The following is a 56,885-nucleotide window of genomic DNA, read 5'->3' on the forward strand; positions in this document are numbered from 1 at the left end:
CGGCAACAACGCCGTGCTCGACCTAATGGGCAATTTGATCGACAACGCGCAGCAGGAAGCCATCGGCATCGCCTTCGGCAACCCGCGCGACCCGTATCCGGACCTGGGCTTCGAGTTCCGCTTCAGTAAAACGGTCAACAGCGTCGGCTACAGCTCGACCGAGGCGGAAGCGTATTCGGTGCTGAAGCTGCGCCTCGACATCCGCCCGATCCAGCTGCGCCAGCCGCTGTACCGCTACAAGTAAGTGGCGTGCTGGCGCCGCCAGCGCGGCCACGCGGCGACCGTCAAGGCCCGCAGCAGCCACTCGACGGGGCCATACGCATGGCCGCGCAGCCACCAGCGGCTCAATGGCAGCTGCGCGCAAAAGATGATGATGGCCAGCGCCAGCGCACCGAGCGGCGACACACTGCCCATCAGCCGCGCGCCATACGCGAGGAACAGCATGGCGCAGATGGCCGACTGCAGCAGGTAGTTCGACAGGGCCATGCGGCCCGTGTCGGCCAGCAGCGCAAACAGCGTGCCGTCGCGCAGGCGCTCGAACAGCGATAGCGCCAATGCCAGGTAGGCGCCCGCCAGCAACGGCGCGGTGGCAAGGCCCACTGCCAGTCCCGCCACCTGCCATGTCTGGCTGTCACCATACACGGACGTCCACGCATAGAAGGCGGCGCCGGGCAGCCCCGCCAGCGCGCCGGCCCACAGCAGGCGGTGGCGCAGCGGCAGATAATCGCTGGCGTGCAGCAGCATCTCGCGCTTGCCGGCGGCCAGGCCGCACAGGAACATGGCCAGCGCACACGGCGCCTGCACCAGCAGCAGGACGAGCCAGATGTCATTCAGTTCGCGCAGGTGCTGATGGATGACGGCGGCCGGCGTGGCGCGATAGGCGGCCAGCGCGCTTGCCGCCTTTTGCGCCATCGCCACGGCGTTGTCGGCGGTGTCGCCCGCTGGCTGCAGGCTTTGCAGCCAGGCCATGCCCGCCCAGAATGCCACGCAGACGGCGACGAGCACCAGCGCCAGGGACAGTGCCTGGCGTTCGCCGCAACGGTGCAGCGCCAGCAGCACGATGCCCAGCAGGGCGTAGGTCGTGAGTATGTCGCCATGGAACAGGAACACGGCATGCAGGGCGCCGATCAGCCACAGGCCCGCTTGCCGGCGTAGCATGCGCGGCACGAACGGCGCCTCGGCGCGCGCGGCCGCCTGCATCTGCAAGGTGAAGCTGTAGCCGAACAGGAAGGAAAACAGCAGGTAGAACTTGGTCTCGAACAGCAGCGCGACGAGGAAGTGGGTGGCGCGGTCCACGCCGCCGTGAAAGGCGGGATCGGTCAAGCCCAGGCCGAACCAGGGCGTGGCGAAGGCGCCGATATTGACGACCAAAATGCCGAACAGGGCGCAGCCGCGCAGGGCGTCGACGTCGGCGATGCGCGCGGGCGGCGTTGGCACGGCGCCGCTCATGCCAGGGCAGGGCGCAGGAAGCGCGCCAGCAGCAGGTGCAGGCTGGCGCGTTGCGCCAGCGGTGCATAATCGGGATCGACGGCGACCCGGTTGAAGATGCCGTCGATTAGCGCGGCGATCCAGCCGGCCGTTTGCGCGGGGGCGAGCGCGGCGTCGACCTGGCCTCGCGCCGCAGCGCTTTCCAGCAGCGCCTGCACGCCGGCGCGCAGCACGGCATCGTTGCGCGCCACCCTGGCCGCGATGTCCTGGTCGCGCATCGCTTCGGCGGCAATGTCCAGCGCCAGCCCCGCAAAATCGCCGTCGGCCGCCAGCGCCAGCACCAAATCCATGAAGTCGAGCAGTGCGCCGTAGGCATCGGCGCTGCCTTGCACGCCGGCGAAGTAGGCGGCCGTCTCGCTGCCTTCCTGGTCGACGATGGCGGCGATGATGGCTTGTTTGCTGGGGAAGTAATGAAACAGATTGCCGGGACTCATGCCCGCTTGCGCGCAGATGGTGGCGGTGCTGGTCTGGTGAAAGCCCTTGCGCGCAAAGCAGTGGCGCGCGGCGGCGAGAATGGCGTCGCGGCGGGCCGCGTGTTTATCGGGATCGATGGTGCGCATGGACTTGCCTTTAATTAATCGATTGGTCAGTCTAATATAGGCCGATTGGCTCGCGTGGTCAAGCGAACCGTCTGAAAAGGGCGCTTTGCACGCTTGCTTCCTGTCGCTACAATGTGCCGCAGCGGTTTTTCCCGCGCCTGCCGGCAGGCCCGCCGATTGTTTGGAAAACCGTTCCCTTCACCTGTTTTTCTACCGTTTTAGGAATGACATGCAGCAGACTCCGATTCGATCCTTCCTCTGCGCGCTGGCGCTGGCCGCCGGCATCGTCCCTGCCGCGCACGCTGCCAGTGCCGCCCAGCCGGCCACCATGCGTCTCGATTACCAGCACAGCGGCAATGCGCTGGGCGAGCATTACGCGGTCGAGCGCGTGCTGGTCGAACCCCTGCCATGGCCGGGCAACCTGGCGCGTCCCCTCGACGACAGCAACCGCGGCAACAACCTGCTGGAAGTGGTCGACATCAAGTCGGGCAAGGTGCTGTACTCGCGCGGTTTTTCCACCATCTTTGGCGAATGGGCCAGCACCGATGAAGCGAAAACCACGACGCGCGCCTTCCAGGAATCCGTGCGCTTCCCGCAGCCAGAGCACCCGGTGCGCGTGCGCATTCTCAAGCGCGACGAGCGCGGCCTGTTTTCCGTGGTGTGGAGCACTGATGTCGATCCGGCCGCGCCGGACGTGATCCGCAAGCAGCCGCCGGCGCCCGTCAAGCCGATCCCGATCCGCATCAGTGGTCCATCGAGCGACAAGGTCGACCTCTTGATCATGGGCGATGGCTACACGGCGGCCGAAATGGGCAAGTTCGAAGCGACGGCGCGCAAGCTGGCCGACCATCTTTTCACCGTCTCGCCATTTCGCGAGCGGGCCAAGGACTTCAATGTCTGGGCCATGGCCGTGCCGACGCAGGAATCGGGCGTATCGCGTCCCTCGACGGGCGTGCATCACGCGTCACCCTTGGGCACGCGCTACGACATCTTCGGCAGCGAGCGTTATGTGCTGACGACGGACAACCGCGCACTGCGCGACCTGGCGCAGTACGCGCCGTATGAGTTCATTGAAATCCTCGTCAATAACGATACCTATGGCGGCGGCGGCATCTTCGGGCAGTTCAGCACGGCGGCGGCGAACAACGACTGGGCCAATTACCTGTTCGTGCACGAATTCGGCCACCATTTCGCCGGCCTGGCCGACGAGTACTACACCTCGCCCGTGGCCTATCAGTCGAATGGCGAACGCCAGGAACCGTGGGAGCCGAACGCCACGGCGCTGCGCGATCCGGCCAGGCTGAAATGGAAGAACCAAGTCAAGGCGGGCACGCCGCTGCCCACGCCGTGGCCGAAGGAAGCGTACGACAGCCATGCGCGCGAATACCAGAAGCAGCGCGCCGCCCTGCGTGCGGCCAACCGTCCCGAAAGCGAGATGAGCGACCTATTCAAGGCCGATCTGGCGTACACGCAGCAGCTGTTCTCGAAGGCGCCGCAGCGCCATGCGGTGGGCGCCTTTGAAGGCGCGAACTACGAGTCGTCCGGCTACTACCGGCCCGAGATGCAGTGCATCATGTTCGACCGCAGCGAGACGTTCTGCTCCGTGTGCCAGGATGGTATCAGCACCATCATCGACCTGTATTCGCGTCCCGCCCCGACATCGGGAAAATAAGGCCGCTCCTGTCATTCCCATAAGCAGTGAGGCAAGGCGGACCATGTTGCAACGCAATAGCATGGCCCCCACTTTTTACCATTCTCCGCCTGGCGCCTCGCGCCATGGCGCAGCATCGCTTGTTTTCCAGGCAATCTCCCCACCCTTTGCGCGGCCGATTTTACGCACGCCAGCCCCATGTTGTTATTAAATGAGCACTGCGATTCGCTTGCTTGTCAATTAGTTCATTTAAATAATATTGATGTAGAATTTGATGTATATCAATGTTGCATTGCCGCAATCGCACTTATAGTTGACCTAGCTCAAAAGCGTTATGCATGCGGACCGGCCTCATCGCGAATCACGTATCTAAATGCTGTAGAGTAATTTTCGCCCCGCACCAGTTCCCCGAAAATGCACTGGTGCGTGCCTCGAATTTCAGTGACGGAAGCCGATTCATGAAGATGCAGACCCCCGCGCCTGACGCGTGCAGTACCTTACACCCCCACTCTCCGATTGCCTTGCCGTATGCGCGCGTTGGCGGCGTGACCCTGGCCACGTGCGCCGCCGCCATGCGCGCCGGCGCCGTGCGCTGCGTGCAGGCGGCCACGCCGTGGCCCGCCCTGCGTCCAGTCCAGGCATGACGGCCGACTTGCGGCACCTGCCTTTGCAGGGCAAGCGGGGCCTGGTGGTGGGTATCGCCAACACGCAAAGCATCGCCTGGGGCTGTGCCAGCGCCCTGCGCGCGGCCGGTGCCGAACTGGCCGTCACCTGGCTCAATGACAAGGCCAGGCCGCACGTGGAGCCGCTGGCGCAGCAAGTGCAGGCGGCCATCATGGCGCCGCTCGACGTGGCCGTGCCGGGCCAATTGGAAGCGCTGTTCGCGCAGATCGAGCGGCAGTGGGGACGGCTCGATTTCGTTGTCCACTCCATCGCCTACGCGCCGAAGCAGGACCTGCATGGCCGCGTGACGGACAGTTCCGCCGACGGCTTTGCGCAGGCGATGGATGTCTCCTGCCACTCCTTCATGCGCATGGCGAAACTGGCCGAACCGCTGATGCCGGACGGCGGCAGCTTGACCACCATGAGTTACCTGGGCGCCGAGGAAGTCATCGCCGACTATGGCGTGATGGGTCCCGTAAAAGCGGCGCTGGAAGCGTCGGTGCGCTACCTCGCTGCGGAACTGGGCCCGCAAGGCATCCGCGTGAACGCCATTTCGCCCGGTCCCCTGGAGACGCGGGCCGCTTCCGGCATCGCCCATTTCGACCGCCTGATGGCTGACGCCATCGAACGCTCGCCCATGCGGCGCCTGGCCACCATCGAGGACGTGGGCGCGCTGTGCGCCTTCCTCGCCGGTGACGGCGCGCGCGCCATCACGGGCGGCACCCTGTATGTCGATGGCGGCTACAACATTCTGAATTGACTGGAAGATGATGACCAAGGCTGTTTTTACTTTGCCACACCGCGCCAGGATGGCCGCGCTGGCCACCACGCTGGCCCTGGCCGGCTGCGCCTCGATGGCGCCGCCGTATGCGCCACCGCCGCCACCCGTGGCGGCGCAGTACCCGGAAACCGATACGGCCGGCGCAAGCGCGCCCGACGTCGCCTGGCAAGCCTACTTTGCCGACCCGCGCCTGCAGGCGATGATTGCGCAGGCGCTGGCCAGCAACCGCGACATCCGCATCGCCGCCCTGCGCGTGGAAGAGGCGCGCGCCGCGTATGGCATCGTGCGCGCGGAACAGTTTCCCACCATCGCGCTGGGCGCCTCCGGCAGCCGCGCGCGCGTGCCGGCCGACCTGAGTCCGACGGGCCGCGCCATGACGAGCGCGCAGTACCAAACGGGCTTGAACGTGAGCGCCTGGGAACTCGATTTCTGGGGCAGGGTGCGCAGCCTGAAGGACAGCGCGCTGCAAACCCTGCTGGCCAGCGACGAGGCGCGCCGCGCCGTCGGCGTGGCCCTGGTGGCGCAGGTGGCCAATGGCTACCTGGGCTTGCGCGAACTCGATGAACGGGTGGAACTGGCGCGCGCCACGGTCGACAGCCGCGCCGAATCGCTGCGCATCTTCACGCGCCGTTTTGAAGTCGGGTCGATTTCCAAGCTGGACTTGACGCAGGTGGAAACCCTGCTCAGCCAGGCCCTGTCGCTGTCGGCCCAGCTGGAGCAGGCGCGCGCCGTGCAGGCGCATGCGCTGGCCCAGTTGGTGGGCGGCCCCGTCGACCTGACGCCGGTGGCTGGTGAGGTGAGTCGCTTCGACGACGCCAGCGTGCTGCAGCCGCTGCATGCGGGCCTGCCCTCGGCTTTGCTCACGCAGCGCCCCGACCTGATCGCGGCCGAACACCAGTTGCGCGCCGCGCAAGCCAATATCGGCGCCGCGCGCGCCGCCTTCTTCCCGACGATTTCGCTGACGGCTGCCTACGGCACGGCCAGCGCGGAATTGAACGGCCTGTTCGATTCGGGCAGCGGCGCCTGGAATCTCGCGCCGCGCCTGGTGCTGCCGATCTTTGACGCGGGCCGCCTGCGCGCGAATATGGACCTGGCCGAAGTGCGCCGCGACGTGGCCGTGGCCAATTATGAAAAGAGCGTGCAGGGCGCCTTCCGCGAAGTGGCCGATGCGCTGTCGAACCGGCGCTGGCTGGCGCTGCAGGTCGACATCGGCAAGACGACCCTGGCCGCGCAGAGCGAACGGGCGCGCCTGGCCAAGCTGCGCTACGACAATGGCGCCGCGCCCTACCTGGAAGTGCTCGATGCGCAGCGCGACTTGCTGACGGTGGAGCAGCAGCTGGTGCAGACGCGCCGCGCGTTGCTGTCGAGCCAGGTCAGCCTGTATGCCGCCCTGGGCGGCGGCACACCCGTCGCCTCCGCCGCCGCTTCCACCCACTAATTTGATCGCCCCGATACCATGAATGCTCAATTGAAGAAAAAACTCATCCCCGCGGCGCTGGTCGTGGCCGTTCTCGTGCTGGGCTATGTGGCCTGGCAAAAAATGCGTCCCACGGGCCCTGGCGAAGGTTTTGTCAGCGGCAATGGCCGTATCGAAGCGACGGAAGTCGACGTCGCCACCAAGCTGGCGGGCCGGGTCAAGGAGATCCTCGTGCGCGAGGGCGACTTCGTCAAGGCGGGCCAGCCGCTGGCCAGCATGCAGGTCGATTCGCTGACGGCCCAGCGCGACGAGGCGCGCGCGCGCCAGCAGCAGGCGCTGGACGCCGTGGTCGGCGTGCAGGCGCAGGTGGCCGTGCGCGAAAGCGACAAGGCGGCCGCGCTGGCCATGGTGGCGCAGCGCGAAAGCGAACTCGATGCGGCCAAACGCCGCCTGGCCCGCTCCGAAACCTTGTCGAAAGAGGGCGCTTCCTCGGTGCAGGAACTCGACGACGACCGCGCCCGCGTGCGCAGCGTGGCCGCCGCCCTGAATGCGGCCAGAGCGCAAGTGACGGCGGCGCAGGCGGCCATCGACGCGGCAAAAGCGCAGGTGGTCGGTTCCCGCTCCGCCGTCGTGGCGGCCGAGGCGACCACGGCGCGCATCGATGCCGACCTGGCCGATGGCCAGCTGACGGCGCCGCGCGACGGCCGCGTGCAATACCTGGTGGCGCAGCAGGGCGAAGTGCTGGCCGGCGGCGGCAAGGTGCTCAACCTGGTCGACCTGTCGGACGTCTACATGACCTTCTTCCTGCCCGAGACGGCGGCCGGCAAGGTGGCGCTGGGCGGCGAAGTGCGCATCATCCTCGACGCGGCGCCGAACTATGTGATTCCCGCGACGATCTCGTTTGTCGCCGCCAGCGCGCAGTTCACGCCAAAAACCGTGGAAACGGCCAGCGAACGCCAGAAACTGATGTTCCGCGTGAAAGCGCAGATCAGCCGCGAGCTGCTGCAAAAGCATCTGGCGCTGGTGAAAGTGGGCTTGCCCGGCGTGGCCTGGGTGCGTCTCGATGCGAAGCAGCCATGGCCCGCTGAACTGACGGCCAAGGTCCCGCAGTGACCGTGGCTTCCACTTCACCAGTCGTCAGCATCAAGGGCGTCAGCCAGCATTACGGCAAGACGGTGGCGCTGGACGGCATCGACCTCGACGTGCCGGCCGGCCGCATGGTGGGCCTGATCGGGCCCGATGGCGTGGGCAAATCGAGCCTGCTGTCGCTGGTGGCCGGCGCGCGCGCCGTGCAGCAGGGCAGCGTGATGGCGCTGGGCGGCGACATGCGCGATGCGCGTCACCGCGACGATGTCTGCCCCCGCATCGCCTACATGCCGCAAGGGCTGGGCAAGAATCTGTATCCGACCCTGTCGGTCGAGGAAAACCTGCAGTTTTTCGCGCGCCTGTTCGGCCACGACGCGGCCGAACGCCGCCGCCGCATCGACCAGCTGACCCGCAGCACGGGCTTGCAGTCCTTCCTCGCGCGCCCGGCGGGCAAGCTGTCGGGCGGCATGAAGCAGAAGCTGGGCCTGTGCTGCGCCCTGATTCACGATCCCGACCTGCTGATTCTCGATGAACCGACCACCGGCGTCGATCCGCTGGCGCGCGCGCAGTTCTGGGACCTGATCGCCGGCATCCGCGTGCAGCGCCCGCAAATGAGCGTGATGGTGGCCACCGCCTACATGGACGAGGCGCAGCGCTTCGATTGGCTCGTGGCCATGGATGACGGCAAGGTGCTCGATACGGGCACGCCGGCCGAACTGCTGGCGCGCACGCAAAGCGACAACCTGGAGGCGGCCTTCATCAAGCTGCTGCCCGAAGCCAAGCGCGCCGGCCACCAGCCCGTCGTCATCACGCCGCTGGACGCTGCCAGCGCGCAGGACGTCGCCATCGAGGCGCAGGACCTGACCATGCGCTTCGGCGATTTCACGGCCGTCGACCATGTGAATTTCCGCATCGGCCGTGGCGAGATCTTCGGTTTTCTCGGTTCGAACGGCTGCGGCAAGTCGACCACCATGAAGATGCTCACGGGCCTGCTGCCGGCCACGGAAGGCAAGGCCTGGCTGTTCGGCAAGGAGGTCGACTCCAGCGATATCGACACGCGCCGCCGGGTCGGCTACATGTCGCAGGCCTTTTCTCTGTACAGCGAGCTGACGGTGCGCCAGAACCTGGTGCTGCACGCGCGCCTGTTCCACGTGCCAGAGGGCGAAATAGGGGCGCGCATCGACGAGATGGCGCAGCGCTTCGATTTGCGCGCGGTGATGGACGACTTGCCTGACAGCCTGCCGCTGGGCATCCGCCAGCGGCTGTCCTTGGCCGTGGCCATGGTGCACAAGCCGGAAATGCTGATCCTTGACGAACCGACGTCCGGCGTCGACCCCATCGCGCGCGACAATTTCTGGCGCCTGATGATCGAGCTGGCGCGGCGCGACCACGTCACCATTTTCATTTCCACCCACTTCATGAACGAGGCCGAGCGCTGCGACCGCATCTCGCTGATGCACGCGGGTAAAGTGCTGGTCAGCGATGCGCCGGCCGAACTGGTGCGCAAGAAGGGTGCGCCATCGCTGGAAGCGGCCTTCATCGCCTACCTGGAAGAGGCGGGCGGCGGTACGGCAGCCGCCGAAGCGCAGGAAAGCGAGGCGCCCGTGCAGAAGGCTGAAGCGGCCGCACCACAGCAGAAGCAGCAGCGCAGCCGCTTCAGCCTGGGCCGCATGCTCAGCTACATGTGGCGCGAGACGCTGGAGCTGCGCCGCGATCCCGTGCGCCTGACCCTGGCGCTGGGCGGCTCCGTGCTGCTGCTGTTCGTCATCGGCTTCGGCATCAGCCTCGACGTCGAAGACCTCAGTTATGCCGTGCTCGACCACGACCAGACCACCCTGAGCCAGAATTACACGAACAACCTGGCCGGCTCGCGCTACTTCGTCGAACGCCCGCCCCTGCGCGACTATGCCGATATCGACAAGCGCATGCGCAGCGGCGAACTGTCGCTGGCCATCGAGATCCCGCCCGGCTTCGCGCGCGACGTGCAGCGCGGCGCGCCGGCGCAGGTGGGCGCGTGGATCGATGGCGCCATGCCGATGCGCGCGGAAACCGTGCAGGGCTACGTGCAGGGCATGCACCAGCTGTGGCTGGCCGACCAGGCCTTGCACCGCTATGGCATCAAGATGAACAACCCCGTTGCCATCCAGACCCGCTACCGCTACAACCCCGACGTGAAAAGCCTGCCGGCCATGGTGCCGGCCGTGATTCCCCTGCTGCTGCTGATGCTGCCGGCCATGCTGGCGGCGCTGTCCGTGGTGCGCGAAAAGGAACTCGGTTCCATCATCAACCTGTACGTGACGCCCGTCACGCGCCTGGAATTCTTGCTTGGCAAGCAGGTACCGTATGTGGCGCTGGCCATGTTCAACTTCCTCCTCATGGCGCTGCTGGCGGTCACCGCCTTTGGCGTGCCGGTCAAGGGCAGCCTGGCGACCCTGATCGGCGCCACTTTCATCTTCAATATCTGCGCCACCGGTATCGGCCTGTTCGCCTCGACGTTTACGCGCAGCCAGATCGCGGCCCTGTTCGTGACCATGATCGGCACCATGATCCCGGCCATCCAGTTTTCCGGCCTGCTCAATCCCGTCTCGTCGATGGAAGGCGTGGGCAAGGCCATCGGCCTGATGTACCCGGCCACGCACATGCTCAATATCAGCCGGGGCGTGTTCAACAAGGCGCTGGGATTCGGCGACCTGCACGCCTCGTTCTGGCCATTGATCATCGCCATCCCCGTGATCCTCGGCGTGACCGTGGCGCTGCTGAAGAAACAGGAGAGCTGATATGCGCCACCTCGAAAATATCTACCGCCTGGGCGTGAAGGAAATCTGGAGCCTGATCCGCGATCCGATGATGCTGATCCTGATTCTCTACACGTTTACTTTGGCCATCTACGTGGCCGCCACGGCCAAGCCGGAAACCCTGCACATGGCGTCGATCGCCATCGTCGACGAGGATGGCTCGCCGCTGTCCGGGCGCATCGCCTCGGCCTTCTTCCCGCCGCAGTTCACGCCGCCGGCCATGATCAACCAGAGCCAGGTCGATGCGGGCCTGGACGCGGGCCAGTACACCTTCGTGCTGACGATACCGCCCAAGCTGCAGGCGGATGTGCTGGGCGGACGCCAGGCGGAGCTGCAGCTGAACGTGGACGCCACGCGCATGAGCCAGGCCTTCAGCGGCAGCGGCTACATCCAGCAGATCGTCGCCGGCGAAATCTCCGAATTCGCCAAACGTTATCGCGGTGCGACCGTCTCGCCCGTGGAACTGGTGATGCGCGCGCGCTTCAACCCGTCGCTGAGCCAGGCGTGGTTTGGCTCGCTGATGGAGCTCATCAACCAGGTGACGATGCTGTCGATCATCCTCACCGGGGCGGCGCTGATACGCGAGCGCGAACACGGCACCATCGAGCACTTGCTGGTGATGCCCGTGACGCCGGCCGAGATCATGCTGGGCAAGGTCTGGTCGATGGGCCTCGTGGTGCTGCTGGCCGCCGCCCTGTCGCTGAACCTCGTGGTGCGCGGCATGCTGCACGTGCCCATCGAAGGCTCGATCGCGCTGTTCCTGTGCGGCGCGGCGCTGCACCTGTTTGCCACCACGTCGATGGGCATTTTCCTCGCCACCGTGGCGCGCAGCATGCCGCAGTTCGGCATGCTGCTGATCCTCGTGCTGCTGCCGCTGCAGATGCTGTCGGGCGGCAGCACGCCGCGCGAAAGCATGCCCGAGCTGGTGCAGAACATCATGCTGATCGCGCCGACCACGCATTTCGTCGAATTGAGCCAGGCGATTTTGTACCGGGGCGCCGGCATCGACGTGGTGTGGAAGCCGTTCCTGGCCTTGCTGGCCATCGGCACGGCCCTGTTCACGTTTGCCCTTGCCCGTTTTCGCAAGACCATCAGCCAGATGGCATAGCTCCCGCGCCGGAATGGTCCGGCGTTTTTTGCATGAAAAGGATAGCCATGAAGATCGAAGCTGCACCATTTTTCTCCACCGGCGGCTTGCCGTCGCTGGGCGTGCTGGGCGACTATGCGCGCGACTCGTGGCAGCGCATCGTGCTGTATGCGGACGTGATGCGCCGGCGCGGCAACCAGTACCAGGAGCACATGGCCGAGGAAGTGCCGAACGTGCTGGACTTCCCCGCCGAACTGGTGCTGTCGGGCCTGGAGTTGGCGCGCCCCGTCAACTATGGCCTGGCGCGCATCCTGACGCCCGATGCGCCCGAACCCGATCCATCAAAGCGTCCCTTCGTCGTCGTCGACCCGCGCGCCGGGCACGGTCCCGGCATCGGCGGCTTCAAGGCGGAAAGCGAGATCGGCGTGGCCCTGCGCGCCGGCCATCCGTGCTACTTCATCGGCTTCCTGCCCGATCCCGTGCCGGGACAGACGGTGGAAGACGTGATGCACGCCGAGGCGGCCTTCCTGGAAAAAGTCATCGCCCTGCATCCGCTCAGCGAGGGTAAACCCGTCGTCATCGGCAATTGCCAGGCGGGCTGGCAAATCCTCATGACGGCGGCCATGCGCCCGGAATTGTTCGGCCCCATCATCGTGGCCGGCGCGCCCGTGTCGTACTGGGCTGGCTGGCATGGCCGCAATCCGATGCGCTACGCGGGTGGCCTGATGGGCGGCAGCTGGGCCACGGCGCTGGCGGGCGACCTGGGCAAGGGCCGCTTCGACGGCGCCAGCCTGGTGCAGAATTTCGAAAAGCTCAACCCGGCCAATACCCTGTGGGGCAAGCAGTACAATCTGTACGCGAACATCGACACGGAAGCGCCACGCTACCTGGAATTTGAAAAATACTGGGGCGGCCACGTCTTCCTCAACGACGTCGAGATGCAGTATATCGTCGACAATCTGTTCATCGGCAACCGCCTGGCCACGGCCGAATTGATCACCTCCGACGGCGTGCGCCTGGATTTGCGCAACATCCGTTCGCCCATCGTCGTGTTTTGCTCGAACGGCGACAACATCACGCCGCCGCCGCAGGCGCTGGGCTGGATCACGGACCTGTACCGCGACGACAAGGACGTGCTGCTGCACGACCAGACCATCGTCTACGCCGTGCATGACAGCATCGGCCACCTGGGCATTTTTGTGTCGGCCAAGGTGGGGCACAAGGAACACCAGAAATTCGCCAGCAATATCGATCTGATCAACCTGCTGCCGGCCGGTATCTACGAAGCGCGGATTGTCGACAAGACGCCCGATACGCCGAACGCGGACCTGGCCAGCGGCGATTATGTGCTGCAGGTCGAGCACCGCGGCATCGACGACGTGCGCGCCATCGTGCAGCCGAGCGTGGAAAACGACCGCAAGTTCGCCGCCGCCGCGCGCGTGTCGGAAGTGAATCTGGCCCTGTACCGCACGTTTGCGCAGCCGTGGGTGCGCGCCATGGTCACGCCGCAGACGGCGCGCTTCCTGCAGCTCGCGCATCCGCTGCGCGTGTCGTACGAGCGCTGGACGGATCACAATCCGCTGGCCAGGCTGGTGGCCAAGGAGGCCGACGAAGTGCGCGCCCAGCGCCAGCCGGTAGCGCCTGATAATCCGCTGCTGGCCATGCAGGAAGCCATCTCCGGCGCCATCACGGCCGGCTTGAACGGCTGGCGCGACTGGCGCGATACGGTGCAGGAAACCACCTTCGACCTGGTGTATGGCTCGCCCCTGGTGCAGGCGCTGACGGGACAAGCCATCGGCGACACGACGCCGCCGCGCCCACATCCCGGCATCTCGCCCGAGCATGGCGAATACGTGCGCTGCGAAACGCGCAAGATGGACGAGGATATGCAGCGGGGCGGCCTGGTGGAAGCGGCCGTGCGCGCGCTGTTCTACATCTACCGCTTCCGCATGATCGCCGACGAGCGCAGGGTCAACCTGGCCCTCAAACTGATCAAGCCGCAATACCGGCAGGATGTCAACATGGAGGAATTCCGCGGCATCGTGCGCCAGCAGGCGCGCCTGATGCTGCATGATTTCGATACCGCCATCGCCGCCTTGCCGGCCTTGCTGTCGCGCGCCGACCCGGACGACATCGACGCGCTGGCCGAATGGCTGCAGCAAGTGCTGCAAGTGCCCGAGGCGCCGACGCCGGACGAGGAAGCGAGCCTGCAGCAGATGCTCGACGTCTTTGACCGGGCGGTCAAGGAGCAACAGTCGGTTGTGCGCGCATCCAGGACTGAACCGAAAGCCAAACCGGCCAAACACATTACCCCTGCCTAAAAGACCACGATGACTACTACCCAAGACGATGATCTGAATATCGTACGCAACCGCACCTTCGACCAGATCGCCATCGGCGACACTGCCAGCATCACGCGCACCCTGAGCATGGACGACATTGCCCTGTTCGCGGTGATGTCGGGCGACGACAACCCGCAGCACCTCGATACGGAATTTGCCGCCGCCACCCGCTACGAGGGCGTGATCGCCCACGGCATGTGGGGCGCGGCCCTCATTTCCGCCGTGCTGGGCACGCGCCTGCCCGGCGCCGGCACCGTCTACACGGGCCAGACCCTGCGTTTCCTGCAGCCGGTGCGCGTGGGCGATACGCTGGCCATCAGCGTCACCGTCACGGCGCGCGAGCCGCGCAACCGCCATGTGACCCTGGCCTGCCGCTGCGTCAACCAGCATGGCGCCGTGGTGCTCGACGGCGAGGCGCAGGTGATCGCGCCCGCCGAGCAGATCGAACGCAAGCGCGCCACCCTGCCCGAAGTACGCCTGCATAACGGCGACGGCACGCGCCGCCTGCTGGAGCAGGCGCGCACCCTGGGGCCGATCAGGGTGGCCGTGATCCACCCCTGCGATGAACTGAGCCTGGCGGGCGCGCTGGACGCGTATGCGGCCGGCCTGATCACGCCCGTGCTGGTGGCGCCGCGCGCGCGCCTGGAAGCGGTGGCGTTGGAGGCTGGCCTGAGCCTGGAAGGCATCGCCATCGAGGACGTCGAGCATAGCCATGCCGCCGCCGCGCGCGGCGCCGAACTGGCGGGCAAGGGCGAAGTGGAAGCCTTGATGAAGGGCAGCCTGCACACGGATGAACTGATGTCGGCCGTGCTTGCCGCCAGCGCCGGCCTGCGCACCAAGCGCCGCATCAGCCACTGCTTCCTGATGCAGACACCCGCGTATCCGCGCCCCTTCATCATCACGGACGCGGCCATCAATATCTCGCCCAACCTGGCCATGAAGGCCGACATCGTGCGCAACGCCATCGACCTGGCGCACGTGATCGGCGTGGCCTGCCCGCGCGTGGCCATCCTGGCCGCCGTGGAAACGGTGAATGCGGACATGCCGGCCACCCTGGACGCGGCCGCCCTGTGCAAGATGGCCGACCGCGGTCAGATCACGGGCGCGATCCTCGACGGCCCGCTGGCTTTCGACAACGCCGTGTCGATCGCCGCCGCCACCGTCAAGGGCATCGTCTCGGAAGTGGCGGGCCGCGCCGACATCTTGCTGGTGCCCGATCTGGAAAGCGGCAATATGCTGGCCAAGCAGCTTGAATATATGGGCGACGCGGACAGCGCCGGCATCGTGCTGGGCGCGAAAATCCCCGTCATTCTCACCAGCCGTGCCGACTCGCGCGCCAGCCGCATCGCCTCGTGCGCCATCGCCGTGATGCTGGCCAACCATTACCGGAGCACGCCGCCATGAACGCAGCAGTCCAACATGCCGATGGCACCCTGATCCTGGTGCTCAATTGCGGCTCGTCGAGCATCAAGTTCGCCCTGTTCGAGCAAGCGGGCGGCGTGCTGCCGCAGCAGGCGCAATGGAGCGGCAAGGTCGAAGGCATCGGCCGTGAAAACACCACCTACCGCGCCGGCGGTTTGCCGGCAGTCGCCTTGCAGCTCGATCCGGCGCAGCCGCATCACGCGGCGCTCGAATACATCCGCGCGCAAGTGGTGGCGCAGCTGGACGGGCGTTCCTTGCGCGCCGTGGCGCACCGCGTGGTGCATGGCGGCAGCAAGTATTTCGCCCCCGTGCGCATCGATTTCAAGGTGCTGGCCGACCTGAAAAGTTATGTGCCGCTCGCGCCCCTGCACCAGCCGTTTGCGCTCGAAGCGATCGAGGTGTTGCTCGAATCGCGGCCCGACATCGCCCAGGTGGCGTGCTTCGATACGGCCTTCCACCACACGGTGCCGCAGGTCGAGCAGATGCTGGCCCTGCCTTACGATGCGTGGGAGCGGGGCTTGCGCCGCTATGGCTTCCACGGCCTGTCATACGAGTACCAGTCGCTGGTGCTGGAGCAGCGTTTTGGCGCCGTCGCGCGCGGCAAGGTCATCGTGGCCCACCTGGGCAGCGGCGCCAGCCTGTGCGCCATGGAGAACTTGCATAGCGTGGCCACCACCATGGGCTTTTCCGCGCTCGATGGCCTGATGATGGGCACGCGCTGCGGTTCGCTCGATCCGGGCGCCGTCATCTACCTGATGGAAATCGAAAAGCTGTCGCTGGAAAAAGTGGCGCATGTGCTGTACCACGAGTCGGGCTTGCTGGGCGTGTCGGGCGTGTCGGCCGACCCACCCGTCTTGCTGGCGCAGCAGGACCGGCAGGATGCCACGGGCGAGCGTATCCGCGCCGCGCTGGCCTTGTATATCCGCCGCATCGTGCGCGAGATCGGCGCCCTGACGGCCGTGCTGGGGGGACTGGACATGCTGGTGTTTACGGCCGGTATCGGCGAGCACAGCGCCGAGCTGCGCCAGCGCATCTGCGCCGAACTGGGATTCATCGGCCCCGTGCTCGACGGGGAGGCGAATGCGCGCAATGCCAGCCGTATTTCCACCGATGCCAGCCGTATCGTGGTGGGCGTGGAGCCGGCCAACGAGGAGTGGGTGGCTGCCCGCCATGCGGCGCTGGCCGTGGGTGCATGAGGTCCTGACGCTTACGGCAGCGCTCGATGGGAAGTTTGCCGAAATGCATATATTTCCCGTTGAGTGCGCTAACGCACTGTGTGGTTTGCCCGTTATCTTTACTATGAAGTCATGCCATTGCGCTACATCAAGAAACAGCGCGATGCCTGGCAAATTTTGAACATTTTGCCCGCCTTTAGTAAGAATAAAATTAAACCATATTGAAAGGTCTCATCATGAACAAATTACTCGCCACCCTGATCGCTACCCTGTTTGCCACCGCTGCCATCGCGCAAACGCCAGTTAGCCCAGCCGTTGCCAGCGCCCAGGCGTCTGCGCAGCATGACATCAACAAGGCTGCCAACAAGGAAGCCAAAGTCGATGCCAAGGCTGACGCCAACGTCGCCAAGGCCGAAATGAAGGCTGACGAAAAGAAAGCCGACGCCCAGCACAAGGCGAACAAAACCAAGGCCAAGGCCCACGACAAAGTAGTCGATGCCGATCCGGAAGACAAGATGAAGGCACAAGCCAAGGCTGACAAGGCTGCCGCCAAGGCCGATGCGAAAGCGGGCAAAACCGCCGTGAAAGCGGACGCCAAGGTCGCCAAGGAAAAAGTGGAGGCGAACGCCGATAAAGCCATCGCCGCCACCAAGACGGAAGAAGTCAAGGCCAAGGCGGACGCTGAAGTCAAGGCCGCCGCCGCCAAGTAATTCCCTGTTTGCGGGCCACGGCCCGCAAGCCCAAAAGACAGCTTCGGCTGTCTTTTTTTCGTCCAGCACTTTTCCTTGCTTGCGCTTGCCAGTCTTGATCTGGCGCAAATGCTCCGCTTTTCGGCGTGCCATAGTGAACTGGCAAACAGACGAAGGAGACATCATGAGCACCGCTAAAACGAAAAAATCACCGGCCACCGGGTCGGCGGAAGGCGCGCCAGCCATGTCCGCCACGCAGTCCATGCCGGTCGAGGGCGACATGCAGGCTGGCGCAGAAGCGGCGGGCGGCGACGCAATGCCGGGGCTGCGCCTGGGCGTGTCGTACGCCGACCAGGCGGCGCTCACCCAGGGGGCGTCCGCTGCGGATGCCTACGCCATGCCGGGCGGCGGCATGCAGCAGGCGCCGCAGGGCATGGCAGGCGCCAGCTGCATGCAGGTCGGCGGTGGCGGCATGGGCGGCGATGGTGGCGATAGCGGAGGCAATGGCGGTGATGGGGGGCAGGGCGGCGGCACGCCGCAGACGCGCACCTGCGCCACGATGGACGTGCATCGGCGCCTGCTGACCGAAGACCCATCGTATGCGAACGTGCGCGCCGATATCGAAAACTTGGCCGGATTGTACGAGGGCGACGCCAGCATTGCGGGGCGTGCCGGCGTGACGCACATCCCGGTGGTCGTGCACGTGGTGTGGAATACGGCCGCGCAGAATATTTCGGATGCGCAGATCGCCAGCCAGATCGATGTGCTGAACCGTGATTTCCGCCGCGTCAACCCGGATGTGAACAGCACGCCGGCGCCATTCCTGCCGCTGACGGCCGATGCGCGCGTGGAGTTTGCGCTGGCCACGACCGATCCGCATGGCGCGGCCACCAGCGGCATCGAGCGGCGCCAGACGACGGTGGCCTCGTTTGGCGCGGACGATGCCGTCAAGTCGCAAGCGACGGGCGGCATGGATGCCTGGCCGGCCGACAGCTACCTGAATATCTGGGTCTGCCAGCTCGGTGGCGGCTTGCTCGGATATGCGCAGTTTCCCGGCGGCCCGGCCGCGACCGACGGCGTGGTGATACTGCAATCGGCCTTTGGCACGACGGGCACGGCGGCGCCGCCGTTCCACCTGGGGCGCACGGCCACGCATGAAATTGGCCACTGGCTGAACCTGAACCATATCTGGGGCGACGACGGCACCGGGTGCTCGGGCACGGACAACGTGGCCGACACGCCGAACCAGGGCGGGCCGAACACGGGCCAGCCCTCGTTTCCCCAGGTGTCGTGCAATAACGGGCCGAATGGCGACATGTTCATGAATTACATGGATTACGTCGACGATCCCGCCATGTTCATGTTCACGGCCGGCCAGGTGGCGCGCATGCAGGCTTGCCTCGATGGCCCGCGCGCCAGCATCGGCACGGGCGGAACGGGCGCAGGCGCCACGCCGCGCCAGAGCTCTTCTCCCGTCGTCGCCTGGGGCGCGAACCGCCTCAACGTCTTCGTGGTGGGCACGGATCGCGCGCTGTACCACAAGGCCTGGAACGGCACGGCCTGGGCGCCGTCCGTCACCGGCTATGAAGGGCAGGGCGGCATTTGCACCAGTGCGCCGCAAGTGGTGTCGTGGGCGCCGAACCGGCTCGACGTATTCGTCACGGGCACCGACAGCGGCTTGTTCCACAAGTGGTGGAACGGCACGGCCTGGGGACCGTCCCTGACCGGTTACGAAGCGATGGGCGGCTTGTGCGTGGGCGACCCGCGCGCCGTGGCCTGGGGACCGAACCGCCTCGACGTGTTTGTCGTCGGCACGGATCGCGGCCTGTATCACAAGTGGTGGAACGGGTCCGCCTGGGGACCGTCGCTGACGGGGTACGAAGCCATGGGCGGCGTCTGCCTGGGCCAGCCGGAAGCCGTGGCGTGGGGGCCGAACCGCCTCGATGTCTTCGTCGTCGGCACGGACCGGGCCCTGTACCACAAGTGGTGGAACGGCACGGCCTGGGGACCGTCGCTGACGGGCTACGAGCGCCTGGGCGGCATCTGCACCTCGTCGCCGAAAGCCGTGGCGTGGGGACCGAACCGCCTCGACGTTTTCGTCACGGGTACCGACGGCGCCCTGTATCACAAATGGTGGGATGGCGCGCAATGGGGGCCTTCCAACGATGGTTTCGAGCGCCTGGGCGGCGTTTGCGTGGGCGAGGTGGAAGCCGTGTCGTGGGGACCGAACCGGCTCGACCTGTTCGTCATCGGCACGGACAGCGCCCTGTACCACAAGGCCTGGAATGGATCCGCCTGGTCTCCCTCCGTGACGGGTTTTGAAAACCTGGGCGGCGTGTGCACCTCGCGGCCGCGCGCCACGGCCTGGGCGCCGAACCGCCTCGACGTGTTTGTCACGGGCACGAACGGCGCCCTGTTCCACAAGGCGTGGAACGGCGCGGCCTGGTCGCCGTCCGTGAGCGGTTATGAAAGCCTGGGCGGCGTGGTATCGTGTTTCTGAGGGAGGAATCGCCATGCACGGCATGACAACGCCACTGCCCAGCGGCAGCTGGACGCACTCGTTCGAGGAGGATGCGGACGGTATCGAGGTGTACCGGCCCACGGCCACGTTTGCCTTTCCGCCCAGCCGCAAGGGGCGCAAGGTGCTGGAGTTCGGCGCGCCAGCCGGCGCCATGGCGCAAGGGGCGGCAACCTTGACGTCCATGGCGCCCGGCCCCGACGACCGACCCCGCGCCGGCCCCGTGACCCGGCTGGTGCCCCTGGGCATGGGCCGCTATGCGCTCGGTGATGGCGCAGGCGCGCAGGACGTGATCGACATCGTCGAAGCGACACCCGACGTGCTGCGCCTGGCGCGGCGCTAAGGCTGGCCGCGCAGCTTGTGCGCGAGCGCCGTGCGGTTGCCCACGCCCAGTTTCTGGTAAATCGCATGCAGCTGGTTGCGCACGGTGGCCGGCGACTTGCCCAGTTCTCTGGCGATGCTTTTATACGGCAATCCTTCGGCCGCCATGGCCGCCACCAGCCGCTCGGCCGGGGTCAACCGCTGCATGGCAGCCTGCCTGAAACCTTGTTTTTCATCCTTGCTCTCCTGTCAGTTGGCGGCATGCCGGTGGCATGCCTGCAGGGATAACGGGGACGCGGCGCGTATCTGCAAAACTATCTGTAAAACGATGTTGTCCATTGCGCCAGGCGAAAAAAAAGACAGGCGAACCTGTCTTTTCGTGTGGCGCGATGCCGGTCAGCCGATGGCCGCCATCGACACCGGTTTCAGCTTGGCCGCCAGCGCCTTGCCCTTTTTCGCGCGCTTGCCGAAATGCTCGGCCAGGGCCGTGGCGCCCAGCGACGCATCCTGCGGTTTCGAGGCCCGGCCGATGCCCGAGACCACCACGCCGCGCTGCGTGATCGGCTGCACGGCCAGCAGCTTGTCTTTCGCATCGAGGTCGATCAGCTTGACGCCGGTGCCGCCCTTGGACAGGGTTTTCATTTCATCGAGGCCGAACACCAGCAGGCGCGCGCCTTCCGTCAGGCAGGCCAGGGCGCTGGCCGCCTCGGGGATGACTTTCGGTTCGAGCGGCAGGTCGCCGTCGTCCAGGGTGATGAAGGCCTTGCCGCCTTTCAGACGGCTCGTCATGTCGCCCGCCTTGGCGATGAAGCCGTAGCCTGCGCTCGACGCCAGCAGCAAATTGGTGGCGCCATTGCCCGCGAAGTAGTGCAGGATGCGCACGGCGTTGCCGGGCGTGCCGCCGCTCAGGTCGCACAAGGTCGTGATCGGCACACCGTCGCCGCGTGCATTGGGCAGCGCGGAGACGGGAACCGAGTAAATCTTGCCGTTGTTGCCAAAGCCCAGCAGGGTGTCGACCGTGCGGCACTCGAAGGCGCCATGCAGGCTGTCGCCCGCCTTGAACGTGAACTGCGCCGCATCATGGCCGATGCCGGTGCGCGCGCGCACCCAGCCTTTTTCCGAAATGATGACGGTGACCGGTTCATCGACCACCTTTTGTTCCGCCACGGCTTTCTGCGCTTCCTCGATCAGGGTGCGGCGCGCGTCGCCGAACTGCTTGGCGTCCGTTTCGATTTCGCGGATGACGGCGCGCTTCATCGAGCCCGGGTTGTCGAGCAGGTCTTGCAAGGACTTTTCTTCCTTGCGCAGCTCGGCCAGCTCCTGCTGGATCTTGATCGTTTCCAGGCGCGCCAGCTGACGCAAGCGGATTTCCAGGATGTCGTCGGCCTGGCGTTCGGACAGTTTGAACGCTTCGATCAGGGCCGCCTTCGGCTCATCCGAATTGCGGATGATCTGGATCACCTTGTCGATATTGAGCAGGATCGCTTCGCGCCCTTCCAGGATATGGATGCGGTCCTTGACCTTGCCCAGTTTGTAGCCGGTGCGGCGCGTGACGGTTTCGAAGCGGAAATCGATCCACTCGCGCAGGATGTCGCCCAGCCCTTTTTGGCGCGGACGGCCATCGCCACCGATCATCACCAGGTTGATCGAGGTCGACGATTCCAGCGACGTATGCGCCAGCAGCATCAGCATGAATTCCGTCTGGTCCTGGTTCTTCGACTTCGGCTCGAACACGAGGCGCACGGGGGCGGCGCGGCCCGATTCGTCGCGGATGGTGTCGAGCGAATTGAGGATCAGCGCCTTCAGGGCCACCTGGTCCGGCGACAACGCCTTCTTGCCCAGCTTGATCTTCGGATTCGTCAGTTCCTCGATTTCTTCCAGCACTTTTTGCGACGAGGTGCCCGGCGGCAGTTCCGTCACGACGGCTTGCCACTGGCCGCGCGCCAGTTCCTCGATCTTCCAGCGCGCGCGCACCTTCATGCTGCCACGGCCGCTCGCGTACATGTCGGCGATTTGCGAGGGCGGGGTGATGATCTGGCCGCCGCCGGGGAAGTCGGGGCCGGGAATGATGGCCATCAGTTCGGCGTGCGTCATCTTCGGATCGCGGATCATGGCGACGGCCGCTTTCGCCACTTCGGCCAGGTTGTGCGACGGGATTTCCGTCGCCAGGCCCACGGCGATGCCGGAGGCGCCGTTCAGCAGCACCATCGGCAGGCGCGCCGGCAGCAGCTTCGGTTCTTCCGTCGAACCGTCGTAGTTGGGCTGGAAGTCCACCGTGCCCATGCCGATTTCATCCATCAGCAGCTTGGCGATCGGCGTCAGACGCGCTTCCGTGTAACGCATGGCTGCCGCGCCATCGCCGTCGCGCGAGCCGAAGTTGCCCTGGCCGTCGATCAGCGGGTAGCGCAGCGAGAAATCCTGCGCCATGCGCACCAGCGCGTCGTACACGGACTGGTCGCCGTGCGGATGCAATTTACCGAGCACGTCGCCGACCACGGCCGCCGATTTGCGGGGCTTCGCCGTGGAGTTCAGGCCCAGCTCATTCATCGCATACAGAATGCGGCGCTGCACCGGCTTCTGGCCATCGCACACGTCGGGCAGGGCGCGGCCCTTGACGACGGAGATGGCGTAATCGAGATAGGCGCGCTCGGCAAAGGTGGACAGGGTCAGCGCTTCGCCGTCGAATACCGGTTCATCCGGCTCGATCGGCTCAGGCTGGGCATCGTCAAATAAATTGGTTTGTGTGGACATGGCGCTTGTTTCGGTGTTAAGTGGTTGCGGTTGAATTCGTGGGGCTGATTATGACAGCCGTGATTTGGAAAAGGACTTGCCGTACGTCAGATACATATAGCGCAGGGTGAAATACAGCACAGCCAGAGCCAGCTCGACGCTGTGATGCAGCATCGGCATGGCGCGGATGGCCGGGGCGTGGCCGGCCAGCACGACACTGGCGAGTGACGGCACCAGCACCACCGGCCAGATCGTCTTCCATTTGAAATCGGTGGGGGAAAACAGCAAGCCGGCGCACGACCAGGCATACAGCGCGGCGCCGACCAAGGCGGCCGGCAGCTGCTGCACATACAGTAGCGACAGCAAGCCCGCGCAGCCGATCAGCCATGCCGCGCGCAGGCGGGGCAAGAGCGCCTCGGGGAAGCCGCCATCGCCATACAGGCCGGTGGCGCAGCGCAGGGCCAGCGCCGCCAGGCAAAATATCAATGGCATGGCCTCGCCGATGGCCAGCGCCGACGGGCCTTTGCCGCTCATGAACATGGCCGCGAACAGCGACAGGCCCAGACACAGGAGCAGCAGCATGCCATGCAGCAGCTGGCGGTTCATCGCATACGCGAGCAGGGCCGACGCGCACAAGCCGGCCGCGGTGACGAGGCGCATGCTGTCGCTGCGCTCGGGCAGGAACAGCAGCAGTGCCAGCACGAGGTAGGGTGCGATCCAGCCCAGTTGCCGCAAGCCGGGCCGCTGCCACAGCATGGGCAGGCGGTCCTGCAGCGCTTCTTGCAGCGCTTCCAGGCGCGCGAACAGCGGCGTTGGCCAGCGCAAGGCATGCATGGCCAGCAGGGAAAAGGCCAGCGCCTGGAAGCCCAGCAGGCTGGCATATGCGGCCGTGTCAGCGAGCTTGAAGCCGGCAGCATCGAGCACGCCCGCGAGCATGAAGTGCAGCACGAAACCGAGGCCGCCCGAGGCCAGCGCCGTCTGCTTGAAGTAGCGCTTGGCATGGACGGCGTGTTCCCATTGCTCGAACAGGTCCGTATCGAGCTTCCAGGCCAGCATCTCGGCGTGCTGCCAGCGTATCGCGTGCAGCAGCTCGCGCAGCTGCAGCGTGAATTTTTGGTCGAACAGCTGGCGCGCATAGGCGCTTGGCGATTGCTGCGACATGATGCAATCGAGGCCCGGGTAGCTGTCGCGGTTGTCGCTGAAATGGGCGAACGAACGGTCGGCCCGGTAGCGCTGCACGGCAGCGCGCACCAGGTCCCCATGGCTGCGCGCCAGGTAGGAAAAATCGCGGTCCCAGCCCAACTGTTCGAACAGGGCCTCACGTAGCGCCAGGTCATAGCCGGCGCTGGCGCAGTAGCGCAGGGCACACAGGTCGAATTCCTCGCGCACGTCGAGGTTGAGCATGGCGTCGTCCTGCAGGATGCCGGCCAGTACCTCGCTGGCATCGGCGTGCCGCGAATGCTCGAGGAATGCCTGCCACAGGCTGGCCGCTTCCTGCGCCGGATCGATGGCGACCACGCCCCATAGTTCCGGTGGCGGTGCGGGTTCCTGGGCAATGACGCCCCACAGTTCCGCAGGCGGTTCGTGCGGTTCTTGCGGTTCCTGCGCTTCCCGCGCGGGTTCGTCGATGACGCCCCACAGTTCGGCTGCTTCCATGACCGGCGTTTCTACCACTGCCGCTTGCGCTTCCGGGAATTCCTCGGCAAACAGGTGCGCATGGCGCAGCGCGTATTCATACGCTTCGCGCAGCTCCTGGAAGGCGGCCGGATCGTCTTCGGGACGCGTCACCTTCAGGCGCTTCGCGTACGCGCGCTTGAGGGCGCGCTCGTCGCCGGTCGGCTCCGTGCCCAGGATTGCCCACAGGCTGCGCTGTCCGTTGTCCATGCCGCCGTCCATCTACAGGAAGCTCTCGCTCTCGACCTGGCGCAGCACGTCATCCAATGCCTGGCGCGCCTTGCGGATGGTGTTCGGGTCCTGCGTTTCCAGCGCGGCCTGGAAATTGGCCGTGTGCGCCGCCAGGTACTGGCGCACGTCGCCCAGCGACTGTTCGTACAGGCGGTCGGCGCGCGTGACCAGGGTACGGTTTTCCATCTGCTCGCGCGGGTGGATCTTCAGGTCGGCCAGTTCCGCAAAACGCTGCTCGATCTGTTCCGGCGTCATCACGCCCGCGTTGTCGCTGATGATCATCTTGTGGCGTTCCTGCGTGGCCAGCACCGTCACTTCCGCTTCCAGCACGCCGCTGACGTCATAGGTGAAGCGCACGTCGATGCCGATCTCGCCCGCCTTTTTCGCGGGGATCGGGAAGCTGATCTTGCCAAGGAAAACATTGTCGGCCACCAGGCGCGACTCGCCCTGGAAGATCGCCACGTTGATTTCCTTCTGGTTGTCGTGGATGGTGGTGATGTTTTCCGTGCGCGAGACGGGCACCACGGAGTTGCGCTCGATGATGGGCAGGTAATGCCCGCCTTCATACTGGTTCACGCCGACCTGGCGCGAAATCGAAATGCCGAGTGAATACGGCGCCACGTCCGTCATGACCACTTCGTCGAGGGCCGCGTCGCGCATTTTCAGGCCTGCCTGCACGGCGGCGCCCAGCGCCACGGCTTCGTCCGGATCCAGGTGGATGGCAGGGAAGCGGCCGAACATGCGCGAGACGAGTTTGCGCACCAGCGGCATGCGCGTGGCGCCGCCGGCCAGCACCACTTCATTCAATTCCGCGGCGCGGATGGTGGCGTCGCGCAGCGCCCGTTCCACGGGCAGGCGCAAGCGGGCCAGCAGGGGCTCGCACAGCTGCGCCAGTTCGTTTTCGCCGATCTCCCAGCTGTATTCCTTGTCCTGGTAGCGCGTGGCCATGCGCGCGGACGGCTGGTCCGACAGCAGGCGCTTGACGCGCTCGGCTTCATCGCGCAGCAGTTGTTGCTGGCGCGGGTCGAGCAGGCGGCTGCCGACGGCGTCGCGCAAGCCGCTGCCTTCCATGAAAGCGTCGACCAGCACGGTGACGAAGTCTTCGCCGCCCAGAAAATTGTCGCCGGCCGAGGCCCGCACTTCCATCACGCCTTCGAACAGTTCGAGGATCGACACGTCGAACGTGCCGCCGCCCAGGTCGAAGACGAGGAATTTGCTTTCCTGTTCCTTGTCGCGGATGCCGTAGGCCAGCGCGGCGGCCGTCGGCTCGTTCAGCAGGCGCTCGACGCGCAGGCCCGCCAGCTGGCCGGCGATGCGCGTGGCCTTGCGCTGCGCATCGCTGAAATACGCGGGCACGGTGATGATGGCTTCCTCGACCTTGTGGCCGAGGTAGGCTTCGGCATCTTCCTTCAGCGCGCGCAGCACCATCGACGACAGTTCTTCCGGACGGAATTGCTGCGTGCCGAGGGTGATCTTCTTTTCACTGCCCATGTAGCGCTTGAACACGGCCGCCGTCAGCTGCGGGTGCGTCTGCAGGCGCTCGCGCGCGGCGCGGCCCACCAGCACGGTGCCGTCGTCATCGATGCTGACGCACGACGGCGTCAGGTGCTCGCCGAGCGCATTCGGGATGATGGAAGCCTTGCCGTCGCGCCAGATGGCGACCAGGCTGTTGGTGGTGCCCAGATCGATGCCGATGATCATCAGATATCCGCCTCCGCCTCATTGCCGTGTTCTTCGATCCAGGCGCGGCGTCCGGCCGCTTCGCCCTTGCCCATCAACATATTGAAGCGCGAGGCCGAGGCCATGTGGTCGACTTCACCGAGCGTGACGGGCAGCAGGCGGCGCGTGTCCGGGTTCATCGTCGTTTCCCATAGCTGCTCGGCGTTCATTTCGCCCAGGCCCTTGAAGCGCGAGATCGACCAGGCGCCCTGTTTCACGCCTTCCTTGCGCAGCTTGTCTTCGATGGCGACCAGTTCGCCGTCGTCGAGCGCATAGATCTTCTGCATCGGCTTCTTGCCGCGCGCTGGCGCGTCCACGCGGTACAACGGCGGGCGGGCGATGCAGATGTGGCCTTTGTTGATCAGGACCGGGAAGTGCTTGAAGAATAAGGTCAGCAGCAGTACCTGGATGTGCGAGCCGTCCACGTCCGCGTCGGACAGGATGCAGATCTTGCCGTAGCGCAGGCCGGACAGGTCGGGCGAGTCGCCCACGCTGTGCGGATCGACGCCGATGGCGACCGCAATATCGTGGATTTCGTTATTGGCGAACAGGCGGTCGCGGTCCGTTTCCCACGAATTCAAGACCTTGCCGCGCAGGGGCAGAATCGCCTGGAATTCCTTGTCGCGGCCCATCTTGGCCGAACCGCCCGCCGAGTCGCCCTCGACGAGGAACAGTTCATTGCGCGCGATGTCCGACGATTCGCAGTCGGTCAGTTTGCCCGGCAACACGGCGACGCCCGAGGATTTTTTCTTTTCCACTTTTTGCAGCGAGCGTTGGCGCGACTGCGCCTGCTTGATCACGAGATCGGCCAGCTTCTTGCCGTAATCGACGTGCTGGTTCAGCCACAGTTCCAGCGGCGGCTTGGTGAAGGTCGAAACGAGGCGCACGGCGTCGCGCGAATTCAGACGCTCCTTGATCTGGCCCTGGAATTGCGGGTCCAGCACCTTGGCCGACAGCACGAACGAAGCGCGCGCGAACACGTCTTCCGGCAGCAATTTGACGCCTTTCGGCAGCAGCGAATGCATTTCGACGAAGTTTTTCACGGCGCCGAACAGGCCGTCGCGCAAGCCCGATTCGTGCGTGCCGCCATTCGAGGTGGGGATCAGGTTGACGTACGATTCGCGCACGATGGCGCCTTCTTCCGTCCATGCCACCACCCAGGCCGCGCCTTCGCCTTCGGCAAAGCCTTCCGAATCCGGGCCAGCGTATTGCGCGCCTTCGAACAGGGGAATCAGGGTTTCGCCATTCGATACCTGCGCCAGCGTTTCGGTCAGGTAGCCGCGCAAGCCTTCCGCGTACTGCCATGTTTGCGTGTCGCCCGTTTTCGCGTTGGTGAGCGTGACGGTCACGCCCGGCAGCAGCACGGCTTTCGAGCGCAGCAGGCGTTGCAGCTCCGTTTGCGAGATGTTCGGCGAATCAAAGTATTTCGCATCGGGCCAGGCGGTGACGCGCGTACCGGATTTTTTGCCGTCGCGCGGGGCGGGGCGGGAAGTCAAGGGCTCGATCACGTCGCCATTCGCGAACACCATGTGGTGCAAGCCGTTGCCATCGCTTTCCTTGCGCCAGACGGTGATTTCCAGGCGCGTCGACAGCGCATTGGTGACGGACACGCCGACGCCGTGCAGACCGCCCGAGAACGCGTAGGCGCCGCCCGAACCCTTGTCGAACTTGCCGCCCGCGTGCAGCCGTGTAAACACGATTTCCACCGTCGGCACGCCTTCTTCCGGGTGCAGGCCGACGGGAATGCCGCGGCCATTGTCTTCGACGGTGATGCTGCCGTCCGTGTTTTGCGTGACGGCGATATGCGTGCAATGACCGCCCAGCGCCTCGTCGGAGGCATTGTCGATCACTTCCTGAATGATGTGCAGCGGATTTTCAGTGCGGGTGTACATCCCCGGGCGCTGCTTGACGGGTTCCAGTCCTTTCAGGACACGGATGGATGATTCGCTGTAGTCGGATGCTGGTTTTTTAGTGGCCATACGTGTTCAAGCTAAGTAAAGACAGTGGTTGGAACGCCAGGCCAGGGCACTGCGGGCGCAATGACAGCGGCGGCGATAACTGTATGAATATACAGTATATCCCGTCCAGCGTCACTGGGGGAGGGCAGTGCGGCAGGCTTGGCGTCCTTGTGCGGACGCTCGCGCATTCTATCTTGTCCCGCGAGCAATAGCGCTACTCCAAGGCAACAACAGTGCGCCGCGCGCGTGGTTTTGCGCCAATTGTGATGGATTTTATGCGGTAAAGCTCCCGTTTTTACATCTTGTTTACATGCACCTCCCCAGTCTTTACGAATTTTTTAGACCCTTTTGGCTAATCTGCTCACTATCAAAACAAACCTGTGTGAGGGTGGGAATGGATCTCGTGTATCTCGGCTTGATTGCCGTGTTTTTCGTCGTGGCGGCCGGCTTTGCCGTCGCCTGCGACAAATTAGGGAGCGTCAAATGAACGCGTTTTATGTGCTGGGCGCCGTCGTCTCGGCTGGCCTGCTCGTGTACCTGCTGGTAGCGCTGCTGAAGGCGGAGGAACTGTGATGACGACGCAATCGATACTGTTATTGGTGGCCTTCCTGGCCGTGCTGCTGGCCGCCGGCTATCCGCTGGGCCTGTACATGGCCAAAGTGGCCGGCGATGCGCCCGTGCGCGGCCTGGGCTGGCTGCAAAAGCTGGAAAACCTGCTGTACCGCTGGTCCGGCCTGCCCGCCGACAAGGCCATGGGCTGGAAAAGCTATGCCATCGCCCTGATCGTTTTCAATACCGTGGGCGCCGTCTTCGTCTACGGCCTGCAGCGCCTGCAGGGCTTCCTGCCACTCAATCCACAGGGCCTGGGCGCCGTCAGCCCCGACTCCTCGTTCAATACCACCGTCAGCTTCGTCGCCAATACCAACTGGCAGGGCTATGGCGGCGAACAGACCATGAGCTATCTGACCCAGATGCTGGGCATGGCGTGCCAGAACTTCTTCTCGGCGGCCACCGGCATCGCCGTGATCTTCGCGCTGGTGCGCGGCTTCGCCTCGCGCTCGGGCAAATCGATCGGCAATTTCTGGGTCGACCTGGTGCGCTCCACCCTGTACATCCTGCTGCCGCTGTCCCTGGCCCTGTCCGTCGTCTTCATGGGCGAAGGCATGATCCAGAATTTTTCCGCCTACAAGGAAGTGACCCTGCTCGACCAGGTTTCGTATGAAACGCCGAAAGTGACGGCCGACGGCCAGCCCGTGTTCGATACCGCCGGCAAGCCTGTAATGGAAGCGCAAGTGGCGACCACGCAGACGATCGCCATGGGCCCCGTCGCTTCGCAGGAATCGATCAAGCTGCTGGGCACGAATGGCGGCGGCTTCTTTAATGCCAATTCCTCGCACCCGTATGAAAACCCGACCGCGCTGTCGAACTTCCTGCAGATGCTGGCCATCTTCATCATTCCCGCCGGCCTGTGCTTCACCTTCGGCCGCATGGTGGGCGACCTGCGCCAGGGCTGGGCCGTGCTGGCCGCCATGAGCCTGATCTTTGTCGTCATGACGGCCGGCGTGATGAGCGCCGAGCAGCAAGCCAATCCCGCCTTGCAAGCGCTGGGCGTGGATCAGCAGGCCAGCAGCCTGCAATCGGGCGGCAATATGGAAGGCAAGGAAACGCGCTTCGGCATCAGCTCCTCGACCCTGTTCGCGGCGGTGACGACGGCGGCATCGTGTGGCGCCGTCAATTCCATGCACGACTCCTACATGCCTTTGGGCGGCATGGTGCCGCTGCTGCTGATGCAGTTCGGCGAAGTGATTTTCGGCGGCGTGGGCACGGGTCTGTACGGCATGCTGATGTTCGCCATCCTGGCCGTCTTCATCGCCGGCCTGATGATCGGCCGCACACCCGAATACCTGGGCAAGAAAATCCAGGCGTATGAAATGAAGATGGTCTCGCTGGCCATCCTGATCACGCCAGCCCTGGTCTTGACGGGCACGGCGATCGCCGTGATGGTCGAACCGGGCAAGATCGGCGTGGCCAATCCGGGCGCGCACGGTTTCTCGGAAATCCTGTACGCCTTCACGTCGGCCGCCAACAACAACGGCAGCGCGTTTGCCGGCCTGTCCGCCAACACGCCGTTCTACAACGTGATGCTGGCGATCGCCATGTGGTTCGGCCGCTTCGGCGTGATCGTGCCCGTGCTGGCGGTGGCCGGTTCGCTGGCGGCCAAGCAGCGCCTGTCGGCCAATGCCGGCACCATGCCCACGCACGGCCCCATGTTCATCGGCCTGCTGATCGGCGTCGTCGTGCTGGTTGGCGTATTGAATTACGTTCCCGCGCTGGCCCTGGGCCCGATCGTCGAACACCTGCAACTTTTCATCAAATAAGAGGCTACCATGTCACGCACAAGCCTGACTTTGTTCGATTCCGCACTGATCGGCCCCGCCGTCGTCGATGCGTTCAAAAAACTCGACCCCCGCACGCAGTGGCGCAGCCCCGTGATGTTCGTCGTCTACGTCGGCAGCATCATCACGAGCCTGCTGGCGACCCAGGCCGGGATCAGCGGTGGCCAGGGCGAAGCGCCGTTCGGCTTCATCCTCGCCGTCGCCGTGTGGCTGTGGTTTACCGTGTTGTTCGCGAATTTCGCCGAAGCGCTGGCCGAAGGCCGCAGCAAGGCGCAGGCGGCTTCGCTGCGCGCCCTCAAGCAGACGGTGATGGCAAAGAAAATGCAGACGCCGAAATACGGCACTTCCTGGCTGCCCACGCCGGCCACCGACCTGCGCAAGGGCATGACGGTGCTGGTCGAAGCGGGTGACGTGATTCCCGCCGATGGCGAAGTGACGGCCGGCGTGGCCTCCGTCGACGAAAGCGCCATCACGGGCGAATCGGCGCCCGTCATCCGCGAATCGGGCGGTGACTTTTCTGCCGTCACGGGCGGCACCCGCGTGCTGTCGGACTGGCTGCTGGTGCGCGTCTCCGTCAACCCCGGTGAAGCGTTCATCGACCGCATGATCGCCATGGTCGAAGGCGCCAAGCGCCAGAAGACGCCAAATGAAATCGCCCTGACGATTTTACTGGTGGCCCTGTCGATCGTGTTCCTGATCGTCACCGTGACCCTGCTGCCGTATTCGCTGTTTTCCGTGGCGGCGGCCGGCACTGGCACGCCGGTGACGATCACGGTGCTGATCGCGCTGCTCGTGTGCCTGATTCCGACCACCATCGGCGGTCTGTTGTCCGCCATCGGCGTGGCCGGCATGAGCCGCATGATGCAGGCCAATGTGATCGCCACGTCGGGCCGCGCCGTGGAAGCGGCCGGCGACGTCGACGTGCTGCTGCTCGATAAAACGGGCACCATCACCCTGGGCAATCGCCAGGCGTCGAGCTTCGTGCCGGCGCCCGGCGTGACGGAGCAGCAGCTGGCCGATGCGGCGCAGCTGGCCTCGCTGGCCGATGAAACGCCGGAAGGGCGCAGCATCGTCGTGCTGGCCAAGCAGAAGTTCAACATCCGCGAACGCGAGATGGCCAGCCTGCACGCCACCTTCGTGCCCTTCACGGCGCAAACGCGCATGAGCGGCGTGGATATTCCGGGCGAGCAGCAGGTGCGCCAGTTGCGCAAGGGCGCGGCCGATTCCATGAAAAAGTATGTGGAAGCGCTGGGCCAGCCGTATCCGGCCGAGGTGGGGCGCGCCGTCGACGACATCGCGCGCCGCGGCAGCACGCCGCTGGTGGTGGTCGACGATGGCCGCGTGATGGGCGCCGTGGAGCTGAAGGATATCGTCAAGGGCGGCATCAAGGAGCGCTTCGCGGAATTGCGCCGCATGGGCATCAAGACGGTCATGATCACGGGCGACAACAAGCTGACGGCGGCGGCCATTGCGGCCGAGGCGGGCGTGGACGATTTCCTCGCCGAAGCGACGCCGGAAGACAAACTGAAACTGATCCGCAGCTATCAGTCCGAAGGCCGCCTGGTGGCGATGACGGGCGACGGCACCAACGACGCCCCGGCGCTGGCGCAGGCCGACGTGGCCGTGGCCATGAACTCGGGCACGCAGGCGGCAAAGGAGGCGGGCAATATGGTCGACCTCGATTCGAACCCGACCAAGCTGCTGGAAATCGTTGAAATCGGCAAGCAGATGCTGATGACGCGCGGTTCGCTGACGACGTTCTCGATTTCGAACGACATCGCCAAGTACTTTGCCATCATCCCGGCCGCCTTCGTGGGCACGTATCCGCAACTGAAGGCGCTGGACATCATGCATTTGGCCAGCCCCGCGTCGGCCATCATGTCGGCCGTGATCTTCAATGCCCTGATCATCGTCGTGCTCATTCCGCTGGCGCTGAAAGGCGTGCAATACCGGGCCATCGGCGCGGCCAGCCTGTTGCGCCGCAATCTGCTGATCTACGGCCTGGGCGGCATCATCCTGCCCTTCATCGGGATCAAGCTGATCGACATGCTGCTGTCCGCACTCAATTTAGTCTAAAGGAACCATCATGAGCACCATCGTACGTCCCGCCCTGGTCCTGTTTGCCGCGCTGACCGTGATCTGCGGCGTGGTCTATCCGTTTGCCACGGCCGGCATCGGGCAGCTGGCTTTCAGCGATGAAGTCAACGGCAGCATCGTCGAGCGTGGTGGCAAGCCCGTCGGCTCGATGCTGATCGGCCAGTCCTTCACCTCGCCCAAGTATTTCTGGGGCCGTCCATCGGCCACCGCGCCGATGGCCAATAACGGCGCCGGTTCGGGCGGCTCGAACCAGGGACCGACCAATCCGGCCCTGGTGGACGCCGTCAAGGCGCGCATCGCCGCCCTGAAGGAAGCTGATCCCGGCAATACGCGCGCCATTCCCGTCGACCTGGTGACGGCGTCGGGCAGCGGCCTGGATCCGGAAATCAGCCTGGCCGGCGCCCTGTACCAGGCGCCGCGCGTGGCCCGCGTGCGCGCCGTGCCGCTGGCGCAGGTGGAAAACGCCATCGCCAAGGTGCAGAAGACCGTGTATATCGGCTTTTTCGGCGAACCACGCGTCAATGTGCTGGAACTGAATCTGGCGCTCGATGCCATGGCAAAGTAAGCTGGCAACGGCGCGCAGGTCAGCAAACGTCGGCCTGGGTCGGCGTAGGTCGGCTTAGCGCAGCGTAAGCCGACACCACCACTGTCCAGGCCAACGATGTTGTCGGATTACGCGCTTGCGCGCTAATCCGACCTACAAAGCCCAAGAAGATTAAAATACAACATGCTCCCCAACGACAGCCAACGCCCCGACCCTGATGCCCTGCTGGCGCAAGTGCAGGCGCAGGAAAAGAAAGCCGCGCGCGGCCGGCTGCGCATCTATTTTGGCGCTTCGGCCGGCGTCGGCAAGACTTACGCGATGCTGGCGGCCGCCCGCAAATTGCTGGCCGATGGCCAGGACTTGCTGGTGGGCGTGGTGGAGACGCATGGGCGCCAGGATACGGCGGCCCAGCTTGACGGGCTGCCCGTGCTGCCCCTGAAGGCCATCGAGTACCGGGGCAAGACCCTGTACGAGTTCGATCTCGATGAAGCGCTGCGCCGCGCGCCACCGCTGATATTGATGGATGAACTGGCCCATTCGAACGTGGCCGGTTCGCGCCATCCGAAGCGCTGGCAGGATGTCGAGGAATTGCTGGCGGCCGGCATCGACGTGCTGTCGACCGTCAACGTGCAGCACCTGGAAAGCCTCAATGACGTGGTGGGGGGGATCACGGGCGTGCGCGTGGCCGAAACTCTGCCCGATACGGTGTTCGACCGCGCCGATGAAGTGGTGCTGGTCGATATTCCCGCCGATGAACTGCTGCGCCGCCTGAAGCAGGGCAAGGTGTATCAGCCGCTGCAGGCCGAGCGGGCGTCCCAGCATTTTTTCCGCAAGGGTAATTTGATCGCCCTGCGCGAACTGGCCTTGCGCCGCACGGCGGACCGGGTGCAGGATGACGTGCAAGCCTACCGCGTCGAGAAGTCCATCAATCCCGTGTGGAAGACGGGCGCCGCGCTGCTGGCCTGCGTGGGGCCGCATGCGGGTGGCGAGCATGTGATCCGCAGCACGGCGCGCCTGGCCAGCCAGCTGAATGCGGAATGGCATGCGCTGTACGTGGAAACGCCGCGTTTGCAGCGTCTGCCGGCGGGCCAGCGCGAGCGCATCCTGAAAACCTTGAAACTGGCGCAGGACCTGGGTGCGCGCACGGCCATTGTGCCGTCGGCCGACATCGCCGGCGCCGTGGTCGACTATGCGCGCAATGCGAATATTTCGAAAGTGATCGTGGGCCGTGGCCGCGCTAGCGCGCTGGCGCGCCTGTGGCAGGCGCCCCCGGCCGCGCGCATGGCCAGCCTGGCGCCCGATATCGATCTGATCGAAGTGGGCTTGCCGCCAGCCGATGCGGCGCCCCGGCGCCCGGTGGGCGACGATGCGGAAGCGCCGCGCCGGTCCTCGCGCCATTGGCGTTACATATTGGCCGCCGGCGCCAGCCTGGCCACGGCCCTCGCCTTGCTCCCCTTGCAGCCGTATCTTGACCTGGCCAATATCGCCATGCTGTCCTTGCTGACGGTAGTGCTGGTGGCCGTGCGCCTGGGGCGCGGGCCGGCGGCGCTGGCCAGCCTGGTGGGCGTGGCCTGTTTTGATTTCGTCTTCGTGCCACCGCGCTTTTCGTTTGCCGTGGGCGATTTCCAGTACGTGATCACGTTTGGCGTGATGCTGGCCGTGGGCCTGATCACGGGCCACCTGACGGCTGGCCTGCGCTTCCAGGCGCGCGTGGCTTCGCACCGCGAAGCACGCGCCCGCGCCCTGTATGAATTTTCGCGTGAGCTGTCCGGCGTGCTGCAGACGGAACAGATTTTCGACATCACGAAAAGCGCCATCGAACGGGCTTTCCGCGCGCGCGCCACCTTGCTGCTGCCCGATGACGAGGGAAGCTTGCAGGCCCCGAACGGCGGCGAGGCACTCGATATCGGCATCGCGCAGTGGGCCTTCGACCATGCGCAGGCGGCTGGGACGGGCACCGACACCTTGCCGGCGTCGCCCATTTTCTACCTGCCGCTGATCGCGCCGATGCGCACGCGAGGCGTGCTGGCGCTGCTGCCGCTCGAGGGCACGCAGCGTGGACGCTGGCTGCTGGTGCCGGAACAGCGCCAGCACCTCGATACCTTTGCCGCCCTGGCGGCCATCGCCCTCGAACGCGTGCACTACATCGATGTGGCGCAAGGAGCGCTGCTGCAGATGGAGTCCGAGCGCCTGCGCAATTCGCTGCTGGCGGCCCTGTCGCACGACTTGCGCACGCCACTGACGTCGCTGGTGGGCCTGGCTGAATCGCTGGCCTTGTCGCGGCCCGCGCTGTCGCCCGCGCAGCTGGACATGGCGCGCTCGCTGCAGTCCGAAACCGTGCGCATGAGCGCCCTGGTGGCGAACTTGCTGGACATGGCGCGCATCGAGAGCGGCCAGGTGCGCCTGAACCTGCAATGGCAGGCGCTGGAAGAAGTGGTGGGCAGCGCGCTGCGCGCCAGCGGTCCGCAATTGCAGCAGCATGCCGTGCTGACGCAGCTGGCGCCGGACTTGCCGCTGGTGCGCTATGACGCCGTGCTGGTCGAGCGCGTGCTGTGCAACCTGCTGGAAAACGCGGCCAAGTACACGCCGCCCGGCAGCACCATCACGGTCGCGGCCGGGGTGCACGGCCAGTTCCTGCAGGTGACGGTGTCTGACGATGGCCCGGGCCTGCCGCCCGGTCGCGAAGAAGCCATCTTTGAAAAATTCACGCGCGGCGAGCGCGAATCGAACAAGCCGGGCGTCGGACTGGGGCTGGCCATTTGCCGCGCCATCGTCGAAGCCCACGGCGGCACCATCCACGCACAGCCGCACGCGCCGGGACAGGGCGCGGCCATCGTCTTCAGCCTGCCGCTGGGCACGCCCCCGGCGCCGCCGGAGCTCGAGCCCGACGACGCCAATGATCATGAAACAGGAAAACCAACATGAACGAACCTTCCGCCACCGCCTTGCTGGTCGAGGATGAACCGCAAATCCGCCGCTTCGTGCGCGCCGCGCTGGAAGACGAGGGCTGGCAGATTTTCGAGTCGGCCACCATGCAGCGGGGCCTGATCGATGCGGGCACGCGCCGGCCCGACCTGATCGTGCTGGATCTGGGCCTGCCCGACGGCGACGGCATCGACTTCATCGCCGACATCCGCAAATGGTCGGCCGTGCCCATCATCGTGCTGTCGGCGCGGGTCGACGAGCAGGACAAGATCCGTGCGCTCGACGCGGGCGCCGACGACTATCTGACCAAGCCGTTTGGCGTGGGCGAATTGCTGGCCCGCGTGCGCGCCACCCTGCGCCGCCAGCGCCAGCCCGCCGCCAGCGATGATGGCGTGGTGCAGTTCGGCGACGTGCGCGTCGACCTGAAGGACCGGCTGGTGACGCGCAACAAGCAGCTGGTGCACATGACGCCGACGGAATTTCGTTTGTTGTCCGTGCTCGTGAAAAACGCGGGCAGGGTGGTCACCAATCCGCAGCTGCTGCGCGAAGTGTGGGGGCCGTCGAACAGCGAAAACGGCCACTACCTGCGCATCTACATGGGCCATCTGCGCCAGAAGCTGGAAGCCGATCCGGCCCAGCCGCAGTACCTGCTGACGGAAACGGCCGTCGGTTACCGATTGCTGCTGCCGCTCTAAACCGATTCTTTTCCCCCGTTTGAAACAGGCGCCGCGCGCGCCAGGGGGACGCTTTACCTAAAATTTTTGCAGCAATTTTTTTGCAGCGGCGGGCCAGCTGCGCCATGTTGGCAAAGGCCCATACCACCCATGAAGAAGAACAACCATGAACAAAATGCTACTTGCACTTGCCGTCGCCACTGCTTTTACGGGCAACCTGGCCCACGCGGACGAGGCCAAGCCCGACAATGAAGTCAGTTTCAACGTGGCCGGCGTGTCCGACTACCGCTACCGCGGGATATCGCAAACGCGCTTGAAACCGGCGCTGCAGGGCGGTGCCGATTATGTCAACAACCCGACGGGCCTGTATGCGGGCGCCTGGGCTTCCACCATCAAGTGGACCAAGGATGCGGGCGGCAGCGGCGACGTGGAAGTGGACCTGTATGCGGGCAAGCGCGGCCAGTTGACCAGCGACGTTGGCTATGACGTGGGCGTGCTCGCGTATGTGTATGCGGACAACGGCTTGAATCACGTCGCCGGCCTGGCCAACGCGGACACGCAGGAAGTCTACGGCCAGCTGTCGTACGGCCCCGCCTATATCAAGTATTCGCACGCCGTCTCCAACCTGTTCGGCATCGTCAACAGCAAGAACAGCGGCTACCTCGATATCGGCGCGAATATCGACCTGACGAACGGCTGGACCGGCAACCTGCACGCGGGCCACCAGAAGGTCAAAAATAATGATGCGGCTAGCTACACGGACTGGAAAGTGGGCGTCACGCGCGATTTCGGCGTCGTGACAGGCGCGCTGGCCGTGATCGGCACGAACGCGGGCAAGTCGGCCTATGCGTCGCCAGTGAATGGCAAATTCATGGGCAAGACGGCGCTGCAGCTGACGGTCAGCAAAACGTTTTAATTAACGGAGATGAGAGAAGAGGCGGCGCATGCGCCGCCTTTTTAGCGTTTAAGAGCGCAGGTTGAAAACGGCGCAATACAGCTGTCCCAGGCTGACCACGCGGGCGGCCGGAATCTGCGCGGCCAGGGCATGGGCGGGCGCCGCCTGGGTATCCATTGCCAGCAGCACGCGCAGCTCGGGATTGACGCTGCGCGCGTGCGCGATGCGGCGCGCCAGGCCTGATTGCGCGGCGTCGTCGGCGACACCGTCGAGCGGCACCACCAGTACGCGCGCGGCGATCAGGGCCGAACGGCTGCCCATGGAGTCGCGGCCCTCGCTGTCGATGACGATGTCGTGGTAGCAGTGCACCAGGTGTTCGAGCTCCGGTTGCAAGCCCTTGGCGCTGATGGCGCGCGCCATCAGGCGCGGCCGCGTCAGGCTGCCGTGCATGGCGCCGTCGTGCATGTTCCTGGCCTGTGCCATGGCGCCCTGGCGCGGATCGGCATCGAGCAGCAATACTTTGCGTCCGGCCAGCGCGCGCGAAGCGGCCAGCCGCCCGGCCAGGATGGATTTCTCCATCCCCCCGCGTTCATCCGTGATGGCGATGATCATCTTGGCGTACGGCTGGCATGATGTTGGCAGGGGAGACCAGCTGCAGCAGACAGCCTTCGCGCGGCGCATCCCTGTCGCTGGCTGTCCATGCGGGCAGTGCCAGCAGGGGTTCGAGCGCCGCGGCCAGGGCGGCCTGGCCGGCGGCCGACATCGGTGTCATCGGCAGGCGCAAGGCGTTGCGCAGCTTGCCCTGCATGGCCAGCGCCGCCTTGACGGGAGCGGGATTCGGTTCGGCAAACAGCAGGCGGATGACGGGTAGCATGGTCTTGAACAGGGCGCCGGCGGCGCCGTGGCGGCCCTGTTTGACCAGATGATATAGCTGCGCATACAGGTCGGGACGCACCTGGGCGGCGGCCGACATGGCGCCGTGGCCGCCCATGGACAGGCTGGCCAGCAGCAGGGCATCGTCGCCGCACAGGACGTCCAGGCGCGTGTCGAGCAGCAGTTCGCCCAGTTGCTGCAGCTTGCCGCCCGCTTCCTTGATGGCGACGAAGTGCGAGTCGCGCGCCAGCAGCGCGGCCGTCTGCGGTTCGATATTGACGCCCGTGCGGGCCGGCACGTTGTACAGCACGATGGACTGGTCGGTGGCGGCGGCGATGGCCTGGAAGTGGCGCGCGATGCCGTCCTGCGAAGGGCGCACATACGCGGGAGCGGAGACCAGCAGGCCCGCCAGCGGGTGGTCGTTGTAGCGCTGCACGGCGGAGACGACGCTGCGCGTATCGCTGCCGCCTATCCCCATCACGACGGGAAAGCGGGGGCCGACGGCTTCGAGCACGCTATCTAACAGCATGGTGTGTTCGGCGGCGCTCAGCATGGCCGCTTCGCCCGTGGTGCCGCACACCACCAGGCCATCGATGCCGCTGGCGGCCAGCTCGCACGCGAGCTGCTGGGCCGCGTCGAAGTCGATGTCGCCATCGCCATCATGGAAGGGCGTGACCATCGGCACCCAGATACCCTGGAAGTGCGCGGTGATGCGCATCGACGACATCGCGTGGTCGCAGGCATACTGGTTCATAGCGATTTCCCCTGGCTGATGCGGCCAAATTCCGCCGCTGGCAGCAGGCGCATGACGGCGTCCATGGTCAAGCGCAGGGCAGGTTCCGTCACGCACAGCCAGACTTTCATGCGTTCGGCATGGTCGACCGCCTCGACGCGCATGAACGACAGCATGCCGCCGCACGTCCTGACGACCAGCTGGCGCAGCTCGGCCAGACAGGCTTTATCGACCGTGATATGCATGAGGAAGGTGGGCAGGCGGGGATGGCGGTGGGGCAGTGCGTGATGTGCAGGAAGGCGTGAATGGGGTTCCATGGTGGCTTTGCAGCGGTGGTTGAGGTACGTTCAAGATTAGCAGCGGGGGCGTAAAGATTCTCTAAAAAGCGGGGCCGCCAGCGTAAACGGGGCGTATGCGTTTGCCGACGGCGTGTTGCGCGGATGCCCCGCGGGTATGCTTTTGTTACAAAATTGAATCGTGCTTTCGGAAGCAGGGGTTTATATTGAAACCGTTCTCCGCTTTCAGTCAGCCCCGCCATGTCAGACGAAAAAGATCCCCAGCTTCCCCCTTCCACCGATCCCGCAGCGCCAGAGCCAGCGCCATCACGGCCCGACCGCGTGGGTCGCCGGGCACCCGATGACGAGCACCGTGCGCGCGACGCCGCGCCCCGCTACCTGAAGGATAACGACACGCCGCTGGCGCTGGCCTGGCGCGTGATCTCGTCGCGCTACCGCTCCATGCGCGACAAGGCCAGCCGCGATTTCATGCGGCGCACCCTGCGCATCGGCATCTCGGCGCGCATTTTTCACCCCGAGCCGGGCGCCACTGGCCTGCGCAGCAAGAACCTGCAATACCTGGAAGAGTCGATCGCGCAGTGGGTCATGTCGCGCGACGTGCTGGTGTTCATGATCCCGACGGTCAATACCAGCGGCCAGCTACACCCGAGCAACATCACCCTGCGCCACTATGCGCGCCACCTGGACGGCCTGGTGCTGCAGGGCGGCGCCGACGTCTCGCCGCAGACGTATTCCGAGGCTGCCACACGGCCCGAATGGAACGGCGACCGCGCGCGCGACCTGTACGAACTGGAACTGCTGCACGAATTCGTCGATGCGGGCAAACCCGTGCTGGGCATATGCCGCGGCTGCCAACTCATCAACGTGGGCTTTGGCGGCACCCTGTATCAGGACATCGCCTCGGACGTGGAAGGGGCCACCTCGCACGTCAACGACCTGTATGACCGCCACCGCCACACCATCGTCTTCCCGAAAGGCTCGTCCTTGGCGGGCATGTTTCCTAAAACGGGCGAGGCGCTCGTCAACTCCATCCACCACCAGTCGGTCAAGGATCTGGGACGCGACGTCACCGTGGAAGCGTATTCGCAAGGGGACAATATCGTCGAAGCCATCCGCTATCAGCGGGCGCGTTTCGTCATGGGCTTGCAGTGGCATCCGGAATTCCATTCGGCGGGCGGCGTCGAACTGCTCGATTGCACGCCCATCCTTGATAATTTCTTGCGCGCGGCGCGGGAGACGCGGTTTTGAGTACGCATCTGATCCGCCGGCGCACGCTGCTGGCCGGCCTGCTGGCGCTGCCCCTGGCGGGCTTGCGCGCGGCGCCGCGCCCGCATGAGGGGCCGCTGGCGTTTGCGCTGACGTCTGCTGCACGTGCCCGCACGCTCAAGGCGCGGGTGGCGCCGGCCATTGCGGAACAAGTGCTCAAGGCGGCGCGCAAGGATGCGGCGCGGCCCGTGCACTTGATGGCCGAAGTGCGCACGGGCGGCTTGCTGAAGGGAGAGGGCGGGCGCGAGACCAGTCAGCAGGCGCAGGAAGACTGGCGCCAGGCGCGCTTGCAGGCGCTGGCCTGGCGGCTGTCGGGCGAGCTGGCGCATTTCGAGGCGGCGCGCCAGCTGCTGCTGGCCTGGAGCGGCAGCTATGCACCCTCGTTCAGTCCCGTCGACGAGACGGAGCTGGCCAGCCTGCTGATGGGTTTTGACCTGGTACAGGAGCGCTTGAACGGCGTCGAGCGCGAGCAGGTGCAGGCGTTTTGCCGCACCCTGGCGCAAGGGTATCTGAGTGACCCCATCAAGGTCGGCGGCCCGTCCACGGCGCGCAACAATTGGCATAGCCACCGCATCAAGATCGGCACGGCCGCCGCGTATGTGACGGGCGACGCCTTGCTGATCGCGCGCGCGAAAGAGCGCTTCCTGGCGCACGTGCCGCGCAATATCGGTGCCGGCGGCGTGCCCTTCGACTTCGAGCAGCGCGACGCCCTGCATTACACCACCTACAGCCTGGAGCCGCTGCTGGCGACGGCCCTGATGGCGCAGGCGCATGGCGACGACTGGTATGGCGCGCCGGAAGCGCGGCGCCTGGCCGAGGCGCTGGCCTGGCTGGCGCCGTATGCGCAGGGCAGGAAAACGCACGAGGAATTTGCGAAAAGCGCCGTGCCCTTCGACCGCAAGCGCGTGGCGGCCGGCGAAAAGGGTTTTACGGGGAACTGGGAACCGAAGGGCGCCGCCAATGTGTATTTGCTGGCGGCGCGCTTCGATCCCGCTTACCTGTCGCTGGCGCTGGAACTGCGTCCGCCAGCCTGGGCGCTGGCGCTGTACGGAAGCTGATTAAAACTTCGTGCGCACGGTCAGCATGACATTGCGCGGTTCGCCGTAAAAGCCCGTCTGGAACCGACCCAGGCCCGTCATGTATTTTTTATCCCGCGCTCGCAATGTTGTCGGATTACGCGGCTATGCCGCTAATCCGACCTACGGTCCCAGGCTGATCAACATCAGTATCATGCGTTGTCGGGGTAAAAGCGGGTAGGTCGGATTAGGCCCGAAGGACCGTAATCCGACAACATTGTTGGCGGCGCCAGTCGGATTACACTTGTGCATCCTCAGTAATTCATCGGTTCGCCCCGGAAGCATCTGATCGCCGAATCAACCATCCCCTCCGCGCTGCCCTGCACATTGCGCTGCTTGCGCAGGTATTGCGCATCGCTCCACTGCTTGGCCACGTCCGACAGGTGTTTCAGGGCTGGCGTGCTGCCCAGCGCCTCGGCGTGCGGTTCCATCTTGCGCAGGGTGGTCATGATGTCTTCGCGCAGGGACATCGTTTCGTAGGTTTTCGGATGCGTGATGGCGCCATCGAGGCCGAAGCGGCAAGCCTGGAAGCGGTTGTAGTTATACACGAGGTAATCGTCTTCCACCGGCGGGGTTTCGCGTCGTTCGAGCAGGTAGCGGCATAGCGCCTGCAGATAGGCGGCCAGCGCGGCGGCCCGTTCCACCGTCAGCGGCGTGTCGCACACGCGCAGTTCGATGGTGCCGAATTCAGGCTTGGGACGGATATCCCAGTAAAAATCCTTCATGCTCTTGATGATGCCCGTGTTCTCCATCTTGGCGAAATACTCGTTGGAGAACTGGTCCCAGCTGAGGGTGAACGGCGCGCGTCCGCTCATGGGAAACGCGAACACGGAGTTCAGGCGCGCCGAATCGAACAGGGTGTCGCGTCCCTGAACGTAGGGAGAAGACGCCGACAGGGCGATGAAATGGGGGATGTAGCGGTTCAGCGAGTGCAGCAGGAACATGGCGTCGTCGCCCGAAGCGCAGCCGATGTGCACGTGCTGGCCGAAGATGGTGAACTGCTTGGCCAGGTAGCCGTACAGTTCCGAAATCTCCTGGAAGCGGGGCTTGGAAAAGATCTTTTGCGACGACCATTGCTGGAACGGGTGCGTGCCGCCGCCCGCGATGCCGATATTGAGCTTGTCGCCGGCCGTGATCAGGGTGTCGCGGATTTCCTGCAACTGCTCCAGCAGGGGGCCGTGATGCGTGTGCACGCTCGAGTTAATCTCGATCATGCTCTCGGTGATTTCCGGCGTGACGTTGCCGGGGAACGGTTTTTTGTTCAGCAGGTGCAGCAGGTCGGGGCTGGCGGCCGTCAAGTCATAGTCCGACAGGTTCACCAGTTGCAGTTCGAGTTCGACGCCGAAGGTCAGCGCGGCCGATTGGCCAAAGGGTTCCAGCGGCATTTAGCGCTCCTTGATTTCATGGGTTTCTTTGGCCAGCATCAGCACGCGCTGCACCAGTACGGGGCCGACCAGTTCCAGGCCCAGGGTGATGGCGGCCAGGGCGTTCAATTCGTCGCCGAAGTTCACGCCGTGCTGGCGCGCGTGCTCCAGCAGCAGGATGATGAAGACGGAAACGGGCGTCAGTGCCACGCCCGTTAGCACACCCTTGCGCCAGGAAATGCCGCTGACGTGCGAAAACGCGGCCACGCCAACGACCTTCGTCAGCAAGCGTCCGCCGACGACGGCCAGGGCCAGGCCCGCGCCGGCCGTCACGCTGGCCCATTCCAGGGTCGAGGCGGCATATACGAACAGCAGCACCGTCAGCAGCTCGCCCATGGCGCCGAAATTGCGCTGCGCCTGGCTGAAGGCGACACGGCGGTGGCGCGCCACCAGGCCGAAGGTGAGCGTGGCCAAGAGCGGCGACAGGCTGGTGGTGTAGGTCAGGGCGACGAGCAGCATCACCGACAGCGCGAACGCTACGGTGGCGTCCTGCGCCATATTGCCCAGGCGGCGCAGCATGGCCGGCACGACGATACCGAAGACGGTACCGGCGGCCACCGAGGCGGCCAGCACGGCGGCGCTGCTGCTGCTCGCCTCGATCAGGTCGGTGGAGCTCTGGAACATCCAGAAGCCGACGATGATGTTGAACGTGAAGACGGCCAGTACGCAATTCAGGGCCGTGAGGTGGACGATGCGTTCCGTGACCTGGCCCGAGCTGCGTTCCTCGTTGATGACGCGCATGATGGTGGCCGGCGAGGTGGACATGGCGAGCGATGCCAGCAGCAGCGCCGTCATCGAGGTGCTGCCGAATTCGATGCCGATGAAGTAGACGACGGCAAAGGTCAGCAAGGATTCGACCAGGCCCGTGACGGCGATCCACGGGTTGTTCTTCAGCCAGCGCAGGTTGATGCGGTAGCCGACCTCGAACAGGATCAGGCCGAAGGCCACGTCGGCCAGCACCAGCATGGGGCCGGCGTCCGTCTGCGGCAGGATGCCCACCTGCGTCTGGGCGAGGACGAAACCGATCACGCCGTAAAAACTGATGCGCGGCAGGCCAGTCCAGCGGTGGCCGAATTCGCCCACCACCCAGGCCAGGGTGATGGCGAACGGCCAGGACAGGTCGGCGGCGATCGAGATCAGACTTTGCATGCTCATTCCTTTGAAAATGGCGCTGGCACCGGCCGGCAGCACGGGGGCTGGCGCGGCAATGTCGTGGTGCAGCGGTGGTGCATGGTTTGCGCAGAGCGATGCGCCGATTCTACCGGAGCAGAAGGCGCGCACGATGTGCGCAATCGAACAGTGTCGCGGCCATGGCGGCCGCGCACAGGATGCAGCAGGTTGGGCAGGGCTGGTATCAGCGTATGGTACCCGCCCGCAGCGGAGATGCTCCGCACGGTAGTGCCGTGTCGCAGTGTACGGCATGGCGGCCCCCTGCCGCCATGGACTTTTTGTTATGCGTTTTTATTTACTGAGCAGGCGCATGCCCCGCTCCAGCCCGTCGATCGACAGTGGGAACATGCGGTTGTTCATCAACTGCCGCATTACGCCGATCGACTGGCGGTATTGCCACAATCCCTCCGATTCGGGATTGAGCCAGATGAATTTCGGGAACGCCTGGGTAAAGCGCGCCAGCCACGTCGATCCCGCTTCCTCGTTGTTGTATTCGACACTGCCGCCCGGCTGCAGGATTTCATAGGGGCTCATGGTGGCGTCGCCGACGAAAATCAGCTTGGTGTCGGGCGGGTATTTGCGCAGCACGTCCCAGGTGGGAAAACGTTCGGCATTGCGGCGCCGGTTGTTCTTCCACAAATAGTCGTAGACACAGTTATGGAAGTAAAAGAACTCCATGTTCTTGAATTCCGTCTTCGCCGCCGAAAACAGTTCCTCGGTGCGCTCGATATGGTCATCCATGCTGCCGCCCACATCCAACAGCATCAGCACCTTGATGCGGTTCTTGCGCTCGGGCCGCATCCTGATGTCGAGGTAGCCCGCGTTGTTCGCCGTGGCGGCGATGGTGGCGTCCAGCGCCAGTTCGTCCTCCGCGCCTTCGCGCGCGAATTTGCGCAGGCGGCGCAAGGCGACCTTAATGTTGCGCGTGCCCAGTTCGCGCTCGCCGTCGTAATCCTTGTAGCTGCGCGCTTCCCACACTTTCACGGCCGTGCGGTTGCCGCCCTTGCCGCCGATGCGGATGCCTTCCGGGTTCGTGCCGCCATTGCCGAATGGCGACGTGCCGCCCGTGCCGATCCACTTGCTGCCGCCTTCGTGGCGTTCCTTCTGCTCCTTCAGCAGTTCATTGAGGCGGTCCATCAGCTTGTCATAGCCGAATTTTTCCAGCTGCGCCTTCTGTTCTTCGGACAGCTCGCGCTGCATGCGTTTCAGCAGCCAGTCAAGCGGTATCGCCGCGTTCGTGTCGAAGGCCGCATTGACGCCCTTGAAATACTGGGCAAACGCGCGGTCGAACTTGTCGAAATGGGCTTCGTCCTTGACCAGGGTCAGGCGCGCCAGATAGTAAAAATCATCCATCGACGCGTCGATGACGTTCTTTTGCAGCGCCTCAAGCAAGGTCAAAAACTCCTTGATCGAGACGGGAATCTTCGCATCCTTGAGCGTGAAGAAGAAATCGATCAGCATGGCGCGGGTTCCCCCGCGCGGGGCAGCGCGGCGATGGGGCGCTGCGCCAGCTTGTAGCGCAAATGCGCGGCAATTTCCGGCCACTCGCCCCGCGTGATGCTGTACATGACCGTGTCGCGCACGGTGCCGTCGCGGCGCAGCGCATGGTGGCGCAGCACGCCGTCCTTTTTCGCGCCCAGGCGTTCGATGGCCGCCTGCGAGGCATGGTTGAAATTATCGGTGCGCAGGCCCACCAGCGCACAGCCCAGCGTGTCGAAGGCGTGCGTCAGCAGCAGCAATTTGCAGGTGGTGTTGACGTGGCTGCGCTGGCAGCGCTTCGCATACCAGGTGTAGCCGATTTCCAGGCGTTTTACCTCTGGCACCACGTCGTGGTAGCTGGTGGTGCCCAGCACCTCGCCACTGGCCGCATCGATGACGGCAAAGGCGAAGCGCGAAGGGCGCATCTCGATGCCCTTGAAAATGTACTGGTCCACCTGGTCCGGCTCCGGCACGGAGGTGACGCGCAAGTTCCACAGTTCGCCATCCATGGCCGCTGCGCGCAGGCCGGCCGCATGGTGCGGCGCCAGCGCTTCGAGGCGGATGCCGTGCAGTTCCAGGGGGACGAAGACCTTGTCGGGGCTGATGTCGTTCACCGGCGCTCCTTAACGGTTGGTGCGCGACATGAACATCAGGCGCTCGAACAGGTGCACGTCCTGCTCGTTTTTCAGCAGCGCGCCGTGCAGCGGCGGCACGACGGCCTTGTTGTCCTTGCTGCGCAAGGCTTCGGCCGGGATGTCTTCGGCCAGCAGGAGCTTGAGCCAGTCGAGGAATTCCGACGTCGACGGTTTTTTCTTCAGGCCCGGCACGTCGCGCACTTCATAGAATGTTTGCAGCGCCTGCGCCAGCAATTCCTGTTTCAGGTGCGGGTAGTGGACGGCGACGATCTGCTCCATCGTGTCCTTGTCCGGGAATTTGATGTAGTGGAAGAAGCAGCGGCGCAAAAAGGCGTCCGGCAATTCCTTCTCGTTGTTCGAGGTGATGATGACGAGCGGACGGTGGCGCGCCGTGACCATTTCGCGCGTTTCATACACATAGAATTCCATGCGGTCCAGTTCGCGCAGCAGGTCGTTGGGGAATTCGATGTCGGCCTTGTCGATTTCATCGATCAAGAGCACCACCGGTTCAGGCGCCGTAAACGCCTGCCACAGCACGCCCTTGACGATGTAGTTCTGGATGTCGCGCACGCGCTCGTCGCCCAGCTGCGAATCGCGCAGGCGCGAGACGGCGTCGTATTCGTACAGGCCCTGCTGCGCCTTGGTGGTCGATTTGATATGCCATTGCATCAGCGGCATGTTCAGCGCGGCGGCCACTTCCTCGGCCAGCATGGTCTTGCCCGTGCCCGGCTCGCCCTTGATCAGCAGCGGGCGTTGCAGGGTCAGCGCCGCATTCACGGCCAGTTTCAGGTCGGCGGTGGCGACATAGCTGTCGGAACCTTCGAAGCGTTGGCCTTGCTGGGGGTGCTGTGCTTGCATGAGCGGTCTGCCAAAGTGGGGAAATGGTGAGTATAAACAGAACTGTGGCCCAGCGTCACGCAGGCGGCCTGTGCCTGCCTGCCTACAATGCGGGTTTTATAGGTGGACTTGCAAGAATATCTTGGCTAGAATCGGCAAGCAGCAGATTAATTGGCAACCTTAATTGTCAATACATAAAATCAATAAAAACCAGCTCTGGCGTTTCTCCGATTACCTTTGTTCACATTGCCACTATGAAAAAAATATTTGCACTTCTCGTGCTTGCCGGCATAGCAAATGCCGTCACAGCGGCTGACATTGTAGGAAACGCCAAGGCAGCCCCTGCCAAGGTGGAAATGTGTATCGGCTGCCACGGCATTCCCGGTTACAAGGCAACCTTCCCTGAAGTATTCCAGGTGCCGATGATCGGCGGCCAGCCGGCAAAATATATCGAGAATGCGCTGCAGGCCTACAAGAAGGGCGACCGCAAGCACCCCAGCATGAAGGGCATCGCCAGCAGTCTGTCGGACCAGGATATCGCCGATGTCGCCGCGTATTATGCGCAACAAGCCAAGACGAACTGAGGACCAGCCCGATGAAAACACTACTCGCCGCCCTCGTTTGCGCCACCGTCTCGTTTGGCGCCAGCGCCGCCGGCAATATCAATACAGGTAAAGCCCTGGCCGAAAAATACAGCTGCGCCACCTGCCACGGCAAGGATTACGGTTCGCCCATCGATCCGTCGTACCCGAAACTGGCGGGCCAGCACAAGGATTACCTGGAACACGCGCTGACCGCGTATAAACGGGGCGACAAGGCCAACGGCCGCAACAACGCCATCATGACGGGCCAGGTAAAACCGCTGAGCAACCAGGACATCAAGGACCTGGCAGCCTACCTGCACAGCTTGCCGAGCAGCCTGGTCACTCACCGCTGAGTTTGAGCTCGGCTCAGGCTTTCAAGCCGACCCTGCGCGCCAGTTTATGTAAATTGCTGGCGTCGAGTCCCAATTGCCGCGCCGCAGCGGCCCAGTTATCCTGATGCAGGATCAGCGCTTGCCGGATGGCCTGGCGCTGGCTCGCTTCCACGATCTGATGCATGGACAGCGGCGATGCCGCCGGCGTGCCGCACGCTGGCGCCAGCGGCAGCGCGTCCGCGCCGGCCGGCGCTTCCAGCGCATCGAGGTCGAGCATATCCGTTTCCAGCGTTACTATCTCTTTGCGGTTCGCGCCGCGGATCACGGCTTTCAGCGCGGCCCGGCTGATCACATGTTCCAATTCGCGCACGTTGCCCGGCCAGCGGTAATGGCACAAGGCGTTTTCCGCCGCGGCGGACAGGCGCAGGCTGCGCAAGCCCAGGCGCGCGCGGTTCAGTTCCAGGAATCCCCCGGCCAGCAGCAGCACGTCATTGCCCCGCTCGCGCAGCGGCGGAATCGGCACGGGATACACGGATAATCGGTGATACAGGTCGGCGCGGAACGAGCCGTCGCGCACATGTTCGCGCAGGCTGCGGTTGGTGGCGGCGATCACGCGTACGTTGACCCGGCGCGGCCGGTCCGCGCCCAGGCGCTGGATTTCGCCATTTTGCAAGGTGCGCAGCAGCTTGGCCTGTATCGACAATGGCAATTCCCCCACTTCATCGAGAAACAGGGTGCCCCCTTCGGCCGCCTCGAAGCGCCCGGGCCGGTCGCTGACGGCGCCGGAAAACGCGCCGCGCACATGGCCGAACAATTCGCTTTCGGCCAGGGACTCGGGCAAGGCCGCGCAATTGACGTGGATCAAAGGCTTGCCCGCGCGGCGCGACAGCCGGTGCAGGCGGTGCGCGCACAGCTCCTTGCCCACGCCCGTTTCCCCCAGCAGCAGCACGGGCAGTTCGGAATCGGCCACCACCTGCAATTCGTGCAGCAAATGCGTGATGGCGCTGCTCTGGCCGACGAAATCGTGTTCCTCGCGCGGCGCCTGCGCATCGGCCAGCATGGCGCCGCCCGACAGGCGCAGGGCGCGGATTTCCGTCTCCAGGCGGGTCACGCGCACGGCCGCCTCGATGGCGCAGGCCAGCTCACCCAGGTCGCGCTGCGCCTGCGTATCGAAGGTGCCCACCTGCAGCGCGTCGAGCGTGATCACGCCCCAGCGTTCGCCTTCCAGGTCCAGCGCCATGCCCATGCAGTCGTGCACGGGCAGCGGTTCGCCAGCCCGCTCGGCGATCAGGCCATCGTAGGGATCGGGCAGGGAGCTGTCGTGATGGAAGCACAGCACGCCGCGCCGCTGCAGGATGGCGGCCAGGCGCGGATGGTCGGCGACGGCGAAGCGGCGTCCCAGCGCGTCGCTGGCCAGGCCGGCCATCGCCACGGGGCGCAGGTGCTCGCCATCGATTTTCAGCAAGGCCACGGCCTCGCAGCCGAAGTGCGCGCGCAGGCTGCCGACGAGGCGCTGCAGGCGCACGGCCACGGGCAGGTCGGCGACCAGGTCGGTGAGCAGCAGCAGGTGGATGGCGGTGGTGGTCATAAGTACCATGCAGGGTACAACGGACCACGTCCAAAGAGGGTCATACCGACCCTGCATTTTTCAAATCGTTGATTTAAAACAAGTTTTTCCTGGCACACGGATTGCCTAGGTAAGGGTGCCGAACCGGCATACAAGACCAAGGAAAGCTTGATGAAAACGACTCCCTCCCTCCGCGCCATCGCCGCCGCCGCCGCCGCCGCCGTCTGCGTACTGGCCATGCCCCTGTCCGTGCAAGCCCAGGCGAGCCTGCCGGCCAGCGCCGCCGCCACCGCCGCCAAACCCGCTACCGCTGCGGTCAAGCGCTATGAACTGCAAACCAATATCGTCGACGGCAAGATGGTGTTCATCGACGCCAAGGGCCAGGTCAACCCCGTGCTGGCGGCCAAGGTGGGCGACACGGTGGAACTCGTGCTGAAAAGCGGCGAAGGCGCCGAGCACGATCTGCTGATCCCGGAACTGAACGTCGCATCCGCCAAGTTCAGCGCCAATAGCGGCAGCACCACCGTGCGCTTCAAGGTCACGCGCGCCGGCACGTTCACCTATTACTGCTCGATCCCCGGCCACCGCCAGATCGGCATGGAAGGCAAGCTGGAAGTGAGCGGCACGTCGCTGGCCGAGACGGCGGCACCGAAGGCCGCCAGCGAATCGAGCCAGGCCGCCGCGCTGGCCCTGTACACGCCCGCGCCGTCGCCGATGCGCGGCCCTGACCCATCTGCCGTCAACGTGGCGGCCAATCCGGCCTCGGTGCCGACCGCCATCGGCGCGCGCGCGCCGCAAACCCTGAAATACCGGATGGAGACGGTGGAACTGCCGGGCAAGCTCGATGACGGCACCAGTTTTACGTACTGGACCTTCAACCGCCAGGTGCCCGGCCCCATGCTGCGCGCGAAGGTGGGCGACACGGTGGAACTGACCCTGTTCAACGCCAAGGACAGCAAGATGATCCACTCGATCGACCTGCACGCCGTGACGGGCGGCCATGGCGGCGGACAGCACACGCAGGTGGCGCCGGGGCAGGAAAAAACCGTCACCTTCAAGGCGCTCAATCCGGGCCTGTTCGTGTACCACTGCGCCACGCCGCTGGTGCCGCAGCATATCGCGGCCGGCATGTACGGCATGATCCTGGTCGAACCGGAAGGCGGCCTGTCGAAAGTCGACCGCGAGTATTACGTGATGCAGGGCGAGATGTACACGGGCCGTCCGCACGGCGCGCCCGTGCACCAGGAGCCGAACCTGGAAAAAATGGCGAATGAACTGCCCGACTACTACGTCTTCAATGGCGAAGTGGGCGCCCTGAGCAAGACGCACAAACTGCAGGCGAAAGTCGGCGAAACGGTGCGCATCTATTTCGGCGTCGGCGGCCCGAACAAGATTTCATCGTTCCACATCATCGGCGAGATCTTCGACAAGGTGTACAGCGAAGGCTCGATCAGCAGCCCGAAACACGACGTGCAAACGACGCTCGTGGCGCCGGGCGGCGCGACCATCGTCGAACTCAAGGTACAGCATCCGGGCAGCTATCTGCTGGTCGACCATGCGCTGTCGCGCGCCGGCAAGGGCGCCGTGGGCGTGCTGGAAGTGACTGGCGAACCCGTGCCCGGCGTCTACCACGCGGGCGCGGTGCAATAAATCTACCTATTCATCCTCAAGGAACCATTATGGACATGATCGAGCTATCCCTGGGCCAGCTGGCCCGCCGCATCCCCGGCGCCACGCGCCTGTTCGATGCCCACCGCCTGGATTTCTGCTGCGGCGGCAACAAGACCCTGCGCGCGGCGGCCGAAGCGGCCGGCGTGGACACGGCACCCATCGTCAAGGAACTGCAAGTGCTGGCAGGACGGGCTGACGCCAGCGGCGAGCGTGACTGGCAGGAGGCCTCGGCCACCGAACTGGTGGAGCACATCCTGGCGCGCTACCACGCCGTGCACCGCGAGCAGCTGCCCGAGCTGATACGCCTCGCGCGCAAGGTCGAGCAGGTGCATGGCGACCGCGCCGACTGTCCGCACGGGCTGGCCGAACACCTGTCGGCCATGGCGCAGGAGCTGGAAAGCCATATGCGCAAGGAAGAAGACGTGCTGTTCCCCATGATCGTGCGCGGCCAGGGCCCCCGGGCCGGCGCACCGATCAACGTGATGCGCATGGAGCACGACGACCACGGCGTGGCCTTGCGCGCGATGGAGGCGATGACGAACGACATCACCGCACCTGGCGGCGCCTGCACCACCTGGCGCGCGCTGTACACGGGCTTGCGCACCTTCCGCGAAGACCTGATGGCGCATATTCACACTGAAAACAATATCCTGTTCGAGCGCTTTGCGCCGGCCGTGGTGCACTGACAAAGGAAAGACCCATGGGTCCCTACAAAAAACTCTGGTTCACCCTGATCGGTGTGCTGATCGTGACGTTTTCGCTGCTCGGCTACTACGGCACGGAAGTCTACCGGCAGGCGCCGCCCATCCCCGCGCAAGTGCTGGCGCAGGATGGCCGGCAGCTGTTCGACCGCGAGGGCATCCTCGATGGCCAGACGGCCTGGCAATCCGTCGGCGGCATGCAGCTCGGTTCCATCTGGGGCCACGGCGCCTACCAGGCGCCCGACTGGACGGCCGACTGGCTGCACCGCGAACTGACGGCCTGGCTGGAACTGGCCGCACAAGAGCAGCATGGCAAGGCGTACGCGGCGCTCGACGGCCCCGCGCAGGCGGCGCTGCGCGAAGCGCTCAAGCTGGAATACCGCGGCAACCGCACCGATGATGCGCAAGTGCTGCGCCTGTCGCCGCGCCGCGTGCAAGCGATCGCCAACACGGCGCACTACTACGACCAGCTGTTCTCCGACGCGCCGGCGCTGCACGCCAGCCGCGAGCATTTCGCCATGAAGGAAAACACCCTGCCCAGCGCCGAGCGGCGCGCGCAGATGACGCAGTTCTTCTTCTGGACGGCGTGGGCGGCCGCCACCGAACGTCCGGGCCAGAAAGTGACCTATACGAACAACTGGCCGCATGAACCGCTGATCGGCAACCAGCCCAGCGGCGAAAACCTCGTCTGGTCCGTTGCCAGCGTGGTGGTGCTGCTGGCCGGCGTGGGCTTCCTCGTCTGGGGCTGGGCCTTCTTGCGCGACCACGACGAAGCGCTGCCGGCCGCCGGTCCGCGCGATCCGCTCACCACGTTCGCGCTGACGCCTTCGCAGCGGGGACTGGGAAAATATCTGTTCCTGGTGGTGGCGCTGTTTACCTTCCAGGTCTTCATCGGCGGCTTTACGGCGCACTACACGGTGGAAGGGCAGCAGTTCTACGGCGTCGACGTGTCGCGCTGGTTCCCGTATGCGCTCACGCGCACCTGGCATATCCAGGCCGCGCTGTTCTGGATCGCCACGGGCTTCCTGGCCGCCGGCCTGTTCCTCGCGCCCCTGATCAATGGCGGCAAGGACCCCAAGTGGCAGCGCCTCGGCGTCGACGTGCTGTTCTGGGCCCTCGTCGCGGTCGTCGTCGGTTCGTTCATCGGCAACTACCTGGCCATCGCGCAAGTGATGCCGCCCGAGTGGAATTTCTGGCTGGGGCACCAGGGTTATGAATATGTGGACCTGGGACGCTTGTGGCAGATCGGTAAATATATCGGCATCCTGCTGTGGCTCGTGCTGATGCTGCGCGGCGTCGTGCCGGCCCTGCGCAAGCCGGGCGGCGACAAGAACCTGCTGGCGCTGCTGACCGCATCCGTCGGCGCCATCGGCCTGTTTTACGGTGCCGGCCTGTTCTACGGCGAACGCACGCACCTGTCCGTGATGGAATACTGGCGCTGGTGGGTCGTGCACCTGTGGGTGGAAGGCTTCTTTGAAGTGTTCGCCACGACGGCGCTGGCCTTCATCTTCTCGACCCTGGGCCTGGTGTCGGTGCGCATGGCCACGACGGCCAGCCTGGCGTCGGCCTCGCTGTTCATGCTGGGCGGGATACCCGGCACTTTCCACCACCTGTACTTCGCCGGCACCACCACGCCCGTGATGGCCATCGGCGCGAGCTTCAGCGCGCTGGAAGTGGTGCCGCTGATCGTGCTGGGGCATGAAGCGTGGGAAAACTGGCGCTTGAAGGAGCGCGCGCCGTGGATGGAGCAGTTGCGCTGGCCCATGATGTGCTTTGTCGCCGTCGCCTTCTGGAACATGCTGGGCGCGGGCGTGCTGGGTTTCATGATCAACCCGCCCGTGGCCTTGTACTATATCCAGGGCCTGAACACGACCCCCGTGCATGCGCATGCGGCGCTGTTTGGCGTGTACGGTTTCCTGGCGCTGGGCTTTACCTTGCTGGTGCTGCGCTATCTGCGGCCCGACTACCGCTTCAGCCCTGCCTTGATGAAGACGGCGTTCTGGGGCTTGAATGCGGGACTGGTGCTGATGATCTTTACCAGCTTGCTGCCGATAGGCATCATCCAGTTCCACGCCAGCGTGACGGAAGGCCTGTGGTATGCGCGCAGCGAGGCATTCATGCAGCAGCCGCTGTTGCAGAACCTGCGCTGGATACGCACCTTCGGCGACGTGGTCTTCATCGCCGGCGCGGTGGCCATGGCGCTGCAGGTGGTGCTGGGGTTGCTGGGCAAGGCGAAGGCACCCGCGCTGCCACAGGCGGTACGGCCAGCCTGATCGGTTGCTGCGCCGCCGAGTGTTGTTGATCGATCTCCCGAAGCCGTGCTAGCCACGGCTTTTTTCATATAGGGCCAGGAAGACGAGGCCGGCGACCAGCGGGATATTTTTCGTCAGCGGCCCGAAAGGGTGTATCAGGAATTCCGGCAGGAAGACGGCGATCACCAGTGTATAGCCGGCCACCAGCGCGCACTGCGTCCACCATAGCAACGGCCTGGCATGGAACAGCGAGGCAATGCCCATGGCCAGGTCGGCCAGGCAGGAGGCGGCAAACACGTGTTCCGTCTGCAGCGTGATGCCGCTGCGGCGCAGCCATGCGAGCGATTCGGCATGCGGATACAGATACCAGGACACAAACGCCGTCGATAGCCAGATAAAGGCCATGCCGAGGCGCATGGCCCAGTACAGCCCTTGCAGCTTGGCTTGTGTCATGGCGCGGGCTTGGCAACCATCAGCCAGTAGACCAGTATGAGCGCGGCAAATGCGGGCACGCCAAGCCAGAACCAGCAGCGCGCATAGAACCAGTACAGGCGCGGCAGCGGTGTGCCCGTGTCGTCAGCCAGACGGGCCAGGCTGCGCATGCGGATTTGCAGCCATACCACGGGTAGCCAGCAGGCGCCGGCCAGCGCATACAGCAGCATCGAGGCGAGGACCCAGCCGGACAGGATCGGATAGCCGGCCAGGTGCGCCAGGGCCAGTCCGGACAGCGGCTGGACAATGACGGCCGGCGTGGTGAACAGCCAGTCGGCCAGCACGGTCTTTTCGGACGACAGGCGGATCGCACGCACCTCGCCGCCGCGGTCGTTGATCCACTTGAAGAAAGCGATGCCGATGCCGGTGCCAAACAGGATGGTGGCGCTGAGGATATGCAGCCATTTGACGAACAGGTACCAGCTCATGCCGGTACCTCGGTCACATCATGGTCTTGCAGCGCGGCCAGGTAATTTTCCACCGTGAGCAGGCCGACGCAGGGCATCGCGCCGCGCGGTAGCGGCGCGCCACCGCTGCTGGCGCTGGCCAACCGGTTCGCCAGCGCGATCGACGCACCGCACGGGATATGCGGGCCGTGGTTTTGCGCCGCCAGCAATTGCCAGGTCAGCGTCAGCGGCAGGCCATCGAGTCCCGTGCCTAGCAACGTCACAAACATCGCGCCTTTGTCGCTGACCAGCGGTTCCACCCATTGGCTGATGGCGTGCAATGGCCTGACCAGCGGCAGCAGGCTGCGCAACAGGCCTAGGCGCACCAGTTGCGCGGCAGCCCAGACGAACAGATGGCCGGGCGCACCGGCAAAACCGGCGTGAAAAGTGACGGTGCCGAGGCCCGGATAGCGTTGCGGGAACAGGGCCAGGTCGGGCACGTCGCAGCTGCCCAGCAAGCGCCGTCCCACGGGCGCGGCAAAGCGGTGGCGCTTCAGGTCGAGCCAGCCGTGCGTGGTCTGCTGGCTGCCGGCAACCAGGCGCTGGAACGGTTTGCCACAGTACGAGAAGATGCCGGCCATTGTGGCGATGCCCGGCGCGCGGGCGCCGGAGGCGATGCCTTGGCGGATCGATGTGAGCTGGCGAAAGCGCGGCAGGTAGCGGTCCACCACGGCCGAGGACAGCGCTGGCAGCGAGCTGGCACCGCTGGTGACGAACACGCCGCGCTGGCGCGCCAGGTCGTCGAGGCTGGCGATGCCGGCGACAAAATCGCGGCCGTCGGCCAGGTCGATATAGTTGGCGCCGGCCTCGATCGTCGCACGGGCGACGCGGTAATCCTGGCCCTGGAACGGGCCGGCGGTATGGATCAGCGTATCGACGCCCAGTTCGGTCAGGCGCCGCGCCAGATCAGGTGCATCGGCATCGAGCGCCAGTGCTTGCAGCGGCGGCAAGCCCAATTGCGCCACCAGTGCCCTGGCCTTGGCGGCATCGCGCCCGGCCACCAGCAGATGGATATCCTGGTTGCCGGCTAGCGCATGGCAAATGCGCGTGCCGAAAAAACCGTAACCGCCGAGTACGAGAATGGTGTGATGGGCCAAGATATCCTTCAGTGGCTGAGTTTCTTGGCAACATGATACTGCCTGATCAGCGGCGCCGCACGCAGTCGATGTAGGCTTCAGTATCCGGCGGCAATCCCGAGCGCTGCGAAGCCCAGATCATCTGGCCCAGGCATTCC

At 65.0% G+C, this 56,885-nt stretch carries 48 protein-coding genes (2 of these 48 only partly in view); 28 read left to right on the top strand and 20 right to left on the bottom strand.

The window, feature by feature from the left end; translation table 11 throughout:
- A protein-coding gene (locus ACPJXG_RS03270) for a cyanophycinase (protein ID WP_034780338.1) crosses the window boundary here: on the top strand, positions 1 to 244 show its 3' portion. It extends 1,010 nt beyond the left edge of the window; only the last 244 of its 1,254 coding nucleotides appear in the window; the start codon falls outside the window, past its left edge; its stop codon occupies positions 242 to 244.
- Here the strand turns inward: ACPJXG_RS03270 and ACPJXG_RS03275 are convergent.
- Together ACPJXG_RS03275 and ACPJXG_RS03280 are read right to left on the bottom strand one after the other, a co-directional pair.
- Complete coding sequence (locus ACPJXG_RS03275; RefSeq protein ID WP_425253396.1) at positions 235 to 1,449, bottom strand: DUF418 domain-containing protein; 1,215 nt, start codon at positions 1,447 to 1,449, stop codon at positions 235 to 237. The two genes, ACPJXG_RS03270 and ACPJXG_RS03275, sit on opposite strands and share 10 nt — an antisense overlap.
- Positions 1,446 to 2,048 (bottom strand): TetR/AcrR family transcriptional regulator, encoded by a 603-nt coding sequence (locus tag ACPJXG_RS03280; protein ID WP_425253397.1) that lies wholly within the window; start codon positions 2,046 to 2,048, stop codon positions 1,446 to 1,448. Before ACPJXG_RS03280 ends, ACPJXG_RS03275 begins: the two co-directional genes overlap by 4 nt.
- Positions 2,049 to 2,256: 208 nt before the next feature.
- Here ACPJXG_RS03280 and ACPJXG_RS03285 point away from each other — a divergent pair, with 208 nt between their 5' ends.
- From ACPJXG_RS03285 to ACPJXG_RS03345, 13 genes are all read left to right on the top strand, one after another.
- Positions 2,257 to 3,699 carry a M64 family metallopeptidase gene (locus ACPJXG_RS03285; protein ID WP_425253398.1) on the top strand — a complete coding sequence of 481 codons (1,443 nt, stop codon included), beginning with the start codon at positions 2,257 to 2,259 and terminating at the stop codon, positions 3,697 to 3,699.
- A 437-nt stretch (positions 3,700 to 4,136) separates the two neighbouring features.
- A complete protein-coding gene (locus ACPJXG_RS03290) occupies positions 4,137 to 4,322 on the top strand; it encodes a hypothetical protein (RefSeq protein ID WP_425253399.1) in 186 nt (61 codons plus the stop codon).
- On the top strand, positions 4,319 to 5,101 hold the full coding sequence (gene fabI, locus ACPJXG_RS03295) for an enoyl-ACP reductase FabI (protein ID WP_425253400.1): 783 nt from the start codon (positions 4,319 to 4,321) through the stop codon (positions 5,099 to 5,101). Before ACPJXG_RS03290 ends, fabI begins: the two co-directional genes overlap by 4 nt.
- Before the next feature lie 10 nt (positions 5,102 to 5,111).
- Positions 5,112 to 6,560 (top strand): efflux transporter outer membrane subunit, encoded by a 1,449-nt coding sequence (locus ACPJXG_RS03300; protein WP_176387612.1) that lies wholly within the window; start codon positions 5,112 to 5,114, stop codon positions 6,558 to 6,560.
- An 18-nt stretch (positions 6,561 to 6,578) separates the two neighbouring features.
- Entirely contained in the window at positions 6,579 to 7,652 is a 1,074-nt protein-coding gene (locus ACPJXG_RS03305) for an HlyD family secretion protein (RefSeq protein ID WP_402719491.1), read from the top strand.
- Positions 7,653 to 7,654: 2 nt separating this feature from the next.
- On the top strand, positions 7,655 to 10,402 hold the full coding sequence (gene rbbA / locus ACPJXG_RS03310) for a ribosome-associated ATPase/putative transporter RbbA (RefSeq protein ID WP_425253401.1): 2,748 nt from the start codon (positions 7,655 to 7,657) through the stop codon (positions 10,400 to 10,402).
- A gap of 1 nt (position 10,403) precedes the next feature.
- Positions 10,404 to 11,528, top strand: a complete 1,125-nt coding sequence (locus tag ACPJXG_RS03315; protein WP_034746452.1) for an ABC transporter permease — start codon at positions 10,404 to 10,406, stop codon at positions 11,526 to 11,528.
- A gap of 47 nt (positions 11,529 to 11,575) precedes the next feature.
- The gene (locus ACPJXG_RS03320; protein WP_425253402.1) at positions 11,576 to 13,828 is read left to right on the top strand and encodes a DUF3141 domain-containing protein; all 2,253 of its coding nucleotides are present in this window, start codon (positions 11,576 to 11,578) and stop codon (positions 13,826 to 13,828) included.
- 9 nt (positions 13,829 to 13,837) lie between these two features.
- Complete coding sequence (locus ACPJXG_RS03325; RefSeq protein ID WP_402719488.1) at positions 13,838 to 15,253, top strand: bifunctional enoyl-CoA hydratase/phosphate acetyltransferase; 1,416 nt, start codon at positions 13,838 to 13,840, stop codon at positions 15,251 to 15,253.
- Positions 15,250 to 16,467 (top strand): acetate/propionate family kinase, encoded by a 1,218-nt coding sequence (locus ACPJXG_RS03330; RefSeq protein ID WP_099401640.1) that lies wholly within the window; start codon positions 15,250 to 15,252, stop codon positions 16,465 to 16,467. The genes ACPJXG_RS03325 and ACPJXG_RS03330 overlap by 4 nt, the downstream gene beginning before the upstream one ends.
- Before the next feature lie 215 nt (positions 16,468 to 16,682).
- A complete protein-coding gene (locus ACPJXG_RS03335) occupies positions 16,683 to 17,156 on the top strand; it encodes a hypothetical protein (RefSeq protein WP_099401639.1) in 474 nt (157 codons plus the stop codon).
- Positions 17,157 to 17,319: 163 nt separating this feature from the next.
- A complete protein-coding gene (locus ACPJXG_RS03340; protein WP_425253403.1) occupies positions 17,320 to 19,635 on the top strand; it encodes a M43 family zinc metalloprotease in 2,316 nt (771 codons plus the stop codon).
- Between the two features lie 13 nt (positions 19,636 to 19,648).
- The gene (locus ACPJXG_RS03345) at positions 19,649 to 19,996 is read left to right on the top strand and encodes a hypothetical protein (RefSeq protein ID WP_035822226.1); all 348 of its coding nucleotides are present in this window, start codon (positions 19,649 to 19,651) and stop codon (positions 19,994 to 19,996) included.
- Here ACPJXG_RS03345 and ACPJXG_RS03350 read toward each other — a convergent pair.
- The 5 genes from ACPJXG_RS03350 to ACPJXG_RS03370 form a co-directional block, all read right to left on the bottom strand.
- Positions 19,993 to 20,181: a helix-turn-helix domain-containing protein gene (locus ACPJXG_RS03350; protein ID WP_035822224.1), complete on the bottom strand. Its 189-nt coding sequence runs from the start codon at positions 20,179 to 20,181 to the stop codon at positions 19,993 to 19,995. The two genes, ACPJXG_RS03345 and ACPJXG_RS03350, sit on opposite strands and share 4 nt — an antisense overlap.
- A gap of 189 nt (positions 20,182 to 20,370) precedes the next feature.
- Positions 20,371 to 22,725 carry a DNA topoisomerase IV subunit A gene (gene parC / locus ACPJXG_RS03355; RefSeq protein ID WP_425253404.1) on the bottom strand — a complete coding sequence of 785 codons (2,355 nt, stop codon included), beginning with the start codon at positions 22,723 to 22,725 and terminating at the stop codon, positions 20,371 to 20,373.
- A gap of 48 nt (positions 22,726 to 22,773) precedes the next feature.
- Positions 22,774 to 24,588 (bottom strand): hypothetical protein, encoded by a 1,815-nt coding sequence (locus ACPJXG_RS03360; protein ID WP_425253405.1) that lies wholly within the window; start codon positions 24,586 to 24,588, stop codon positions 22,774 to 22,776.
- Between the two features lie 12 nt (positions 24,589 to 24,600).
- Positions 24,601 to 26,310, bottom strand: coding sequence for a molecular chaperone HscC (locus ACPJXG_RS03365; RefSeq protein ID WP_425253406.1), 1,710 nt, complete (start codon positions 26,308 to 26,310; stop codon positions 24,601 to 24,603).
- Positions 26,310 to 28,307 (bottom strand): DNA topoisomerase IV subunit B, encoded by a 1,998-nt coding sequence (locus tag ACPJXG_RS03370; protein WP_035822215.1) that lies wholly within the window; start codon positions 28,305 to 28,307, stop codon positions 26,310 to 26,312. Before ACPJXG_RS03370 ends, ACPJXG_RS03365 begins: the two co-directional genes overlap by 1 nt.
- A 462-nt stretch (positions 28,308 to 28,769) precedes the next feature.
- Here ACPJXG_RS03370 and kdpF point away from each other — a divergent pair, with 462 nt between their 5' ends.
- The 7 genes from kdpF to ACPJXG_RS03405 all read left to right on the top strand — a co-directional run bounded on the left by kdpF (position 28,770) and on the right by ACPJXG_RS03405 (position 37,838).
- Positions 28,770 to 28,859, top strand: coding sequence for a K(+)-transporting ATPase subunit F (gene kdpF / locus ACPJXG_RS03375; RefSeq protein ID WP_034746483.1), 90 nt, complete (start codon positions 28,770 to 28,772; stop codon positions 28,857 to 28,859).
- Positions 28,859 to 30,664 carry a potassium-transporting ATPase subunit KdpA gene (gene kdpA, locus ACPJXG_RS03380; RefSeq protein WP_425253407.1) on the top strand — a complete coding sequence of 602 codons (1,806 nt, stop codon included), beginning with the start codon at positions 28,859 to 28,861 and terminating at the stop codon, positions 30,662 to 30,664. Before kdpF ends, kdpA begins: the two co-directional genes overlap by 1 nt.
- Positions 30,665 to 30,673: 9 nt before the next feature.
- Positions 30,674 to 32,758, top strand: a complete 2,085-nt coding sequence (gene kdpB, locus ACPJXG_RS03385; protein ID WP_425253408.1) for a potassium-transporting ATPase subunit KdpB — start codon at positions 30,674 to 30,676, stop codon at positions 32,756 to 32,758.
- A gap of 10 nt (positions 32,759 to 32,768) precedes the next feature.
- Positions 32,769 to 33,344: a potassium-transporting ATPase subunit KdpC gene (gene kdpC, locus ACPJXG_RS03390; RefSeq protein ID WP_425253409.1), complete on the top strand. Its 576-nt coding sequence runs from the start codon at positions 32,769 to 32,771 to the stop codon at positions 33,342 to 33,344.
- A gap of 162 nt (positions 33,345 to 33,506) precedes the next feature.
- Positions 33,507 to 36,248 (top strand): DUF4118 domain-containing protein, encoded by a 2,742-nt coding sequence (locus ACPJXG_RS03395; protein WP_425253410.1) that lies wholly within the window; start codon positions 33,507 to 33,509, stop codon positions 36,246 to 36,248.
- A complete protein-coding gene (gene kdpE / locus ACPJXG_RS03400; protein ID WP_034746496.1) occupies positions 36,245 to 36,943 on the top strand; it encodes a two-component system response regulator KdpE in 699 nt (232 codons plus the stop codon). The genes ACPJXG_RS03395 and kdpE overlap by 4 nt, the downstream gene beginning before the upstream one ends.
- A 145-nt stretch (positions 36,944 to 37,088) precedes the next feature.
- A complete protein-coding gene (locus ACPJXG_RS03405; RefSeq protein ID WP_425253411.1) occupies positions 37,089 to 37,838 on the top strand; it encodes a TorF family putative porin in 750 nt (249 codons plus the stop codon).
- 48 nt (positions 37,839 to 37,886) lie between these two features.
- Here ACPJXG_RS03405 and ACPJXG_RS03410 read toward each other — a convergent pair whose 3' ends face one another.
- Genes ACPJXG_RS03410 through ACPJXG_RS03420 form a run of 3 tightly spaced genes read right to left on the bottom strand, consistent with a single transcriptional unit; the run spans position 37,887 to position 39,740 of the window.
- Entirely contained in the window at positions 37,887 to 38,396 is a 510-nt protein-coding gene (locus tag ACPJXG_RS03410; RefSeq protein ID WP_425253412.1) for a cobyrinic acid ac-diamide synthase, read from the bottom strand.
- Between the two features lie 10 nt (positions 38,397 to 38,406).
- Positions 38,407 to 39,444 (bottom strand): 4-hydroxy-tetrahydrodipicolinate synthase, encoded by a 1,038-nt coding sequence (dapA, locus tag ACPJXG_RS03415; protein WP_425253413.1) that lies wholly within the window; start codon positions 39,442 to 39,444, stop codon positions 38,407 to 38,409.
- Positions 39,441 to 39,740, bottom strand: coding sequence for a hypothetical protein (locus ACPJXG_RS03420; protein WP_235211740.1), 300 nt, complete (start codon positions 39,738 to 39,740; stop codon positions 39,441 to 39,443). The genes dapA and ACPJXG_RS03420 overlap by 4 nt, the downstream gene beginning before the upstream one ends.
- 219 nt (positions 39,741 to 39,959) lie before the next feature.
- On the opposite strand from ACPJXG_RS03420, the gene ACPJXG_RS03425 reads away from it, so the two are divergent.
- Complete coding sequence (locus ACPJXG_RS03425; protein WP_035822193.1) at positions 39,960 to 40,967, top strand: gamma-glutamyl-gamma-aminobutyrate hydrolase family protein; 1,008 nt, start codon at positions 39,960 to 39,962, stop codon at positions 40,965 to 40,967.
- A complete protein-coding gene (locus ACPJXG_RS03430) occupies positions 40,964 to 42,043 on the top strand; it encodes an alginate lyase family protein (protein ID WP_425253414.1) in 1,080 nt (359 codons plus the stop codon). Before ACPJXG_RS03425 ends, ACPJXG_RS03430 begins: the two co-directional genes overlap by 4 nt.
- A gap of 272 nt (positions 42,044 to 42,315) precedes the next feature.
- Here the strand turns inward: ACPJXG_RS03430 and ACPJXG_RS03435 are convergent, their stop codons facing one another.
- The 5 genes from ACPJXG_RS03435 to ACPJXG_RS03455 form a co-directional block, all read right to left on the bottom strand.
- On the bottom strand, positions 42,316 to 43,446 hold the full coding sequence (locus ACPJXG_RS03435) for a YbdK family carboxylate-amine ligase (RefSeq protein ID WP_046684257.1): 1,131 nt from the start codon (positions 43,444 to 43,446) through the stop codon (positions 42,316 to 42,318).
- Positions 43,447 to 44,634, bottom strand: a complete 1,188-nt coding sequence (locus ACPJXG_RS03440) for a cation:proton antiporter (RefSeq protein WP_035828222.1) — start codon at positions 44,632 to 44,634, stop codon at positions 43,447 to 43,449.
- A gap of 312 nt (positions 44,635 to 44,946) precedes the next feature.
- The gene (locus ACPJXG_RS03445; RefSeq protein ID WP_070256030.1) at positions 44,947 to 46,116 is read right to left on the bottom strand and encodes a vWA domain-containing protein; all 1,170 of its coding nucleotides are present in this window, start codon (positions 46,114 to 46,116) and stop codon (positions 44,947 to 44,949) included.
- Entirely contained in the window at positions 46,110 to 46,748 is a 639-nt protein-coding gene (locus tag ACPJXG_RS03450; RefSeq protein ID WP_176387373.1) for a GNAT family N-acetyltransferase, read from the bottom strand. Before ACPJXG_RS03450 ends, ACPJXG_RS03445 begins: the two co-directional genes overlap by 7 nt.
- 9 nt (positions 46,749 to 46,757) lie before the next feature.
- On the bottom strand, positions 46,758 to 47,627 hold the full coding sequence (locus tag ACPJXG_RS03455) for an AAA family ATPase (RefSeq protein ID WP_219888207.1): 870 nt from the start codon (positions 47,625 to 47,627) through the stop codon (positions 46,758 to 46,760).
- Between the two features lie 233 nt (positions 47,628 to 47,860).
- Here ACPJXG_RS03455 and ACPJXG_RS03460 point away from each other — a divergent pair, with 233 nt between their 5' ends.
- Together ACPJXG_RS03460 and ACPJXG_RS03465 are read left to right on the top strand one after the other, a co-directional pair.
- Positions 47,861 to 48,190 (top strand): c-type cytochrome, encoded by a 330-nt coding sequence (locus ACPJXG_RS03460; protein ID WP_034746524.1) that lies wholly within the window; start codon positions 47,861 to 47,863, stop codon positions 48,188 to 48,190.
- Between the two features lie 11 nt (positions 48,191 to 48,201).
- Positions 48,202 to 48,543 carry a c-type cytochrome gene (locus ACPJXG_RS03465; RefSeq protein WP_425253415.1) on the top strand — a complete coding sequence of 114 codons (342 nt, stop codon included), beginning with the start codon at positions 48,202 to 48,204 and terminating at the stop codon, positions 48,541 to 48,543.
- Positions 48,544 to 48,556: 13 nt separating this feature from the next.
- Here the strand turns inward: ACPJXG_RS03465 and norR are convergent, their stop codons facing one another.
- A complete protein-coding gene (gene norR / locus ACPJXG_RS03470) occupies positions 48,557 to 50,110 on the bottom strand; it encodes a nitric oxide reductase transcriptional regulator NorR (RefSeq protein ID WP_425253416.1) in 1,554 nt (517 codons plus the stop codon).
- A gap of 150 nt (positions 50,111 to 50,260) precedes the next feature.
- Here norR and nirK point away from each other — a divergent pair, with 150 nt between their 5' ends.
- The 3 genes from nirK to ACPJXG_RS03485 are packed head-to-tail and all read left to right on the top strand — an operon-like array spanning position 50,261 to position 54,734.
- Positions 50,261 to 51,739: a copper-containing nitrite reductase gene (gene nirK, locus ACPJXG_RS03475; protein WP_425253417.1), complete on the top strand. Its 1,479-nt coding sequence runs from the start codon at positions 50,261 to 50,263 to the stop codon at positions 51,737 to 51,739.
- A 29-nt stretch (positions 51,740 to 51,768) separates the two neighbouring features.
- A complete protein-coding gene (gene ytfE / locus ACPJXG_RS03480) occupies positions 51,769 to 52,446 on the top strand; it encodes an iron-sulfur cluster repair protein YtfE (protein WP_176387376.1) in 678 nt (225 codons plus the stop codon).
- Positions 52,447 to 52,460: 14 nt separating this feature from the next.
- The gene (locus tag ACPJXG_RS03485) at positions 52,461 to 54,734 is read left to right on the top strand and encodes a nitric-oxide reductase large subunit (RefSeq protein ID WP_425253418.1); all 2,274 of its coding nucleotides are present in this window, start codon (positions 52,461 to 52,463) and stop codon (positions 54,732 to 54,734) included.
- Between the two features lie 48 nt (positions 54,735 to 54,782).
- Here the strand turns inward: ACPJXG_RS03485 and ACPJXG_RS03490 are convergent, their stop codons facing one another.
- The 4 genes in view from ACPJXG_RS03490 to ACPJXG_RS03505 are tightly spaced (at most 46 nt apart) and all read right to left on the bottom strand, a layout consistent with a single transcriptional unit that may run on beyond the window.
- The gene (locus tag ACPJXG_RS03490) at positions 54,783 to 55,166 is read right to left on the bottom strand and encodes a DoxX-like family protein (protein WP_425253419.1); all 384 of its coding nucleotides are present in this window, start codon (positions 55,164 to 55,166) and stop codon (positions 54,783 to 54,785) included.
- Positions 55,163 to 55,633, bottom strand: coding sequence for a DUF2269 family protein (locus ACPJXG_RS03495; protein WP_425253420.1), 471 nt, complete (start codon positions 55,631 to 55,633; stop codon positions 55,163 to 55,165). The genes ACPJXG_RS03490 and ACPJXG_RS03495 overlap by 4 nt, the downstream gene beginning before the upstream one ends.
- Complete coding sequence (locus ACPJXG_RS03500; protein ID WP_425253421.1) at positions 55,630 to 56,748, bottom strand: saccharopine dehydrogenase family protein; 1,119 nt, start codon at positions 56,746 to 56,748, stop codon at positions 55,630 to 55,632. Before ACPJXG_RS03500 ends, ACPJXG_RS03495 begins: the two co-directional genes overlap by 4 nt.
- 46 nt (positions 56,749 to 56,794) lie before the next feature.
- Positions 56,795 to 56,885, bottom strand: partial view of a DUF1841 family protein gene (locus tag ACPJXG_RS03505; RefSeq protein ID WP_035822173.1) — the 3' end only. The gene runs 332 nt beyond the window's last position; only the last 91 of its 423 coding nucleotides appear in the window; the start codon falls outside the window, past its right edge; the stop codon is at positions 56,795 to 56,797.

Origin of the sequence: Janthinobacterium sp. NFX145 (genome assembly GCF_049810325.1) — a bacterium.
Lineage (GTDB): Bacteria > Pseudomonadota > Gammaproteobacteria > Burkholderiales > Burkholderiaceae_D > Janthinobacterium > Janthinobacterium rivuli.

What these genes read in the sequence shown, in the direction of transcription:
- ACPJXG_RS03275 (WP_425253396.1), bottom strand. Translation starts at nt 1,449, where the DNA reads ATGAGCGGCGCCGTGCCAACGCCGCCCGCGCGCATCGCCGACGTCGAC.
- ACPJXG_RS03280 (WP_425253397.1), bottom strand. Translation starts at nt 2,048, where the DNA reads ATGCGCACCATCGATCCCGATAAACACGCGGCCCGCCGCGACGCCATT.
- ACPJXG_RS03285 (WP_425253398.1), top strand. Translation starts at nt 2,257, where the DNA reads ATGCAGCAGACTCCGATTCGATCCTTCCTCTGCGCGCTGGCGCTGGCC.
- ACPJXG_RS03290 (WP_425253399.1), top strand. Translation starts at nt 4,137, where the DNA reads ATGAAGATGCAGACCCCCGCGCCTGACGCGTGCAGTACCTTACACCCC.
- fabI (WP_425253400.1), top strand. Translation starts at nt 4,319, where the DNA reads ATGACGGCCGACTTGCGGCACCTGCCTTTGCAGGGCAAGCGGGGCCTG.
- ACPJXG_RS03300 (WP_176387612.1), top strand. Translation starts at nt 5,112, where the DNA reads ATGACCAAGGCTGTTTTTACTTTGCCACACCGCGCCAGGATGGCCGCG.
- ACPJXG_RS03305 (WP_402719491.1), top strand. Translation starts at nt 6,579, where the DNA reads ATGAATGCTCAATTGAAGAAAAAACTCATCCCCGCGGCGCTGGTCGTG.
- ACPJXG_RS03315 (WP_034746452.1), top strand. Translation starts at nt 10,404, where the DNA reads ATGCGCCACCTCGAAAATATCTACCGCCTGGGCGTGAAGGAAATCTGG.
- ACPJXG_RS03320 (WP_425253402.1), top strand. Translation starts at nt 11,576, where the DNA reads ATGAAGATCGAAGCTGCACCATTTTTCTCCACCGGCGGCTTGCCGTCG.
- ACPJXG_RS03325 (WP_402719488.1), top strand. Translation starts at nt 13,838, where the DNA reads ATGACTACTACCCAAGACGATGATCTGAATATCGTACGCAACCGCACC.
- ACPJXG_RS03330 (WP_099401640.1), top strand. Translation starts at nt 15,250, where the DNA reads ATGAACGCAGCAGTCCAACATGCCGATGGCACCCTGATCCTGGTGCTC.
- ACPJXG_RS03335 (WP_099401639.1), top strand. Translation starts at nt 16,683, where the DNA reads ATGAACAAATTACTCGCCACCCTGATCGCTACCCTGTTTGCCACCGCT.
- ACPJXG_RS03340 (WP_425253403.1), top strand. Translation starts at nt 17,320, where the DNA reads ATGAGCACCGCTAAAACGAAAAAATCACCGGCCACCGGGTCGGCGGAA.
- ACPJXG_RS03345 (WP_035822226.1), top strand. Translation starts at nt 19,649, where the DNA reads ATGCACGGCATGACAACGCCACTGCCCAGCGGCAGCTGGACGCACTCG.
- ACPJXG_RS03350 (WP_035822224.1), bottom strand. Translation starts at nt 20,181, where the DNA reads ATGCAGCGGTTGACCCCGGCCGAGCGGCTGGTGGCGGCCATGGCGGCC.
- parC (WP_425253404.1), bottom strand. Translation starts at nt 22,725, where the DNA reads ATGTCCACACAAACCAATTTATTTGACGATGCCCAGCCTGAGCCGATC.
- ACPJXG_RS03360 (WP_425253405.1), bottom strand. Translation starts at nt 24,588, where the DNA reads ATGGACAACGGACAGCGCAGCCTGTGGGCAATCCTGGGCACGGAGCCG.
- ACPJXG_RS03365 (WP_425253406.1), bottom strand. Translation starts at nt 26,310, where the DNA reads ATGATCATCGGCATCGATCTGGGCACCACCAACAGCCTGGTCGCCATC.
- ACPJXG_RS03370 (WP_035822215.1), bottom strand. Translation starts at nt 28,307, where the DNA reads ATGGCCACTAAAAAACCAGCATCCGACTACAGCGAATCATCCATCCGT.
- kdpF (WP_034746483.1), top strand. Translation starts at nt 28,770, where the DNA reads ATGAACGCGTTTTATGTGCTGGGCGCCGTCGTCTCGGCTGGCCTGCTC.
- kdpA (WP_425253407.1), top strand. Translation starts at nt 28,859, where the DNA reads ATGACGACGCAATCGATACTGTTATTGGTGGCCTTCCTGGCCGTGCTG.
- kdpB (WP_425253408.1), top strand. Translation starts at nt 30,674, where the DNA reads ATGTCACGCACAAGCCTGACTTTGTTCGATTCCGCACTGATCGGCCCC.
- kdpC (WP_425253409.1), top strand. Translation starts at nt 32,769, where the DNA reads ATGAGCACCATCGTACGTCCCGCCCTGGTCCTGTTTGCCGCGCTGACC.
- ACPJXG_RS03395 (WP_425253410.1), top strand. Translation starts at nt 33,507, where the DNA reads ATGCTCCCCAACGACAGCCAACGCCCCGACCCTGATGCCCTGCTGGCG.
- kdpE (WP_034746496.1), top strand. Translation starts at nt 36,245, where the DNA reads ATGAACGAACCTTCCGCCACCGCCTTGCTGGTCGAGGATGAACCGCAA.
- ACPJXG_RS03405 (WP_425253411.1), top strand. Translation starts at nt 37,089, where the DNA reads ATGAACAAAATGCTACTTGCACTTGCCGTCGCCACTGCTTTTACGGGC.
- ACPJXG_RS03410 (WP_425253412.1), bottom strand. Translation starts at nt 38,396, where the DNA reads ATGGAGAAATCCATCCTGGCCGGGCGGCTGGCCGCTTCGCGCGCGCTG.
- dapA (WP_425253413.1), bottom strand. Translation starts at nt 39,444, where the DNA reads ATGAACCAGTATGCCTGCGACCACGCGATGTCGTCGATGCGCATCACC.
- ACPJXG_RS03420 (WP_235211740.1), bottom strand. Translation starts at nt 39,740, where the DNA reads ATGGAACCCCATTCACGCCTTCCTGCACATCACGCACTGCCCCACCGC.
- ACPJXG_RS03425 (WP_035822193.1), top strand. Translation starts at nt 39,960, where the DNA reads ATGTCAGACGAAAAAGATCCCCAGCTTCCCCCTTCCACCGATCCCGCA.
- ACPJXG_RS03435 (WP_046684257.1), bottom strand. Translation starts at nt 43,446, where the DNA reads ATGCCGCTGGAACCCTTTGGCCAATCGGCCGCGCTGACCTTCGGCGTC.
- ACPJXG_RS03440 (WP_035828222.1), bottom strand. Translation starts at nt 44,634, where the DNA reads ATGCAAAGTCTGATCTCGATCGCCGCCGACCTGTCCTGGCCGTTCGCC.
- ACPJXG_RS03445 (WP_070256030.1), bottom strand. Translation starts at nt 46,116, where the DNA reads ATGCTGATCGATTTCTTCTTCACGCTCAAGGATGCGAAGATTCCCGTC.
- ACPJXG_RS03455 (WP_219888207.1), bottom strand. Translation starts at nt 47,627, where the DNA reads ATGCAAGCACAGCACCCCCAGCAAGGCCAACGCTTCGAAGGTTCCGAC.
- ACPJXG_RS03460 (WP_034746524.1), top strand. Translation starts at nt 47,861, where the DNA reads ATGAAAAAAATATTTGCACTTCTCGTGCTTGCCGGCATAGCAAATGCC.
- ACPJXG_RS03465 (WP_425253415.1), top strand. Translation starts at nt 48,202, where the DNA reads ATGAAAACACTACTCGCCGCCCTCGTTTGCGCCACCGTCTCGTTTGGC.
- norR (WP_425253416.1), bottom strand. Translation starts at nt 50,110, where the DNA reads ATGACCACCACCGCCATCCACCTGCTGCTGCTCACCGACCTGGTCGCC.
- nirK (WP_425253417.1), top strand. Translation starts at nt 50,261, where the DNA reads ATGAAAACGACTCCCTCCCTCCGCGCCATCGCCGCCGCCGCCGCCGCC.
- ytfE (WP_176387376.1), top strand. Translation starts at nt 51,769, where the DNA reads ATGGACATGATCGAGCTATCCCTGGGCCAGCTGGCCCGCCGCATCCCC.
- ACPJXG_RS03485 (WP_425253418.1), top strand. Translation starts at nt 52,461, where the DNA reads ATGGGTCCCTACAAAAAACTCTGGTTCACCCTGATCGGTGTGCTGATC.
- ACPJXG_RS03490 (WP_425253419.1), bottom strand. Translation starts at nt 55,166, where the DNA reads ATGACACAAGCCAAGCTGCAAGGGCTGTACTGGGCCATGCGCCTCGGC.
- ACPJXG_RS03495 (WP_425253420.1), bottom strand. Translation starts at nt 55,633, where the DNA reads ATGAGCTGGTACCTGTTCGTCAAATGGCTGCATATCCTCAGCGCCACC.